Source organism: Allomuricauda sp. M10 (genome assembly GCF_020782875.1).
Lineage (GTDB): Bacteria > Bacteroidota > Bacteroidia > Flavobacteriales > Flavobacteriaceae > Flagellimonas.
Genome location: NZ_JAJGBN010000001.1, coordinates 115,004 through 172,674 on the forward strand (window position 1 = coordinate 115,004; position 57,671 = coordinate 172,674).

The 57,671-nt window shown below is 42.4% G+C and carries 54 protein-coding genes (2 of these 54 running past the window's edge); 31 read left to right on the forward strand and 23 right to left on the reverse strand.

Annotated elements, in window-relative coordinates; translation table 11 throughout:
* The 4 genes from ctlX to LKX84_RS00635 form a co-directional block, all read left to right on the forward strand.
* On the forward strand, positions 1–278 hold the final stretch of the coding sequence (gene ctlX, locus LKX84_RS00620) for a citrulline utilization hydrolase CtlX (protein WP_410548865.1). The gene continues 637 nt to the left of window position 1, outside the view; only the last 278 of its 915 coding nucleotides appear in the window; its start codon lies beyond the left edge, outside the window; the stop codon is at positions 276–278.
* A 180-nt stretch (positions 279–458) separates the two neighbouring features.
* On the forward strand, positions 459–1,076 hold the full coding sequence (locus tag LKX84_RS00625; protein WP_228234983.1) for a Pr6Pr family membrane protein: 618 nt from the start codon (positions 459–461) through the stop codon (positions 1,074–1,076).
* Between the two features lie 657 nt (positions 1,077–1,733).
* Complete coding sequence (locus tag LKX84_RS00630) at positions 1,734–2,429, forward strand: hypothetical protein (protein WP_228234985.1); 696 nt, start codon at positions 1,734–1,736, stop codon at positions 2,427–2,429.
* Positions 2,419–2,640 carry a hypothetical protein gene (locus tag LKX84_RS00635; RefSeq protein ID WP_228234986.1) on the forward strand — a complete coding sequence of 74 codons (222 nt, stop codon included), beginning with the start codon at positions 2,419–2,421 and terminating at the stop codon, positions 2,638–2,640. Before LKX84_RS00630 ends, LKX84_RS00635 begins: the two co-directional genes overlap by 11 nt.
* A 60-nt stretch (positions 2,641–2,700) precedes the next feature.
* Here the strand turns inward: LKX84_RS00635 and LKX84_RS00640 are convergent, their stop codons facing one another.
* On the reverse strand, positions 2,701–2,886 hold the full coding sequence (locus tag LKX84_RS00640; protein ID WP_228234988.1) for a hypothetical protein: 186 nt from the start codon (positions 2,884–2,886) through the stop codon (positions 2,701–2,703).
* Positions 2,887–2,964: 78 nt separating this feature from the next.
* On the opposite strand from LKX84_RS00640, the gene LKX84_RS00645 reads away from it, so the two are divergent.
* Positions 2,965–3,192 carry a helix-turn-helix domain-containing protein gene (locus LKX84_RS00645; RefSeq protein WP_228234990.1) on the forward strand — a complete coding sequence of 76 codons (228 nt, stop codon included), beginning with the start codon at positions 2,965–2,967 and terminating at the stop codon, positions 3,190–3,192.
* A gap of 30 nt (positions 3,193–3,222) precedes the next feature.
* Here LKX84_RS00645 and LKX84_RS00650 read toward each other — a convergent pair whose 3' ends face one another.
* From LKX84_RS00650 to LKX84_RS00660, 3 genes are all read right to left on the reverse strand, one after another.
* Positions 3,223–4,764: a DUF5686 and carboxypeptidase regulatory-like domain-containing protein gene (locus LKX84_RS00650; RefSeq protein WP_228234992.1), complete on the reverse strand. Its 1,542-nt coding sequence runs from the start codon at positions 4,762–4,764 to the stop codon at positions 3,223–3,225.
* 269 nt (positions 4,765–5,033) lie between these two features.
* A complete protein-coding gene (locus LKX84_RS00655; protein WP_228234994.1) occupies positions 5,034–5,459 on the reverse strand; it encodes a hypothetical protein in 426 nt (141 codons plus the stop codon).
* Positions 5,460–5,461: 2 nt separating this feature from the next.
* On the reverse strand, positions 5,462–5,815 hold the full coding sequence (locus LKX84_RS00660) for a bleomycin resistance protein (protein WP_228234996.1): 354 nt from the start codon (positions 5,813–5,815) through the stop codon (positions 5,462–5,464).
* Between the two features lie 105 nt (positions 5,816–5,920).
* Here LKX84_RS00660 and argS point away from each other — a divergent pair, with 105 nt between their 5' ends.
* Positions 5,921–7,699 carry an arginine--tRNA ligase gene (argS, locus tag LKX84_RS00665; protein WP_228234998.1) on the forward strand — a complete coding sequence of 593 codons (1,779 nt, stop codon included), beginning with the start codon at positions 5,921–5,923 and terminating at the stop codon, positions 7,697–7,699.
* A gap of 42 nt (positions 7,700–7,741) precedes the next feature.
* Here the strand turns inward: argS and LKX84_RS00670 are convergent, their stop codons facing one another.
* From LKX84_RS00670 to LKX84_RS00685, 4 genes are all read right to left on the reverse strand, one after another.
* The gene (locus LKX84_RS00670) at positions 7,742–8,122 is read right to left on the reverse strand and encodes an endonuclease domain-containing protein (protein WP_228235011.1); all 381 of its coding nucleotides are present in this window, start codon (positions 8,120–8,122) and stop codon (positions 7,742–7,744) included.
* A 91-nt stretch (positions 8,123–8,213) separates the two neighbouring features.
* A complete protein-coding gene (locus tag LKX84_RS00675) occupies positions 8,214–10,739 on the reverse strand; it encodes a carboxypeptidase-like regulatory domain-containing protein (RefSeq protein WP_228235013.1) in 2,526 nt (841 codons plus the stop codon).
* Positions 10,740–10,767: 28 nt separating this feature from the next.
* Complete coding sequence (locus LKX84_RS00680; protein WP_228235015.1) at positions 10,768–11,679, reverse strand: FecR family protein; 912 nt, start codon at positions 11,677–11,679, stop codon at positions 10,768–10,770.
* A gap of 153 nt (positions 11,680–11,832) precedes the next feature.
* Entirely contained in the window at positions 11,833–12,330 is a 498-nt protein-coding gene (locus LKX84_RS00685; RefSeq protein ID WP_228235017.1) for an RNA polymerase sigma factor, read from the reverse strand.
* A 115-nt stretch (positions 12,331–12,445) separates the two neighbouring features.
* Here LKX84_RS00685 and LKX84_RS00690 point away from each other — a divergent pair, with 115 nt between their 5' ends.
* The 5 genes from LKX84_RS00690 (at position 12,446) to folD (ending at position 17,667) form a co-directional block, all read left to right on the forward strand.
* Positions 12,446–14,212: a hypothetical protein gene (locus tag LKX84_RS00690; RefSeq protein WP_228235019.1), complete on the forward strand. Its 1,767-nt coding sequence runs from the start codon at positions 12,446–12,448 to the stop codon at positions 14,210–14,212.
* A 35-nt stretch (positions 14,213–14,247) separates the two neighbouring features.
* Positions 14,248–14,724: a hypothetical protein gene (locus LKX84_RS00695; RefSeq protein ID WP_228235021.1), complete on the forward strand. Its 477-nt coding sequence runs from the start codon at positions 14,248–14,250 to the stop codon at positions 14,722–14,724.
* A 108-nt stretch (positions 14,725–14,832) separates the two neighbouring features.
* Positions 14,833–16,161, forward strand: coding sequence for a signal recognition particle protein (ffh, locus tag LKX84_RS00700; RefSeq protein ID WP_228235026.1), 1,329 nt, complete (start codon positions 14,833–14,835; stop codon positions 16,159–16,161).
* A 35-nt stretch (positions 16,162–16,196) separates the two neighbouring features.
* Positions 16,197–16,781: a GrpB family protein gene (locus LKX84_RS00705; protein WP_228235027.1), complete on the forward strand. Its 585-nt coding sequence runs from the start codon at positions 16,197–16,199 to the stop codon at positions 16,779–16,781.
* A gap of 4 nt (positions 16,782–16,785) precedes the next feature.
* On the forward strand, positions 16,786–17,667 hold the full coding sequence (folD, locus tag LKX84_RS00710; RefSeq protein ID WP_228235028.1) for a bifunctional methylenetetrahydrofolate dehydrogenase/methenyltetrahydrofolate cyclohydrolase FolD: 882 nt from the start codon (positions 16,786–16,788) through the stop codon (positions 17,665–17,667).
* A gap of 1 nt (position 17,668) precedes the next feature.
* Here folD and LKX84_RS00715 read toward each other — a convergent pair whose 3' ends face one another.
* Positions 17,669–17,827 (reverse strand): hypothetical protein, encoded by a 159-nt coding sequence (locus tag LKX84_RS00715; RefSeq protein ID WP_228235029.1) that lies wholly within the window; start codon positions 17,825–17,827, stop codon positions 17,669–17,671.
* A 119-nt stretch (positions 17,828–17,946) separates the two neighbouring features.
* Between LKX84_RS00715 and LKX84_RS00720 the strand changes: the two genes are divergently transcribed.
* Complete coding sequence (locus LKX84_RS00720; protein WP_228235030.1) at positions 17,947–18,573, forward strand: DUF2306 domain-containing protein; 627 nt, start codon at positions 17,947–17,949, stop codon at positions 18,571–18,573.
* Between the two features lies 1 nt (position 18,574).
* Here the strand turns inward: LKX84_RS00720 and LKX84_RS00725 are convergent, their stop codons facing one another.
* Positions 18,575–18,997, reverse strand: coding sequence for a VOC family protein (locus tag LKX84_RS00725; protein WP_119645993.1), 423 nt, complete (start codon positions 18,995–18,997; stop codon positions 18,575–18,577).
* 33 nt (positions 18,998–19,030) lie between these two features.
* On the reverse strand, positions 19,031–19,870 hold the full coding sequence (locus tag LKX84_RS00730; RefSeq protein ID WP_228235031.1) for an alpha/beta hydrolase: 840 nt from the start codon (positions 19,868–19,870) through the stop codon (positions 19,031–19,033).
* A 151-nt stretch (positions 19,871–20,021) separates the two neighbouring features.
* Here LKX84_RS00730 and LKX84_RS00735 point away from each other — a divergent pair, with 151 nt between their 5' ends.
* Entirely contained in the window at positions 20,022–20,390 is a 369-nt protein-coding gene (locus LKX84_RS00735) for a winged helix-turn-helix transcriptional regulator (RefSeq protein WP_228235032.1), read from the forward strand.
* Positions 20,391–20,408: 18 nt separating this feature from the next.
* On the opposite strand, the gene LKX84_RS00740 is transcribed toward LKX84_RS00735, so the two are convergent.
* Both LKX84_RS00740 and LKX84_RS00745 read right to left on the reverse strand, forming a co-directional pair.
* Entirely contained in the window at positions 20,409–20,957 is a 549-nt protein-coding gene (locus tag LKX84_RS00740; RefSeq protein ID WP_228235037.1) for a hypothetical protein, read from the reverse strand.
* Positions 20,958–20,961: 4 nt separating this feature from the next.
* Positions 20,962–22,473: a helicase HerA-like domain-containing protein gene (locus LKX84_RS00745; RefSeq protein WP_228235039.1), complete on the reverse strand. Its 1,512-nt coding sequence runs from the start codon at positions 22,471–22,473 to the stop codon at positions 20,962–20,964.
* A gap of 56 nt (positions 22,474–22,529) precedes the next feature.
* Here LKX84_RS00745 and LKX84_RS00750 point away from each other — a divergent pair, with 56 nt between their 5' ends.
* The 3 genes from LKX84_RS00750 to LKX84_RS00760 all read left to right on the forward strand — a co-directional run bounded on the left by LKX84_RS00750 (position 22,530) and on the right by LKX84_RS00760 (position 26,272).
* Positions 22,530–22,982, forward strand: a complete 453-nt coding sequence (locus LKX84_RS00750) for a Rid family detoxifying hydrolase (protein WP_228235041.1) — start codon at positions 22,530–22,532, stop codon at positions 22,980–22,982.
* Positions 22,983–23,074: 92 nt separating this feature from the next.
* Positions 23,075–25,594, forward strand: a complete 2,520-nt coding sequence (locus LKX84_RS00755) for a T9SS type B sorting domain-containing protein (RefSeq protein ID WP_228235043.1) — start codon at positions 23,075–23,077, stop codon at positions 25,592–25,594.
* Positions 25,595–25,624: 30 nt separating this feature from the next.
* Positions 25,625–26,272, forward strand: coding sequence for a 7-carboxy-7-deazaguanine synthase QueE (locus tag LKX84_RS00760; protein WP_228235045.1), 648 nt, complete (start codon positions 25,625–25,627; stop codon positions 26,270–26,272).
* Positions 26,273–26,280: 8 nt separating this feature from the next.
* Here LKX84_RS00760 and LKX84_RS00765 read toward each other — a convergent pair whose 3' ends face one another.
* Both LKX84_RS00765 and LKX84_RS00770 read right to left on the reverse strand, forming a co-directional pair.
* On the reverse strand, positions 26,281–27,084 hold the full coding sequence (locus tag LKX84_RS00765; RefSeq protein ID WP_228235047.1) for a hypothetical protein: 804 nt from the start codon (positions 27,082–27,084) through the stop codon (positions 26,281–26,283).
* 41 nt (positions 27,085–27,125) lie between these two features.
* Positions 27,126–27,836 carry a class I SAM-dependent methyltransferase gene (locus tag LKX84_RS00770; protein ID WP_228235048.1) on the reverse strand — a complete coding sequence of 237 codons (711 nt, stop codon included), beginning with the start codon at positions 27,834–27,836 and terminating at the stop codon, positions 27,126–27,128.
* Between the two features lie 71 nt (positions 27,837–27,907).
* On the opposite strand from LKX84_RS00770, the gene LKX84_RS00775 reads away from it, so the two are divergent.
* Both LKX84_RS00775 and LKX84_RS00780 read left to right on the forward strand, forming a co-directional pair.
* A complete protein-coding gene (locus LKX84_RS00775) occupies positions 27,908–28,402 on the forward strand; it encodes a YkgJ family cysteine cluster protein (RefSeq protein WP_228235050.1) in 495 nt (164 codons plus the stop codon).
* A gap of 21 nt (positions 28,403–28,423) precedes the next feature.
* Positions 28,424–29,254 carry a sterol desaturase family protein gene (locus LKX84_RS00780; RefSeq protein WP_228235057.1) on the forward strand — a complete coding sequence of 277 codons (831 nt, stop codon included), beginning with the start codon at positions 28,424–28,426 and terminating at the stop codon, positions 29,252–29,254.
* Positions 29,255–29,406: 152 nt separating this feature from the next.
* On the opposite strand, the gene LKX84_RS00785 is transcribed toward LKX84_RS00780, so the two are convergent.
* Positions 29,407–30,633, reverse strand: coding sequence for an exo-beta-N-acetylmuramidase NamZ domain-containing protein (locus tag LKX84_RS00785; RefSeq protein WP_228235058.1), 1,227 nt, complete (start codon positions 30,631–30,633; stop codon positions 29,407–29,409).
* A gap of 3 nt (positions 30,634–30,636) precedes the next feature.
* Here LKX84_RS00785 and LKX84_RS00790 point away from each other — a divergent pair, with 3 nt between their 5' ends.
* Together LKX84_RS00790 and LKX84_RS00795 are read left to right on the forward strand one after the other, a co-directional pair.
* Positions 30,637–31,878: an ABC transporter permease gene (locus LKX84_RS00790; protein ID WP_228235059.1), complete on the forward strand. Its 1,242-nt coding sequence runs from the start codon at positions 30,637–30,639 to the stop codon at positions 31,876–31,878.
* Positions 31,879–31,929: 51 nt separating this feature from the next.
* Positions 31,930–32,706 (forward strand): aldose 1-epimerase, encoded by a 777-nt coding sequence (locus LKX84_RS00795; RefSeq protein WP_228235060.1) that lies wholly within the window; start codon positions 31,930–31,932, stop codon positions 32,704–32,706.
* On the opposite strand, the gene LKX84_RS00800 is transcribed toward LKX84_RS00795, so the two are convergent.
* On the reverse strand, positions 32,707–34,182 hold the full coding sequence (locus LKX84_RS00800; RefSeq protein WP_228235061.1) for a helix-turn-helix domain-containing protein: 1,476 nt from the start codon (positions 34,180–34,182) through the stop codon (positions 32,707–32,709).
* A gap of 126 nt (positions 34,183–34,308) precedes the next feature.
* On the opposite strand from LKX84_RS00800, the gene aceB reads away from it, so the two are divergent.
* Together aceB and aceA are read left to right on the forward strand one after the other, a co-directional pair.
* A complete protein-coding gene (gene aceB / locus LKX84_RS00805) occupies positions 34,309–35,907 on the forward strand; it encodes a malate synthase A (protein WP_228235063.1) in 1,599 nt (532 codons plus the stop codon).
* Positions 35,908–35,990: 83 nt separating this feature from the next.
* Positions 35,991–37,268, forward strand: coding sequence for an isocitrate lyase (gene aceA / locus LKX84_RS00810; protein WP_262909050.1), 1,278 nt, complete (start codon positions 35,991–35,993; stop codon positions 37,266–37,268).
* 67 nt (positions 37,269–37,335) lie between these two features.
* Here aceA and LKX84_RS00815 read toward each other — a convergent pair whose 3' ends face one another.
* Positions 37,336–38,718, reverse strand: a complete 1,383-nt coding sequence (locus LKX84_RS00815; protein ID WP_228235065.1) for an exonuclease domain-containing protein — start codon at positions 38,716–38,718, stop codon at positions 37,336–37,338.
* Between the two features lie 427 nt (positions 38,719–39,145).
* On the opposite strand from LKX84_RS00815, the gene LKX84_RS00820 reads away from it, so the two are divergent.
* The 4 genes from LKX84_RS00820 (at position 39,146) to LKX84_RS00835 (ending at position 47,428) form a co-directional block, all read left to right on the forward strand.
* Positions 39,146–42,070 (forward strand): SusC/RagA family TonB-linked outer membrane protein, encoded by a 2,925-nt coding sequence (locus LKX84_RS00820; protein ID WP_228236065.1) that lies wholly within the window; start codon positions 39,146–39,148, stop codon positions 42,068–42,070.
* Positions 42,071–42,081: 11 nt separating this feature from the next.
* Entirely contained in the window at positions 42,082–43,680 is a 1,599-nt protein-coding gene (locus LKX84_RS00825) for a RagB/SusD family nutrient uptake outer membrane protein (RefSeq protein ID WP_228235067.1), read from the forward strand.
* A gap of 203 nt (positions 43,681–43,883) precedes the next feature.
* On the forward strand, positions 43,884–45,869 hold the full coding sequence (locus LKX84_RS00830; protein ID WP_228235069.1) for a glycoside hydrolase family 97 protein: 1,986 nt from the start codon (positions 43,884–43,886) through the stop codon (positions 45,867–45,869).
* On the forward strand, positions 45,866–47,428 hold the full coding sequence (locus tag LKX84_RS00835; protein WP_228235071.1) for a M61 family metallopeptidase: 1,563 nt from the start codon (positions 45,866–45,868) through the stop codon (positions 47,426–47,428). Before LKX84_RS00830 ends, LKX84_RS00835 begins: the two co-directional genes overlap by 4 nt.
* A 218-nt stretch (positions 47,429–47,646) precedes the next feature.
* Here LKX84_RS00835 and LKX84_RS00840 read toward each other — a convergent pair whose 3' ends face one another.
* The 5 genes from LKX84_RS00840 to LKX84_RS00860 form a co-directional block, all read right to left on the reverse strand.
* Positions 47,647–47,790, reverse strand: a complete 144-nt coding sequence (locus LKX84_RS00840) for a hypothetical protein (protein WP_228235072.1) — start codon at positions 47,788–47,790, stop codon at positions 47,647–47,649.
* Complete coding sequence (locus LKX84_RS00845) at positions 47,774–48,235, reverse strand: hypothetical protein (RefSeq protein WP_228235073.1); 462 nt, start codon at positions 48,233–48,235, stop codon at positions 47,774–47,776. The genes LKX84_RS00840 and LKX84_RS00845 overlap by 17 nt, the downstream gene beginning before the upstream one ends.
* Positions 48,228–49,097, reverse strand: coding sequence for a hypothetical protein (locus LKX84_RS00850; protein WP_228235077.1), 870 nt, complete (start codon positions 49,095–49,097; stop codon positions 48,228–48,230). The genes LKX84_RS00845 and LKX84_RS00850 overlap by 8 nt, the downstream gene beginning before the upstream one ends.
* Positions 49,084–50,019, reverse strand: coding sequence for an IS1595 family transposase (locus tag LKX84_RS00855; protein WP_317206448.1), 936 nt, complete (start codon positions 50,017–50,019; stop codon positions 49,084–49,086). The genes LKX84_RS00850 and LKX84_RS00855 overlap by 14 nt, the downstream gene beginning before the upstream one ends.
* 76 nt (positions 50,020–50,095) lie before the next feature.
* Positions 50,096–50,938, reverse strand: coding sequence for an AraC family transcriptional regulator (locus tag LKX84_RS00860; RefSeq protein ID WP_228235083.1), 843 nt, complete (start codon positions 50,936–50,938; stop codon positions 50,096–50,098).
* 138 nt (positions 50,939–51,076) lie between these two features.
* Between LKX84_RS00860 and LKX84_RS00865 the strand changes: the two genes are divergently transcribed.
* The 5 genes from LKX84_RS00865 to LKX84_RS00885 all read left to right on the forward strand — a co-directional run.
* Positions 51,077–52,000 carry a dihydrodipicolinate synthase family protein gene (locus LKX84_RS00865; protein WP_228235084.1) on the forward strand — a complete coding sequence of 308 codons (924 nt, stop codon included), beginning with the start codon at positions 51,077–51,079 and terminating at the stop codon, positions 51,998–52,000.
* Positions 51,997–53,520, forward strand: coding sequence for an aldehyde dehydrogenase (NADP(+)) (locus LKX84_RS00870; RefSeq protein ID WP_228235085.1), 1,524 nt, complete (start codon positions 51,997–51,999; stop codon positions 53,518–53,520). Before LKX84_RS00865 ends, LKX84_RS00870 begins: the two co-directional genes overlap by 4 nt.
* 53 nt (positions 53,521–53,573) lie before the next feature.
* On the forward strand, positions 53,574–54,581 hold the full coding sequence (locus tag LKX84_RS00875) for a 4-hydroxyproline epimerase (RefSeq protein WP_228235086.1): 1,008 nt from the start codon (positions 53,574–53,576) through the stop codon (positions 54,579–54,581).
* A 15-nt stretch (positions 54,582–54,596) separates the two neighbouring features.
* Positions 54,597–55,838: an NAD(P)/FAD-dependent oxidoreductase gene (locus LKX84_RS00880; RefSeq protein ID WP_228235087.1), complete on the forward strand. Its 1,242-nt coding sequence runs from the start codon at positions 54,597–54,599 to the stop codon at positions 55,836–55,838.
* A gap of 187 nt (positions 55,839–56,025) precedes the next feature.
* A protein-coding gene (locus LKX84_RS00885; RefSeq protein ID WP_228235089.1) for a S9 family peptidase crosses the window boundary here: on the forward strand, positions 56,026–57,671 show its 5' portion. It continues 607 nt past the right edge of the window; only the first 1,646 of its 2,253 coding nucleotides appear in the window; it begins with the start codon at positions 56,026–56,028; its stop codon lies off the right edge, out of view.

Consider the following 57,671-nt stretch of genomic DNA (forward strand, 5'->3'; position numbering starts at 1 on the left):
ACCACCTTAAAATGGATGGAAGGGAGATCATTTCCATTACGGAGGAACAAATGAACCATTTTGCGGGTAACATGTTACAAGTTATCGGCGCGAATGACCAACGTTATATGGTCATGAGTACCCAAGCATACAAAAGCCTTAGCGATGCACAGATCAAGGCCATTGAAAAACACGGTCCCATCATCCACAGTTCTTTGGATACCATAGAGCTTTGCGGTGGTGGTAGTGCCCGTTGCATGATGGCAGAAGTGTTTTTACCCAAAACCAATTTACAATAATCAATTATCAGTGTTCAATGGAGTGGATTCATTTGAGCAGTCATATAGGCCAAGTTCATAAATTCTGAAGACATTCAAGTCATATTAAACGACCCTATAATACTTTCTCATTGCTTATTGAAAATTGTTTATTGCTCATTGTTCATTGATAATTGAACATTGAATTCATTATCTTCGATCATGCGCAGAAATTTTGAAATATTGGGTTTTACCATGTCGTGTTTTGCCGTGGTCACCCAATTGATTTTGATGCTTCATAACCGTGAAGCGAGCCTAGGCGAGACTTTGTTGCGCTTTGTTGGTTATTTTACCATCCTCACCAATACTTTGGTTGCTTTATACTTTGCCGTTCGGGTGTTTGGTCTTAAACGGCGTATGTGGGTTTTATTCCATAGAAGGGCGACGCCCATGGCACTTACCGCGTTTATTTTGGTGGTTTGTTTGGTGTACCAAGTGGCTTTGCGGAAGATTTGGAACCCTACCGGTTTGCAAATGATCGTGGATGAACTTTTGCATACCATCGTCCCCATTTTCATGTATGTATATTGGTTAATGTTCCAGGCTCGAAACCTTGTTACTTGGCAAGACCTTCGTGCTTGGTTAATGTATCCTGTTCTCTATTTATTGTGGATATTGTTTAGGGGATATTATTCCGGTTTTTATCCATACCCGTTTTTAAACATGGACCAGTTGGGCACAGGAACTTTGGTATTGAATATTTCCATGGTGTTAGCCTTGATGCTTTTGGTCATGGCAGCCCTTTATTTCCTCGGAAGACTCCTCCGACCGAAACAATGAACAGTTTACAATGGGCAGAACAATGTACAATGAGCAATAAACAGAAAACAATTTCAAATTGTTGTCTCTCTCTGTCATTTTGAGTGAAACGAAAAATCTCTAGGGGTTTGACACGAATTGCACCAATTTTCACGAATGTATTATTGCCATTTCGAACGTCCCGATAGTTATCGGGAGTGAGAAATCTAAACCCCTTTGGGATTTCTCAATCGCTGCGTTGCACCTCATTTCGAAATGACACTTTCCGCCATGCTGTCCCGATAGCTATCGGGATTGTTTCAGCATCTTGTTGTTTTGGATGGGATTCCGTGTCAGGCACGGAATGATGTTGCCTTGTCATTTTGAGTTATGTCCTGAGCGTAGTGAAGGAGCTACGAAAAATCTCTTTTAGGGGGTTGACACGAATTGCACCAATTTTCACGAATACATTATTGTCATTTCGAACGTCCCGATAGTTATCGGGAGTGAGAAATCTAAACCTGTTTGGGATTTCTCAATCACTGCGTTGCACCTCATTTCGAAATGACACAACTTACCTTTCCGATGCTGATGGGGTTATTACGGAAAAGCGTAAGTAATTTCCCTTGAAAAATGTATATTGAACTGATATTTAATATGTTATTTGATTAGTTGCTGTTAACCTTAACAAGAGTTATTATGATTTATAAAGTATTTGAACAAGATGCTAATACACTATTGGAAAAACCGGAGACAGGAATAGGTTATCAAATAATATCGGCATTTCAGTATGAAAGACATATAATGAGAAAGTTTGTCGTTTATAATACTAATCTGGCCGTTGAGTTGGATTCAGAATTTATTTATCATAAAAATCAGGTTGTACAGAGGGGATACAACCTAATGCTCGGTAAATCTGATGTGATAATGCTCGAAACCAATTCCATCAAAGTTTTGAAAAAAATTGACGTTGAAAATAAAATCGATTATACAAATAACTTAAATAATAAAGGCCGATATTCTGGAGGTAAGGGTGCAATTGATAACCCTGAAGAACGTTCCAATGGTACAGAAAGTTTTGTTAGGATTTCTGCTTATGAAGATGACCGAAGAGTAGATATGGTAAATAAGAAATTAAAACCTGGTTCATTTGCTACAACCAAAGTAGATTATTTAAAGTGTGTAATGTTAAATGATAATCCAATAGATAGGTATGCCTTGCCAAATGATGAGGAGATTAAATGGGCATTTCATATAAATCCAAAACTAGGTGACATTTTACAAAGAGGAGTTGTTCAACCAGCTTTTGGACATATTGGTGGTGGTATTGAAGCATACTTTAAGAGTGGTACTTCAGATGGTACTTTAATATCGAAGAGACCATATGGCAAATAGGAAAGTTTTAAAATTATCCGAAAAATATGCGACATATTTGGAAGAGCTTCCAGAGCAAGGAATGGGTTATCAATTGGTAGATATTAAATTGAAGGATGGTAGAGTTTTGTTAAGCAGAGTAGTGTTGAATTGTATTTTTTTAAAACTCAAGGATGATGAGGATATAAAAAATGATGATATTATGGACCTTAAGATATGTGATGATTATTAAGTGAAATTGAAGTACCCAGTTATGTTTTGTAAAGAATTATGTCATTAATAGCTTTTAAACTTATTTTCTTAACCCTTTCACCAACCCTCTAAGCGCAGCCACCACTTGTTGCACTTCTTTGCGGTCAAACGTATCTTCTTCTAAATAAAATAACATCTCTATACCATAATCCAGAACTTTTGCTAGTTCTTCAGGAGTGCCGTAGCTATCTTCAATCCAGTTTAATAAAACCTCATCATGTATCATATCAATCCAAAACTTGTCATATATGACATTAACTACGGTAAATATAAACCTTTTCTTGACTTGTCAAATATGGCAAGTATGGAAAAATTGGAAATTCTGAGGAAAATAGGAGAGAACATTAAAGAAGCGCGTCTCAAAAAAGGCTATACCCAAGTGGATCTAGTGGGTAAAATCGAGGCTAAAATTGACACTACAAACATTTCAAGAATCGAAAAGGGAAGAACCAATGCCACGATCATAACATTATATCGCATCAGCCAAGCCCTGGATATTCCATTATCTGAAATCTGCAAGCTAGAAGCTTAAAGCTTATAACTAAAAACTCACCACTAAAACCTACTGCTCCTCTTCCGAAACCGTAAAACCACGGATGGCTTGGTTGGGTTCCATGATGTTATAACCCTTCCAAAACTCGGGGTCATAGTTGGGCATATAGGTAGCCCGTACGGTCTTGTCCTCCTTGTAATTGGTAAAAGTGCCTTCGGGAATTTCTTCTTGATTAAAGACCACTAATTCCCATTTATTGGTCATGTTCATGCGAAAATCGATGTTCAACAACAGCTCGTTCTGCTTGCGGCGACCCTTTACGTGCTTGTTCTTTTCCACCACTTTTAAAGGTCGGTCCACGGCAAAGTAGCGTCCTTCGGCAAAATCCATAAACTGAAGATCATATTTACCACTGGGCAATTTGGCAAAGCGCATGGTGCCCTTGTATACATTTTCACGGTAGGTAATGCCCAACAATCTAAAATTGCGCAAACGCTTGGTGTTCTCAAAGTCGAGGCGCATAATGGCAAAATCCTCAATATTGATATACAGTCGGCCCCTAAAATCGGCACTACTGCGCTTGGGTTCAAAGTCGATGACGTACACCCCGGCATCGTTGATGTCCGCGTAGCCCACCAGTTTAAACTCGTAGCGGTTGGTTTTTTCAACCAGGTCCAGTTTGGTGTTTTCCTTGTAGTAGAGTTGGCTCAACATTTCACGAAGTTCGCCCCGTTGGCTGTCCGTCAATCCAGAAATGCTATCCTTTTGCATTTGGGCCTTCACCTTTTTCATCTGCTCCACACGCTCGTCATCAAACGTATCGATGATGGAGTCCACCTCTATCTTTTCACTAAAAATCCCCGATTTTATCTTGAGGTACGAACCCTGTTTCACGTTCTTTTTAAAAATCTCCTCCATGTGTTCGGCCAATTCCTCAAAAGAGCTTACGTTTCTTTTATCGAAAAGGTCCGCCGCCTTAAAAATGTCCAGTTTATACTTGGTGTGGTGCTTGTACAAATCACCCAAACTTTCGGTATAGTGATGAGCGTTTTTGGGAATGGAGTTGGCAATACTGTCCATAAGTTCCTTGTTCAGTTCCTTGATGGACGATTTTTCAAACCCAAAATCCACTTTTTGCATATTGGCCAGTTCGGAGGTTCGAAGGAAAAAGCGTTGCTTTATAGGATCTTTGTTCACGTTCTGGGGGATACGCTCTTTCATTTTCTCGATGATGTCATCCACCTCCAGTTCCTTGTCGAACACGTATACCCCACTCAGTTCAATGGCTTTGGAATTAATCAAAATGGTGCTGTCCTGCAATTGTTCCAAGGAGAAGCCTTTTTTTTCATACCCCATGGATGTAACATAAATAGAATCGGGTAAAGTGGCACCTGCATCCAACACAAAACTGAATCGGCCTTCCTCATTGGTGATCACGCCTTGGTACTCCCCATATTGCACGGTAGCATAGGGAATGCCTTTTTGTGTCTTGGCATCTACCAACCGGGAGCTTACGGTCTGTGCCGAGAGGGGCAAGCCTATGAAAAGGATAAATAGTAAATGGATCAGTGTTTTATTGATTGACATAGCTTTTTTTAAAGGTTCTACCATAAAGACACCTTTTGGGGGCCAAAGGTTGCTTCGGTGATTAGACGAGCTTTTGGGGAATTTGTGACAAAGGTCGGTAAACATTGGTCAATTTTCAATGGACAGCAATCAATTAACACTGTGGTCATTGCTTATTGCCCATTGTCATTTTGAGTGAAACGAAAAATCTTTTTTATGTTTTGACACGAATTACACGAATTACACCAATTTACTCGAATGACTTGTCTGGGTGTCATTTCGAACGTCCCGATAGTTATCGGGAGTGAGAAATCTCATAAGTCATCGATAGAAGTGGGCAAATTATCCGCGCGGTGGTCCAATAGTTTTCGGAAGAATTTTTGAACGGCCATACTATCCGAACGCACCTTGATGAAATGATGGTCCATAAAAATGGAATAGACCGCCATATCGCCTTTATAAAGATTCAATTTATAGTAAGGTATGATTAATCCAAATGTTTCCAACAACGATCGGAACCGTATAATGATGCCCTTGGGACGCAATTCAATATTGCAGGTGTCCAAGTTGTTGTCCAAGATCAACAGGTTATGGATTTCCACACTGGCTTCGGTTATAAAAAGTTTGGGACTGCCAATGCCGCCCATGGCAAAGCGTTCCCTTAAGGGAAAGGGTTTGCCCACAGCCTCGTCTATTTTTTTGGTGATGTTTTTATCTGAGTATGAAACGTTCAACAGCATCTTTACAGTTTTTGTCCAAACCGCAACAGGTTTCCTTCGCCATCAAGGGCGGAAAACTCCCGAAGACCCCAAGGCTTATTGCCCAAAGGTCCGTTAGGATGTACCACGCCGGTTTTTTTCAGTTCGGCATAAAGTCCATCCACATCGGTCACATGGATGTAGCAGCTGGTGTTTTCTGGAAAAATCTTATCGTTGCATTTGGCAATATGTAGTTCAATTTGATCCCTACCGATCACGGCATAATGGTCATCTACCCAGCCCTGCTTGTCAAAGCCGAATTTCTCTTGATAAAAAGCGACCGATTTTCGTACATCAAGGGCAAAGAGTACCGGAACGGCGCGTTGTAAATGTTCCATCTGCTAGTTTTTTCTAAAATTACAGTTTCTAGGATGTCAACACTAGTCCAGATTGCCAAAAAAGGGCAAAAAATATGTAGTTTTGCAGGCTGAAAAGCCTTTTAGATGAGTTTGCAGAACGATTTGACCCAAAAAGTGATCGAGGCGGTAAAACAACTGTATCAAGTTGACCTGCCTGCGGTGGAATTTCAACCTACCCGAAAGGATTTTGAAGGGGATATTACCGTGGTGGTATTCCCCATGTTACGCTTTGTTAAGGGAAATCCGGTTCAAATCGGCACACAGATCGGGGAATATCTGCAACAACATGTGGAGGAAGTGGCCAAATGCAATGTGGTCCAAGGCTTTTTGAACATTGTGATAGCGGAAAGCTATTATCTGAATTTCTTCAACAGCATCAAGGATGAGGTGGATTTCGGTTATGTAAAAACACCATCACCGGGGGCTACCATGGTGGAATATTCATCCCCCAATACCAACAAACCGCTGCACTTGGGGCATATCCGAAACAACTTATTAGGGTATTCGGTTGCCGAAATTTTGAAGGCTTCTGGTAAAAAAGTATACAAAGCCCAGATCATTAATGATCGTGGTATCCACATCTGTAAAAGTATGCTGGCCTGGCAGAAATTCGGGAAAGGGGAAACCCCAGAATCCTCTGGAATGAAAGGCGATCACTTGGTAGGGAAATACTATGTGGCTTTTGATAAGGCCTATAAGGAACAGATTGCGGAATTGGTAGCTGGAGGAATGCCTAAGGAAAAAGTTGAAAAGGAAGCTCCTATCTTGTTGGAAGCCCAAGAAATGCTACGTAAATGGGAGGCTGGAGATTCAGAAGTGGTTTCCTTGTGGAAAACAATGAACGCTTGGGTATATGCAGGTTTTGATACCACATACAAAAACCTTGGGGTTGATTTTGATAAACTGTACTACGAGAGCGATACCTACTTGTTGGGTCGCGATGTAGTAAAGGATGGACTTGAAAAAGGAGTCTTTTTTAAAAAAGAAGATGGCAGTGTGTGGATCGACCTGACCGAAGATGGCTTGGACGAGAAAATCGTATTGCGTTCCGATGGTACTGCGGTATATATGACCCAGGATATTGGCACGGCTCTTCAAAGAGTAACCGATTTTCCTGACATCAAAGGAATGGTGTACACGGTAGGTAACGAGCAGGATTATCACTTTAAGGTCCTTTTCCTCATCTTGAAAAAGTTGGGATATAGTTGGGCCGAAAAATTGTACCACCTCAGTTATGGGATGGTGGATCTACCAAGCGGTAAAATGAAGAGCAGGGAAGGTACTGTGGTAGATGCCGATGATCTGATTCAAAACATGGAAGAGACCGCCGAGACCATTTCCAAGGAACTGGGCAAATTGGATGGTTATTCCGAAGAGGAAAAACAAAAACTGTATAAAACCATAGGTTTGGGGGCTTTGAAATATTACATCCTAAAAGTAGATCCCAAAAAACGTATCCTGTTCAACCCGGAAGAATCCGTGGATTTTCAAGGGAACACGGGTCCGTTCATCCAATATACCTATGCTAGGATCCAATCCATTCTAAGAAAGGCGGGTTTTGACGTCTCGACTGCGCTCGACGTGACAATGGAGCTTCATGAAAAGGAAAAGGAACTTTTGAAACAGATCCAATTGTTCCCAGAAACGATTCAACTTGCGGCCGAAAATTACAGTCCAGCGCTTATTGCCAACTATACCTACGATCTGGTAAAGGAGTTCAACTCGTTTTACCAACAAGTGTCCATTCTCGGGGAAACAGACGAGCAAAAGAAAAACTTCAGGGTGCAGTTGTCCAAGAAAGTAGGGGAGGTGATTCAATCTGCCTTTAGACTTTTGGGGATTGAAGTACCCGAACGAATGTAAAAACCCTCCTATGTTTGACAACTGTCAAACATCACCTCCCTTTTAAGGGAGGAATTGTGAATCAGGATTAAAGTGCTGGGAAATTTCCCAAAGCACAAATTCCAGGTTTTCGAAAACCATTTTATTTTCGAATCGGATAACGGTGAAGCCTAAGTCATTTAAGACGACGGTTCGGTTATTGTCATATTCTATGGCTTGCGGGGTATTGTGCACTTGTCCATCAAGCTCAATTACAAGTTTCTCGGCAGCGCAATAAAAGTCAACAATATAGTTCTTGATGCTATGCTGTCTATTGAAGCGACGTCCTTTTAACTTTCTGGCTTTTAGATGTCGCCACAAAAATGCTTCTGCAGGGGTTAAATTCTTTCTTAACTTTTTTCGATAGGGAAGTAGTTCCTTTCTATTGTGGATTCTTCTTTTCATCAATCTCAACTTTAAGATTCCCCTCTTACCATAAGAGGGGTTGATTCAGTGTTGCTGAATCGGGGAGATTGATTGGGATAAATATAAGAAATCAGAAATTGATTCTGAAACTCACGTTGGGAGTAATGCCCAAGGATACATTGTCCACGGTTTCAATTTCATCCTCATCGTTTACCCGATAATATCGATTCAATGTGTTTTTACGATTGGTCAGGTTCAAAACCGAAAGCCCGGCATTGGCATTGATTCTCGGACTCAATCTAAAACTGTAAATGGCCGAGGCATCTGCCCTGAAATACTCGGGTAACCTGCTACTGTTCGGGGATTTAAAATTGATTCTGGAGGGTGTATAATCCGTGTCCAAACCTTGGTCACCATCCATTGGCTCCGTGTAAGGCTTGCCAGTACGGTAGTTCAGGCCGATACTTAATTTAAGGTTGTTGTAGGTATAGGTCCCGGCAAAAGTAAGGGTATGGGTAATGTCTAGGTTATTCGGAAACTTCTGGGGCACTATGGAATCAAAAGTGTAATCGTTCTTGTTGTAGGCATAGCTAAGCCATGTGCTGTAATTCTCGCCTTTTTTGTTGATAAGGAATTCAATCCCTTTTACATCATAACTGCCAATTTCACCTGAAAATTGGTACTGGTTCTGAAAACCTTGGGTGCTGGTACTAATGCCATTCACTTGTTTGTAGAAACCTTCCAATCCAACGTAAAAATGGTTTTTCTCATAGTTCATTCCCACAGAACCTTGCTTGCTTTTGGTCACGGGTAGGGAACTATCATTGGAGAGGATCCATCGGCGTTTCTCAATCCCCAAAAAGTTTTGCTCCAAATCTACTACTTGGTTGGTGGTCTGACTTTTGAACTCACCCAAAACTTCTGCCCTTAAATAATTGGCCAATCTAAAATTGAGATTTACCCTAGGTTCGATCAACAATTCTTTGAAGGTGTTCAGGTTTTCAATAAAATTGAAACGGGTACCTACTTTGGCAATAAACGTGTTTTCTGGAGTGTGGTAGTCGATTTCGGTATAAGGTGCATGAATTCGAACAACCCCTTTTATTTTGCTGTCGAAATTGGGTTCGTTTAGCACGGTGGTATTGGTAATGCCGGTTTCAATATATTGGTAGCCGTTGTTCCAGTTGAATTGGTCGGTCAACTTATAATTGGTATCCAGTTTTAACGCGTTTTCTATGACCTCGTTTTGTTGGAACAATTGCTGTACCTGGTTCCCAAAAACGTTCTGCGCATCCAAATTATATCGGGAATAATAGATGTTCAAATGAGAGGAAAACCTGTTGTTCCACTGACTTTGTAACTGCCCGCCAACGGAAAGGTTGTCCTGTTTTAAAAGACTGATATTGATTTCCCGATCGGTAATATTATCCTCAATGTACCTTAGGTTGTTCTTGATGTGGATGGCACTCAACCGCAATTGATGTTCGTCATTGAGGTTGTACAGGATCTTTCCTGAAAAATCATAAAAGAAAAAATCTTCCTTTCTTACAATTTCATCATCTACAGAATTGTTGTTCTCGTCAGTGATTTCACTATCCTGAAAAGCGCGTTCAAAAAACTGGTTGTAGGTAGGGGAGTTCAAAAAATCGGTAGCAGACCGTCTTGCCGCAAATTGAATTCCCAATTTTTCGCTGAGGGGAACTTCGGTATAAAAATCCCCGCTGATTAGGTTAAATCCGGCCCCTCCTTTCCACTGATCGGTAATTTTGTTGCTGGTTTCCATTTGGATTACGCCGCTCACGCCATCACCATATGCAGCCGGAGTGCCATTTTTATAAATGGTCACTTGATCAGTCAAATATGGATTGAAGGCGGATATCAACCCAAAAAAATGTCCGGACTGATACATTTTGATGCCGTTCCACAACACTAGGTTCTGATCGTTGGTTCCACCTCTCACATTGATATCGGATACGGTCTCATCAATACTTTTAATACCGGGAAGGGCTTGAACGGTTTGAAGAATATCAGGTTCGATCTGCCCAGGTAGAATCCCGAATTCGGCTGTGTTCAGGGTGATACTTGCATCTTTCTCCTTGATGATACCTGTGGTAAGGAATTGGTAAACGATGACTTCGTTCAGTTGTTCCATGTGTGGTGTCATCAAAATTTTAGGACATTCCCCCAATCCGAGGAACTCAGCGACACTCATGTTTTGGGTAAGAAATCCTAAATAACGAATACGTATGGAAGCATCCTTGGGAACATCTTGAATAGTGAACTTGCCATCGTCCCCAGTAATCAAGGCTCGATTGGTTCCTAATATTTCAACGGTAGCTCCGGGTATGGAGTTGTCCGCAAAATTGTCCAGTACCATTCCACACAGATCAACATGCGAATTTTTGGTCAGGGTGTAATACCGGTCGTTGAGCTTTTTGTACTGAATCTGAAACTGCGCTTGAATATAGGATAGGATACCTTCCAATGACTCCGGAGCTTGTGGGGCATCAATAGTTAATCCTTCAAGGTCTTCATTGATATAGGAGAATTTTACGCTGAAACGTTCCTCCAAGGTTTTGATATAGGAAACAAGGGCAATGGAAGGTTGTTGTTCTTCCTGGGCATGAATGGAAACCAAACAAAAAAGGAAAAACAAGAAACCCAATAAGAGGCTTATATGCTTATTACGGCGTGTTCCCAGCATAAAAAAGTACGTTATCGCCTTCTACTCTGTACTTGATTTGAGAGGGGGTACTTATACTTTTTAACGCCATATCGAGGTCTGTGTTGTTAAAGGTACCGGTAAAATTGATTTCGGTGTTCACATTTTGGGTAGTGACCTTAACGTTGAACTGTCGCTCCAATTCGGCAAGAACGTATTTGAGTGGTATGCGCTCAAAGCTGCTCTCGTTGCTCATCCATGCAGGAGCATTACCTTGTGGCATGGGGGATTCCACAATTTCACCATTGATGACCATAAAGGAAGTACCAGCAGGCAATTTGGTTTCCATGCCTTGGTAGGTTACGCTTACCAATCCTTCAAAGCAGGTAACTTCAAAAAAGTTCTGCCTGTTTTCCACATTGAACTGGGTTCCCAATACGGCTACGGTACCCTGATCTGTAGAAACGGTGAATTTTTTTCCTTTGGAAACCTTAAAGAAAGCTTCTCCCTTAAGTTTAACGTCGCGTTGCTTGTCCCAATTTTTCTTGCTGTACGAAACTTGGGATTCTGCGTTCAAGAAAATTTCAGAGGCATCAGGAAGGGTCACTTCAGTACGTTGGGCGTATTCCGTGGATACGGTTTCGTTCAAAGTGTTTACATAAAAATAGGAACCGGCGAGTAATATGGCAATTACCGCGGCCACCTTCAAGAAGTTCTTGAAGGGGTTCAAAGTGATGACCTTCGGCGCAGTGCCAATGCGCTCTTCTTTTAAATGGGCGAGGGCTTGGTCCATATCAAAGTCGGGGGCCTTTAAAGTACTAGTGACCTCCTTCAACTTTTGGTACGAAGCATACTCGGCAGATGCTTTAAATTCTGCCAGCTCCGTTTCCGAAAGCTCTCCGTTGAGCCACTTTGCCAAGTAATTTTCTTGCATGGTTTCTATGCTTTACCTTGTTATAACAATCAACTCCTAAAAAACCCTACCGCTACTTTGTTGAAAATCAACATTTTTAAAAAAATCGGTTTCAAAGGGGTTTGTATTTTATATGGGTTAAATATAATTCATTAAAAATCAGTCATTTAAATTTCAAATCCCATCTATATGTTCGCGAAGGCTTTTTAGGGCCAAATGCATCCTTTTTTCAATGGCCTTTACACTAACACCTTCCATTTCGGCAATTTCTGCGTATTTCTTACCATCAACCCGGTTGAGCAAAAAAGTGGTTCGTTGATTTTCTGGCAAGGCGTTCAGGGCATCCTCCAATTTTTGTTTGTATTCTTTTTCCTCCATCAAAAATTCTGGTGACTCATGGGAACGGTCATTGGTGGTATCGGCATATTTCATCCTTACCTTTTCCGCCTTGATTACATTCAGGTAAAGATTGTTCGCCACCGTGTACACAAAAGATTTGGCTTTATCCGGACTCACCTTGGCGCAGTTTTCCCAAAGCTTCACAAAAGCTTCCTGCACGGCATCGTGTGCTTTCTCCTCGTTTCCGAACTTATAAAAGATATAATTGAAAACCGTTTTGGAATGGGCCTTGAAAACGGAACTGAATATATGGTCTTCGCAGACGTTGCTCATTTGGCAAAAATTGTAATTGCAATCAAAGATATTTTAAAAAAAATTAAGATAAAGTAGGGTTTTTTTTAAGATGGTTGTTTCACTATCGAATTATAACCCCAAAATTCAATTTGTTATGAAAAAGTTGATGAACAACGTTTTGCGCGCAGCACTAGTTGTACTTGTTTTTAGTTTTACTTCCTGCCAAGAAGAATTTGAAGTAGTTGGCGGAGGAACAGAGGAGCAGACCATTTCTGCAAGTTCCTCTACGGCCGTCCTTATTGAGGATACTTGTTCCCATGACGGTTCTTTTGACAATATAGTGGATGGTGCCAGTTGTTTGGCCATCCAGTTTCCATATACCGTTGAGGTAAATGGAGTACAGGTTACCATCGATTCTGAAATCGATTTAAAAGTAATCGAGGAAATTTTTGATGAACTCGATACCGATGATGATATCTTGAACATCGCTTTCCCGATCACCATTACCCTGGCCGATTACAGTGAGATCACCATCAATAGTTTGGATGAGCTTGAGGCTATGGCCCGCGAATGTTTGGAAGGTGGAGATGATGACGATATCGAGTGTATCGATTTTGTTTACCCCATTACCTTGTTCACTTTTGATGTGAATAATCAGCAAACAGGTAAAATTACCGTTGAAACCGACAAAGGTATGCGTAGGTTCTTCTCCGAATTGGAGGATAATGAACTGGTAAGCATTGAATACCCCATTACCCTTAAAAAATATGATGGTACCCAAGTTGTGGTGACCAACAATGCCGAATTGGCGGCTGCATTGCAATTGGCCAAGACCGAGTGTGATGAAGACGACGACGACGATTACAATGATGATGATTTTACCAAAGAGGAGTTGGACGCTTATTTGGTAGCTTGTCCATGGGAAGTACGCCAGATCATCAGAAATGAGGTAGACAATACCGAACAATATTTTGAGCACATCATGACCTTTACTGAAGATGGTAATTTAGTGTTGGGTGGAGGTGCCAATGTATCCATTACAGGTACTTGGACTACTACAACGACTGATACCGGTGTATACTTGAGATTGAGTTTCGAAACTATGGTCGATTTCAATATTGAAGGTCAAGTTTATGAACTTGAAGAAGGTGTCATCAAACTATACCAAAACAGTGGCAACAGGATCGTACTTAAAAAACGATGTGATGTTGACCCCATTGGAGAAACTGATCCCGATACCTTGAGAGCCATTTTGAACGAGTGCCAATGGGTGATCAAAAAGGTGAAAAACCAAGGTGAAGAAGTAGAAAGACTTTTGGGCTATCAATTTGAATTCTCTGCAGAAGGAAGCGTAACCTTGAGCAATGGTGTAGATGTTAAGGAAGGTACTTGGGAATTGGGATACAACAGTCAATTACAGTTGTCCCTAATGATCACTATGGGTGAAGAAGCAGCTGTAAGCTTTGAATGGCCCGTACGCGAATTGACCCAATCCCGTTTGAAGTTCGAGATTACCGGTACTGATTACGAAATGATCCTATTGCGTGTTTGCAATGATAGTGCTGATGATGGTGATGTGTTGGAAATCAGGAACATTGCCATGGGTGGCCCTTGGAACGTGGCCCTTTACAAAGAAGGTGAAGTGGATATGACCGCTGCTTATGCAGGAATGGACTTTAATTTCAATGCCATGTACCAGGTTGAAGTATCCGTAAACGCCGACCCCATTGCCAATGGACTTTGGAGGGTATTGCGTGACTCTGAGGATGGATTGAAATTCTACATCAATTTTGATAGTACCGATGATCTTGGTGAGCTAACGGACGATTGGAAGATCGTTTCCATCACCTCCACAAGAATAGAACTCTCCGATGAGAGTGGTGATGGTACTATCGAGACCTTGGTATTCGAGAAACCTTAATTAAATAACCAATTACAACGAGAACACTATTTGCTATGAAAACCTCAGTATTAAAATTCGCATTCATTATGTTGATCGCTTTTGCCAGTTGCAGCACTGACAATAACGATGAAGGAACAACCGATAATTTGACCGCTTCCCAAATAACGGAGCTAAACGGAATTGCCTTGAGTGGTGATTGGGTCATCACCTACTTTTTCGATACCGATAAGGAAGAAACTTCAAATTTCAACGGTTATACCTTCACATTTAATGCTGATGGTACGCTGGTTGCATCCAATGGCACCACAGATGTCAATGGAACATGGTCCATTACGGATTCCAATTCCAGCGATGATGATAGCAACAAGGACAGTGATGTAGATTTCAATATTTTATTCACCTCACCTAACAATTTCGAGGATTTGTCAGATGATTGGGACATCGTTTCCTTCACCTCTACTCGAATTGAGCTTATTGATGTAAGTGGTGGTAACGGGGGTACGGATAAACTGGTATTTGAGATCAACTAGATAAATTTCCCCAATCTTTTTTTAAAAAAAGGACGGCTCTCCCCAAAGCCGTCCTTTTCTTTTTTTATTATTCTTAAATTTGTGCTTCCTTTTAAACAAAGAGAACCTATGTTCGACAATTTAAGCGAAAAACTGGATAAGGCGCTCCACGTCCTCAAAGGGCATGGGCAGATTACTGAGATTAATGTTGCGGAGACCCTCAAAGAAATTAGAAGGGCCCTGTTGGATGCTGACGTCAACTTTAAGATAGCAAAGGATTTTACCAATAGGGTAAAAGAAAAGGCCATGGGTCAAGATGTATTGACCACTCTTCAACCGGGGCAATTGATGGTGAAGATCGTTAAGGACGAACTCACCGAGCTTATGGGAGGCGATGCAGAAGGAGTCAACCTATCGGGTAATCCTTCCATCATTTTAATGTCCGGACTGCAAGGTTCCGGTAAAACCACTTTCTCCGGAAAGTTGGCCAATTTCCTCCTGAGTAAAAAGAGCAAGAAACCATTATTGGTGGCGTGTGACGTATACCGACCTGCTGCGATCGATCAGTTACACATTGTTGGGGAACAAATAGGGGTAGAGGTATATTCCGATCGGGAGAACAATGATCCTGTGGCCATTGCCAAGGCAGGTATTGCCCACGCCAAGAGTTTGGGCTGTAATGTGGTCATCATCGATACCGCGGGTCGTTTGGCTGTGGATGAACAGATGATGGCGGAGATTGCCAACATCCACAAGGCGATCCAACCGCAAGAGACCTTGTTCGTGGTTGATGCCATGACAGGTCAAGATGCGGTGAACACCGCCAAGGCGTTCAACGATGTCCTGAATTTTGACGGGGTAATCCTTACCAAACTCGATGGTGATACCCGCGGTGGTGCCGCGATTTCCATCAAATCCGTGGTGAACAAACCGATCAAGTTCATCGGTACGGGAGAAAAAATGGAAGCCATCGATGTGTTCCACCCTTCCAGGATGGCCGATCGTATTTTGGGTATGGGTGACGTGGTTTCCTTGGTTGAACGTGCCCAGGAGCAGTTTGATGAAGAGCAGGCACGAAAAATCCAAAAGAAAATTGCCAAGAACAAGTTCGGTTTTGATGATTTCTTGAGCCAGATACAACAGATCAAGCGTATGGGGAACATGAAGGACCTCATAGGCATGATCCCTGGAGCTGGAAAAGCCCTAAAAGGCTTGGATATTGATGATGATGCCTTTAAGCATATTGAGGCCATTATCCATTCCATGACACCGGATGAACGTTCAACCCCAACTTTGCTCAACGCCAGTAGAAAAAAGCGAATTGCATCAGGTAGTGGAACCTCCATTCAAGAGGTGAACCAGTTGCTGAAACAGTTTGATCAAATGAGCAAGATGATGAAGATGATGCAAGGCGGCGGCGGTAAAAAGATGATGCAGATGATGCAGAATTTGAGGTAATTTAGCGGCGCTATTTCGGTACACCCACTATACCCATGAAAAAAACCTTGTTCGATCTTACCAAAGATGACTGGAATACACTTTTTCCGGTAGAATTGGTAGACCATGATCCTAATTGGAAATCTATTTTTGAAGCTGAAAAGCATCTGATTTTCAATGCAAATGGGTCGGATAGGATTCTTAGAATCGAACATTTCGGAAGTTCTTCCATTCCTAACATCAAGGCCAAACCTTACATCGACCTATTGATCGAAATCCCTGAAAATCTGTTGTTTGATGAAGAACTTATCGAACAGTTCAAGGAGTTGGGCTATACCCATTTTAAAGTACCTGCCAGGGAGGGAATCGATGCCTACATGTCCTTCGGGAAGGGATATAACTTGGATGGGGTGAAGGAGCAGATATTTCACATCCACATGTGTCCCAAAACCAATGTCATGTGGGAACAGATACAATTTCGGGATTATTTGATCCAGCATCAAGATCGAGCCAAAGCATATGAAGCGCTCAAAATGGAATTAGCATCAAAGTATCGGAACGATAGGGGAGCCTATGTGCTCGGTAAAACCGAATTCATCCAACAAACACTGAAAATCATTACCTTAAATAACCAAAAATAAAACCATGGAAATCCTCGACGGAAAAAAGATATCGAACCAGATCAAAGAAGAAATTGCCGTTGAAGTGGCGCAAATGAAGGCACGGGGAGAAAAAGTACCTCATTTGGCTGCCGTTTTGGTCGGTAATGATGGTGCCAGCCTTACCTATGTGGGCAGTAAGGTGCGTTCCTGTCAAAAAATAGGCTTTGAATCCACTTTGATCCATCTTCCCACGGAAACTTCCGAAGAAGAATTGTTGAAACAGGTTCATGACCTGAACAACAACCCCGATATTGATGGCTATATTGTGCAATTGCCATTGCCCAAACACATTGATGAAGAAAAGGTTTTGATGGCCGTGGATCCCGATAAGGATGTGGATGGGTTTCATCCCACCAATTTTGGTAAAATGGCGCTTGAGATGGAATCCTTTATTTCGGCAACCCCCTTCGGGATTATGGAATTATTGGATCGTTACAATGTGGAAACGGATGGTAAACACACCGTGGTAATCGGTCGTAGTCATATAGTGGGTAGGCCTATCAGTATTTTGATGAGCCAAAAGGGGAAACCGGGAAATGCTACGGTAACCTTGACCCATAGCCGTACCAAGGATATTAAGGCACTTACCCTACAGGCAGATATTGTGGTTTCCGCATTAGGTGTTCCCAATTTCTTAAAGGCCGATATGGTAAAAGATGGCGTGGTCGTAATTGATGTAGGCATCACGCGTGTAGCCGATGATTCACATGAAAAAGGCTACTACATTACCGGTGACGTGGATTTTGAAAATGTAAGCAAAAAAGCTTCCTACATCACACCCGTTCCCGGAGGTGTTGGACCCATGACCATTGCCATGCTCTTAAAAAATACCTTGTTGGCGAGGGAACGCCACAATGCCAAATAAGCTAGTTCGGTTGTTCTTGTACGGTATCCGCTACCTGGGTGGCTTGCTGTTCCTCGTCTGGATTGATGTAGTCAAATTCGGTGTCGTTTTCATCATTGGTACAGCTGGATACCGCCATGGATGAGAACACAATGGTGAGCAAAAGTAGAATTGTTTTCATAGTCGTAGGATTTGGGATGGCCCTTGGGCCTGTTCTACACCTATACAACGATTTGCCAGCAAAATTCTTGTTTTTCTGACCAAATATTCGATAACTTACTTCCTTGTAAATCAAACTATATGGCCAAAACGGTGCGTAATAAGGTTGCTTGGATTGTGTTTGTGCTATTGGCCATCGGTATAGGCCTATATCCTTTGTTCTATCTTGTAACTTCTGGTGAATTTGGACTGCTATTAGGTAAGGACGAGGCCATTCGCGCCAATGAAGTCTGGCGCATAGCGTTTTACGGCCATATTATTTTTGGAGGACTGTCCTTGTTGTCCGGTTGGTCACAATTCAGTAAAAAACTGCGAGCCAAAAACCTGAACCTACACAGAAACTTGGGCAAATTCTACGTGATTTCCGTTCTCGCAAGCGGGCTTTGCGGTATCTATCTGGGGATTTATGCTACAGGAGGCATTATTGCATCTGTTGGATTCATCAGCTTGGGTATCGTTTGGCTATTCACTACCATCCTGGCATATTTGGCAGTAAGGAAGAAGGATCTGACCCTTCACCAAGGGATGATGATCTATAGCTATGCTGCCTGTTTTGCCGCAGTTACCCTTCGGATATGGTTACCAATACTCACCATTGTATTTGGTGAATTTTTATTGGCCTATAAAATTGTAGCTTGGCTCTGCTGGGTCCCCAACATGATTTTTGCGCATCTGTGGGTACGAAGAAAGGGGCTTACCTTGGCTTGATCTATTTGGCAAATAATTGTCCCATATCCTTAAAAGCTTTGAATTCCAAAGCGTTGCCGGCAGGATCTAAAAAGAACATGGTTGCCTGTTCTCCCACTTCTCCTTTAAAACGGATGTACGGTTCGATCACAAATTCGATGCCCTTGCCTTCCAATTTTTTGGAAAAGGATTGAAAGGTGTCCCAAGGTAATACCACACCATAATGGGGAACGGGAACATTTTTACCATCAACAGGGTTGGTATGTAGCTCCTCTTCGGATTTGGGTTTGTAATGGATGACCAATTGGTGCCCAAAAAGATTGAAATCTACCCAATGATCGGCAGATCTTCCTTCCTCGCATTCCAAGACTTCTCGGTAAAAAGTCCTGCATTCATCCAAATTGTGAACGGGGATGGCCACATGAAAAGGGGTAACGTTTTGCATCTCTTATTTTTTCTGAAAATTAGGATAACTTTTTCAAGCTTCCAAAAATGAAATGATTTGATCGTTCACATCGTCCTGATGCATGGAATGCCCTAGTCCTTCGGTGCTGACCAATGTGCTTCCTTCCCAATTCTTGTTGACGGCCACCGAAGCATGGTAAGGAGTGATCTGATCCAATTTATCGTGGAACAAAAGCCCTTTTTTGCTGATGGATTGGGCAAATTTAGATGTGGAAAACTCATTGATTCGAAAACCAAAACGGTTCAGTACGTAGGCATCGAGTTCCTTCATTACCCGATTGTTGAACTTTAGAATGTTCTGAAAATGCTGCATGATCTCATGGAATTCCGAAGGGGAACCAATGGTTACCATTTTCTCCACCTCCGGACTCGGATTTTTATATTGGTTGTAGAGAATGGTCATCCCACCAACCGAGTGCCCGATCAAATGTTTGGGATTGTATTTTTTGACCATGTGGTTCACAGCTATCTCATAAAGGGGCACATACAAATGTTTGCCCGTGGAATAGCCATGGGAAGGTGCATCGAACGCAATGATATTGAAATCGGCCTCCCGAAGCTTTTTGATGAGATTACGCCAACGGAAGGTGTTGCTTTCCCAACCGTGGACCAACAGAACGGTTTCCTTGTTCCCTGGCCAGTGATAGGATTGCACTTTATGTCCTTCAACTTCTTCAATGGCCAATTTGGCCCCTTCCAAATAATCGGCCTGTTGAGGCAGTACTCTACCTTTCCTTACCGTACAAAATAAATGGAAGGCACTGTCTGCTGCTTTTTTGGGTGCCATCAAGGTGTATACATTATAATACTGGCCATAAGCCAGGGGCAATATCTTCTTGAGTACTTTCTTCATAAGGTTACTTTTTGTAACTTACTCTTAATTTGAAACTAAAATTACATATTCCTTTTTGAAGAAGAAAGAGGTCACAAACTGAAAGCTAGGTGTTTATATGGAAACTGTTACTGAAAATCAACAAGTTAGAACTCAAAAAAAATTAGAAAAAATGTTCGGGCATATTGATTACAGAAACCCACCCGAACTTTGCCCGGTGCGTGATGTGATGTCCGTGGCCTCGGACCAATGGAGTATCTTGATTCTTTTATGGTTGGGTTATTTTCAGGTGCTTCGCTTCAACAAACTTAAAAAGTATGTGTACGGCATCTCCAACAAAGTATTGAGCCAGCGTTTAAAAATACTTGAGGCCGACGGTTATATAGAAAGAAAGGCCTATCCAGAAGTGCCTATTCGGGTGGAATATAATCTGACCGAATTTGGTCAAACCTACGTGGAAAAACTGTTGGAACTGGCCGAATGGATGCACGACAATAGTCCAAAAGTTATCGCCAATCGGGAACAGTATGGTTTGAATTAACGCAAATAGATCTTTGATCTATTCCCATCCCAACATCAAATATTTCAATTTGGCCTCATCCGGAATTTGAACTTCTTCAATATTGGACATGGTGAACCTGAGATTGCCCGGTAGTTCTTCCTTATCCAACGTAAAATAAAGATTGCTTTCCTTTGGAAAGATCACCACACTGTTCAAAGTGGTCACGATCTTTTTAATGGGATATTTCTTTTTAAGGTCCGCAAACGTACTTTTCAACCCAATGCCTTTGTCGGAAATATATCTTGGATCCATGATTCTTACATTTTCTATGCCTTGGATGCTGTCTGTGTCAGGGGTAATGGATAATAAATGTTTACCCCCTTTTTCAAAGATTTCTATCTTGTTCGCCTTGGTGCCGGCCACTAATCGCGAGGTATCCATAACCACGGAATCTTGTGCGAAAATGGATTCGAGTTCACTGACCTTGGTGGTTTGGGTCATGGGACCCACGCTGGTTTCAGTGATTACAAAGGTTATCTCCTTTTCGCAGGATTGTACAAAAATAAGGCCCAAGAAAAGGGCGATTGCTTTCGCGGTATTTTTCATAAAATTATCGGATCACTTTTTTCAATACTCCTAGCATACCTCTAATGAACGTGGCACTGGTCAACACTTTTACCACAGGGTTCATACGGGTGCTGCTTCGGGTTGTAGTAGTTCTTCTGGTAGTTGTTTTTTGTTCTTTTACTTTTTCGGCTTCTTTTTCGGCCTTGGCCATTTTTTCATTGAGGATTTCGTAGGCACTTTCACGGTCTACTTCCTCGTTGTATTTTTTGATCAATTTGGATTTGCCCAAAACATCCTTGATTTCGGATTCGGTCAAAATATCCATTCGGCTCATTGGGGCTCTCATCATGGTGGCCGCCAAAGGGGTAGGTCTTCCTTTTTCATCCAAAGCGGAAATAAGTGCCTCCCCAGTACCAAGTGAAGTCAATACTTCCGCAGTATCGTAAAACTCGGAAATAGGATAGTTCTGTGCCGTTAATTTAATGGCCTGTCTGTCCTTGGCGGTAAATGCCCTTAGGGCATGTTGCACTTTCAAACCTAATTGCGCCAACACATCGTCCGGCACATCGGTTGGGTTTTGGGTCACAAAATATAGTCCGATTCCTTTGGAACGGATTAATTTTACGATGCTCTCTATTTGGTTCAAAAGGGCTTTGGAGGCATTATCAAAAATTAAATGGGCCTCATCTATGAACAATACCAATTCAGGTCTGTCACTATCTCCTTGCTCTGGAAAAGTGGAATAAATTTCTGCTAAAAGGCTCAACATAAAAGTGGAGAACAACTTTGGACGGTCCTGAATATCCGTCAGCCGGATGATGTTCACAAAACCTCTTCCATTTTCATCAATACGAACCAGATCTTCTACATCAAAGGATTTTTCCCCAAAGAAAAGATCGGCTCCCTGCTGTTCCAATTCAATGATTTTTCTCAAGATAGTCCCTGTGGAACTGGTAGAAATACGACCGTACGATTCCTGGAATTCTTCTTTTCCTTCCTCAGTGGCATATTGCAATACCTTTTTAAAATCCTTAAGGTCCAAAAGGGGCAGCTTATTGTCATCACAATATTTGAAAACCACAGCTACAATGCCTTCCTGTGCTTCGGAAAGATCCAAGATCCTGGACAATAACACCGGCCCGAATTCGGATACCGTGGCTCGTAAGCGAACCCCGTCCTGGTCAGAAAGCGACATAATTTCCACCGGAAATCCTTTGGCCTCAAAGGGCAGCCCGATCTTGGCATGGCGCTCGTCGATTTTAGGGTGTCCTGGGCTGGGCTGGGCAATACCGCTCAAATCACCTTTCAGGTCCATTAACAATACTGGTATACCTTTGTCGGAAAGATTTTCGGCCAAAACCTGAAGGGTCTTGGTCTTACCAGTACCCGTTGCCCCGGCAATTAGGCCGTGACGGTTAAGGGTCTTCAGGGGTATCTTCACAAATGCATTGGTCATGGTTTCCCCTTCCTGCATGGCGGCTCCCATCACAATGGAATCGCCTTTCATGGCGTAGCCTTGTTCTATATGTTCAAAGAATTTTTCTTTGTCGCCCATGGTGTTCAATTTCCGATAAAAATAGGGTAATTTTAAGCAAAACTAAAAACCGAACTATGAAACCTTTTCACTACGCCGTGTTGTCATTATTGATGAGCGGGGTGATGGCTACAACCTACGCCCAAGAAAGCACAGGGATTATTTTTCACAAATCGCACGAACCAAAAAAACAGAATGCCCCCTTCAGTGATGCTGTTCAGGCCGGGAATACTTTTTATTTGGCCGGGCAAATAGGTATGGACCAATCTACTAGAACCTTGGTGGAAGGTGGTGTGCAGGCGGAAACCGAGCAGGCGATTAAAAATATTGCGGATGTTTTGGCCCAATATGAAATGACATTGGACAATGTGGTGAAATGCACCGTGATTTTAAGCGATATCTCCGATTTTGGAGCCTTCAATGAAATCTACACCCAATATTTCACCAAAAAACCGGCACGGACCACTTTTGCTGCAAGTGGCATTGCAGCCAATGGCAAGGTGGAAATTGATGTCATTGCCGTTAAATAACTCAGTCTATCGTTAAAATTCCAGTGTATTAACAGAAGTGGTGATCCGAAGGATAAGTTTGTATCTTTCCAGTTATCGCATTAAACAATCACATGCAGTCTTGGTATCGATTTAAGGATAAAAAAGCGTCCCTTTTGATTATGGGGCTTTTATTGTTTTATATTGATTTTGTCCATGCTGCCTATAATGTAGCGCCAGAAATTGTTGCTGATGGTGACCAAGTGTATTGTCCACTAACGGCCATGCCCATCGTGACCAATTTTGATATCATAGATCCGGACGATACTGAAATTGATGCCTTCTATATTCAGATTTCCACGGGTTATCAGCGAGGATTTGATTTGTTGTCTCTGACCAATTCCCATCCCACCATTTCCACAAGTTGGAACAGTCAAGAAGCAAAACTCACTTTAACAGGTTCCGGTGGCGGTTCCATGCTGTATGTAGACCTTATTGCAGCTGTAAAAGATGTGGTCTTTGAAAGTACTTCGGAATCACCTACCGCGGAAAAGTTTTTCTCCTTTACCATCGGAAGTGTCAATTATTTGCCAGAAACAGGCCATTATTACGAGTATGTTTCCCAAGTGGGAATAAGTTGGGAAGAAGCTCGGGTGGCAGCACAGAACAGGACTTTTTTTGGACTTCAAGGGTATTTGGTTACAGTGACCTCTTCAGCGGAAGCCCAAATTACGGGAGAGCAGGCAGCTGGTACCGGATGGATAGGAGGGTCTGATGCCCAAACGGAAGGCGTATGGAAATGGATGACGGGGCCGGAAGCTGGACAGATTTTTTGGAATGGGAATTTTACGGGCAATTCCCCCAATTTTGCATTTTGGAACACTGAAGAACCCAACGATCTTAATGGTGAGGACTATGCCCACATTACCGCACCTGGAATAGGAATTACGGGATCATGGAACGACCTTCGGATTACAGGTGACGCCACCGGGGATTACCAACCCAAAGGCTATATTGTAGAATATGGTGGAATGCCAGGGGATCCTGTTTTGAATCTTTCTGCCAGTACCAAAATCAGCACGCCTAAAATTGAAAGCACGGTGCCAGCTGAACGTTGCGGACCTGGGGTTGTCACACTCAATGCAGCAACGACCATCGGGGAGGTTTGGTGGTTTGATGCCGATGGAAACAACATCGGGATCGGGGAAAGTTTTGATACTCCCTATTTGGATACTACAACCACATTTTATGTTCTGGCTACTTACAATGGATGCACCACTGGCCAAAAAACTTCTGTTCAAGCTGAGATAAAAATTTTGCCAGAAATCAATGATGGGGTTACCCTTACTAACTGTGATGCGGATGGTGTTTCGGATGGGTTCACCAATTTTGACCTTACCCAATATCTGTATCTGTTGAGCCCAAATGAACAACCCTTCAATTTTTCATTTTACCTCACTGCTGCTGATGCGGAAAATGAAGTGAACCGAATTGCCGCCAATGATTTCAACAATTCTGTGGCCGATCAGATTTATTTCCGGGCCGATGGTGTCGGTCCATATTGCCATGCTATCGGCACTGTCTATCTTGATGTGTCCACAACTTCATTTCCTGCTGGGTATCGATATGAATTGCAAACTTGTGATACAGAGGAAAGCGATGGGATTGCCCCATTTGATTTGACTGATGCCGAAGCCGATATGTTGGCACAGTTTCCATCAGGAAATGGATTGACCGTTACTTTTTATCAGACCGAAGATGATGCACTATACAAACGGAATGAAATTGGGAATACGGAGACGTATTTCAACAGTGTTCCATATTCCGATTCATTGTTTGTTCGGGTTGATGATGAAGGTTCAGGAACCTGTTTTGGGGTGGGGGAATATCTTTTTCTTACGGTTTGGCCTATTCCTTCCTTCGAGTTGGAAAGTGAATATTCATTCTGTACTGGAGGACAAGTTGAGGTTTCTCCAATAAATGCTTCAGGTAATTACACGTATTCCTGGCGAAACGAAGCCAATTTTGAAGTTGGGACCGGAGCATCTTTTTCTGCTTCAGAAGCAGGCAGGTACAGTGCCATTGCCACTTCTATTGAAGGTTGTGTTGCCTCACCAGTTTACTTTAATGTAACCGAATCAGGTCCACCTGATTTGTTGCCGGAATTTGTATTAGTCGATGATGATGGTGATACAGGAACCATTACCGTTTTATATGAAAATGGGGAATTGGGACTTGGAGATTATGAATTTTACTTGGATGACTTGTATGGAACCAAATCAGAAACCTCGGTATTTACAGAGGTGGAACCTGGCCTGCATACCCTTTTTGCTGTAGATAAAAATGGCTGTGGAATGGATTGGATCCAAGTTGGAGTGGTGGGAGTTCCTAAATTTTTCTCACCTAATGCGGATGGGATAAATGATTTTCTTGGGATAAAAGGCATCACCAGTGAATTTTACACAGAAGGCAGTTTTGCTGTTTTTGATCGTTATGGCAAACTGTTGGTCCAATTGGATCCCATGCTTCATGGTTGGACCGGTTTTTATAATGGTCGTCCTTTACCACCTTCCGATTATTGGTATGTGCTGCAGTTGGTGGACCATGATGGGGCCATCCATCTCAAAAAAGGACATTTCACCCTAAAGCAATAATAAAAGATAGCTGGGAATCAACGGGTAGAAATGTATCTTTGCACCATGGTTGAAAACAACGTGATGGAATTGGTGGAAAAGGGCCTGATGCTCCCCTTGATGGAAGAATTTTATACCATTCAGGGCGAAGGGTTCTACAAAGGAACGGCCGCTTACTTTGTACGAGTGGGTGGTTGCGATGTAGGTTGCCATTGGTGTGATGTAAAGGAAAGCTGGAATGCCGAAACACATCCCCCGACCGAAATTGACAGCATAATTACCAACGCTGAAAAATATTCCGATACCATTGTGATTACAGGCGGTGAGCCATTGACTTGGGACATGGGTCCCCTGACTGAAGGTTTGAAGGCCAAAATGATGAAGACCCATATTGAAACTTCCGGTGCATACCCTTTGACCGGAGTTTGGGACTGGATTTGTCTTTCCCCAAAAAAGAACAAATTGCCCGAAGGTGAAATTTACCAAAAAGCGGATGAGTTAAAGATCATCGTTTATAACAAACACGATTTCATCTTTGCCGAAGAGCAGGCTGCCCAGGTCAGCGAAAAATGTATTCTTTATCTGCAACCGGAATGGAGTGTCCGTGACAAAATGGTTCCACTGATCGTGGACTATGTGATGCAGAATCCTAAATGGAAAGTGTCCTTACAGACCCATAAATACTTGAATATCCCTTAGGCCAGATTTTATCGGCCACCATATTTTTGGAGATCTAGCAAACATTCGGCATCAAAATCAGGGATTGAAGCCAAGCCTTTGGATGCACGATTCTGCATGGTTTTCAACAAGGAGGTCCCAAATTCAAGTTCGGCACGCATTAAACAACCGGCCACATTGCAGTGGTTGGAGGCATCTGGATCTTCATGGTCATTGACCGACTGGGTGCTCAAGTTGACCAAGCCAAAAAGATGCCCAAATTCATGGAATAGGGTAGCGGTCTCCACATCGGCAACGGTTACCGCTGTACTGGCATTGGCCAATTCTTTGATGGTAGCCTCGTATGCGATCATGGAAGTATTTCGATATACGGCTCCTAAGGTAACAGTACCATCATCAGGATTATCGCTATCTGAAGGGGCATCGGCAAAATAGATGTAAATGGCCAATGTGGTACCATCGTTATATGCGGTTCTATTTTTGTTTTCCAAGTCGACCACTTCATCAAGGGTCAATGTCTCTTCACCTGGGGAGGTCAATGGGGTATATTTGAACTCAATGTTATCCTTGAAAGTCCGGGCTCTCAGGAAATTTTCAAAATTGGTAATGGCTTCCGTAGTAGGTTGTTGACCGGAAACGTATCCTATTTCAATCAGAAGTTTGTCAAAATTGGCGTTGGCCAAAAGGTCACTGGCCGAGGCTCCCGTTGTTAATCGGTTTCCCGATTTATCAATGGTGGAAGATGAATTGGATGGTGTGATATCGGAATCCTTGGAGCACCCGATCAATAATATCAATCCAAAAACCGTGTACAGTACATTTCTCTTTTTCATTTATAGCAAATATAAAATAGAACGTTCCATATCGGAATCTATTACTTTTTTAAGGTAAGCTTGGCCAAATAGTCGTAATGTTTACCGGAAACTAGCAGTTCGCATTCCATTCCGTTGGCCCAGCATGCATTTTGCAAGGTATTATAATCCAAATAAATCCAATCGAAGGGTTCTGTTTTCCAATCTTTATATTGCATGGTAAAGTTCACCTCTCCATAATAATGCCCGTTGTTGGGAATCCAATACCCACCATCCTCATCCTCATCGAACATATAGATGATATCGCTTGAATCTAACAATATCTGCCCATTCTCCCTCAACAATGAGGCCAAATGCTGTAAGAATGCGGTTAAATTGCCAAGAGTGCCTGCCAACCCGATGCCGTTCATCAATAACAACAATGTGTCGAAAGTATCACCGGAATAGTCCAAAATAGGGCTTAAAATCGTCTTTTGAACCCCTCTTTCTTTGGTCACGGCAATACAACCTTCAGAATTGTCCAGAGCGGTAACATCCAATCCTTTGTCCTGTAGATAAAGAGCGTGACTACCAGCGCCGCATCCAATATCCAGGATTTTTCCAGAGGCCATTTTTAGGGCCTTCTGTTCAATTTTGGGCATGTCCTTGAATTTTCGGAACAGGTAGGGAATGGGGATTATATCTTCTTCATCCAAAGAGGAAAAAGTTGTAATGTCCTCTGAATAGTTTCCGTGTTGAAAGTCCATGACGGCCTTGCCTAAAACGTCTGCCATGAAAGTGGTGTTTGTACAAAGGTGGGACTTTAATTGCAGAGAAAAGTTTAATTTGGATAAGTTTGTGCGATATGGATGAAATTCTTGATGGGTTGCCTCAAAAGGCCAAAGAAAAGCATGCGGAGAACAAAAAATTCTTCAACAAGCTGAAACAGCGTCCACCCAAGGACCTTGATTATGTGATGCAAGGACTTCACGAAGCGGAATTTGAACGAACCGATTGCCTTACCTGTGCCAACTGCTGCAAGACCACTGGCCCTCTTTTTACCAATGCCGATGTGGAACGGATTGCGAAGCATTTCCGGATGAAACCTTCGCAATTTATTGATACTTACCTTAGGGTTGACGAGGAGAACGACTACGTACTCCAAAGTGTGCCCTGTACTTTTTTGGGAGCCGATAATTATTGCTCCATTTACGAAGTTAGACCAAAGGCCTGTCGGGAATTTCCACATACCGACCGGAAAAAATTTCAACAGATCAGTAACCTCACCTTAAAAAATGTAGCCATTTGTCCAGCTGCCTTTAATATTGTTGAGGAAATGAAAAAGCGAATTAAATTTTGACAATTTTTTATATTTGAAAGTATGGAGCAGATCATTGCATACTTTGAAACCATTCCTTCAGCACACCGAAGCTTGATTTTGGTAGGAGGAATCACCTTTTTTTGGATTTTGGAAGGCATTATGCCATTGTTCGGCACTCCCTACAAAAAATGGCGACACTCGGTTCCAAACTTCTTTTTGACGATGACCACCATCATCGTGAATTTTCCGCTTGCCTTCCTATTGCTTAAAACATCGGATTGGGCAGTGGAAAACCAATTTGGCATCATCAATTGGTTGCCAGCGATGCCTTTGTGGTTGTACGTTTTGCTCGGGGTCATGTTGTTGGATTTGTTCGGGGCCTACGCCGCCCATTGGGTGGAGCACAAAGTGAAACCACTTTGGATGGTGCATTTGGTACATCATTCAGATCATCACGTGGATACCACAACTGCTAACAGACACCATCCATTGGAAAGTTTGATCCGCTACACATTTACCTTGGCTGGGGTTTTGATTGTGGGTGCTCCCATCGGTATCATCATGTTGTACCAAAGTTTGTCCGTTGTGTTTTCACAATTTAACCATGCCAATATCAAATTGCCCAAAAAGGTGGACAATGCCATAAGTTGGTTTGTGGTGAGCCCGGATATGCACAAAGTGCACCATCATTATCAATTGCCGTATACCGATTCCAATTACGGTAATATCTTTTCTATTTGGGATCGATTGTTCGGGACGTACATGATCATGGATGTAAAGGATATTGTATACGGAGTGGATACGTTTCCAGATGAAAAGGAAAACAGTAGCATTGTAGGACTTTTAAAACAGCCGTTTCACAAATACCGAAGGCCTACTACCAAGGGGTAAGGCGTCATTTCGAAATGAGAAGCTTTGCTTCGATTGAGAAATCTTTATCGTTTTAAGAAATCTCGACTGCGCTCGATGTGACAACATTAAAATTCGAGAGTAGTCGAACAACTCTTGCCTGCCGGAGGCAGATGTTTCAAACCCTTGCTTACTTATTCGTAAATCAAATACTTCACCCTAATTTTCTTGAAGTTTTCCAGGTCCTTTTGCCACGTAGCCTTGATTTCTGCTTCGGAGAGTCCAGCCTCAATTTGTTGTTGCAAAACAGGTGTTCCTGCATGTTTCGTGAACCCACTGGTCAGGAAGAATTTGGACTTGTCCTTGGTATTTTTATAGGCGTCGATGACCCATCGTAAGGTCATTTCGTTCATTCTTGGGCTTTGGGAAAGATCTTTTCCATAACAGGTTTTACCTTCCTCTTTGGGTGTTTTGGAACCGAAATTCGGTTCGGGCACATAACTAAAATCGTATTGGGTATTATCCATAAACGAGGCCCCGTATCTCTGGAATTGAAACTCGGTTCCCCGCCCTGCATTTACGTTGGTGCCTTCAAAAAGTCCCAAGCTAGGGTATAAGGTTATGGAAACATCATTGGGCAGGTTAGGCGAGGGGCGAATCGGTAAATGATATTCGGAAGCATGGGTATAGTTTTCAAGTGGGATAACCGTTAAATCTGCTTTGCTGCCGTTTTCCAGCCAACCTTCACCGTTCAGCATTTGGGCATATTCACCCATGGTCATTCCATAAACCAATGGAATTGGTTGCAGACCCAAATAGCTGGCATGTTCCTTCATCATGGTAGGTCCGTCCACATAATGTCCGTTCGGATTGGGTCGATCAAAAACGATGATAGGTGTTCCATGTTCCGCGCAGGCCTCCATCACCAATTGAAGTGTGGCGATAAAGGTGTAAAAACGGACCCCAACATCCTGAATGTCAAAAACCACCACATCAACATCTTCCAATTGCTCTTGGGATGGCTTTCGGTTTTTTCCATAAAGGGAGATAATGGGCACACCAGTTTTGGCATCTACACCATCTTTCACATGTTCCCCGGCATCCGCAGTACCTCTGAATCCGTGTTCTGGGGCAAAAACTTTTTTAACATCAACCCCAAGTGCAACCAAGGAATCCACCAGATGGGTATAGCCCTTATCGTTAAAGATGACACTGGTTGGATTGGCCACTATTCCGACTTTCTTTCCTTGAAGCATAGGAAGGTAGATTTCCGTACGGTTGGCAGCCACTTTTATTTCAGGAAGCGGTGATGCAATTTCTTCGCCTGTTGTGTTGATTTCCTGTTTTTGCTGACCTCTACAGGAAGAAAGCACTAAAAACAATAAGAAAAATGTACTTTTGAAAATCGATAAAATGGGCATTCGTTGAATTTAGAGTTGTTTATTGCCAAACGCCTGATCACAGGGAAGGAACATAAAATTAGTATTTCCGCCCCTATAATAAAAATCGCCATTGCTGCAATTGCGATTGGTGTGGTCATGATGCTCATTGCTATCGCCACAGGTGTCGGGTTGAAAAACAAAATTCGCGAAAAGGTCTCAGCTTTCAATGGCCATATCCAGATTTCCAATTACGACAACAACACTTCCGAAGTTTCGGTTTTGCCTGTTTCCATACACCAAGATTTTTATCCCGAGTTCAAAAATGTAACTGGGGTCCGTCACGTACAGGCGGTTGCCACCAAAGGTGGAATCATCAGAACGGAGGATACTTTTGAAGGAATGTTGGCCAAAGGTGTTGGACAAGATTATGACTGGAGTGCCTTCAAAGAATATTTAGTGGAAGGCCGGTTGCCCGATTATTCTGGAAAGCTCAATGATGAGGTGTTGATTTCAAGAATGATGGCCAACAGATTGCAATTGGGAGTAGGTGATAGTTTTTTTTCCTTCTTTTTAAAAGATGGTGATGTGTCCCAAATTCCCAACAACCGAAAGTTTTTCATCGTTGGTATTTACGATAGCGGTTTTGAGGATTTTGATTCTACATACGTGTTTGTAGACATTCGCCATATTCAGCGCATGAACAAGTGGGAAGAGGATCAAATTGGCAATTTTGAGGTGTTTCTGGATGATTTTGACCAACTGGAAGAAAAAAGCAATGAGATTTATAATGCAACACTTTCCAGTTTGGATACCCAAAATATCAAGACCAAATATTTTCGCATTTTTGAATGGATCGGACTTTTTGATTTCAATATTGCCTTGATTATTGGAATCATGATTATTGTGGGGGGTATCAATATGATTACGGCATTATTGGTGCTGATTTTGGAACGCACCCAAATGATAGGAATTTTAAAAGCCTTGGGTTCTGCCAACTGGAGTATTCGCAAAGTCTTCTTGTACAACGCAGCCTATTTGATAGCCATCGGACTGTTTTGGGGCAATTTGATTGGACTAGGGGTCATTTTCCTTCAAGGGAAATATCGCATGTTCAAGTTTCCAAATCCAGAGGAGTATTACATTGAATACATTCCGGTCCATATGGATTTCCCAACCATTGTATTACTCAACATTGGCGTGATGATATTGTGCTTGCTGATGCTTTTGGTGCCATCGTACATCATCACCAAAATAACTCCGGTGAAGGCCATTCAGTTTGAGTAGACTTGAATGAGGTGATGCCCAGTAATCGTTAAATAAATAAAAATGCAAACTATGATCGAACTTAAGAACAAAGATTGCACGGTTGGTATAGATGCTGGCGAACTGGTCGGTTTTGTGTGCGGTGGGCATGAGTTCATCCACCAAAAAGGAAGTCCAGGTTGGGGAAGTAGTGATACGGAGATGTTTCCGATCATCGGACCGTTGGACATGGCCAATTTTAGGGTACAGACCCCAAAAGGAGAGGCCGTTCAAGACCAGCACGGATTGCTGAGACAAATTCCATATGCATTGGTCTCACAATCGGAATCTACAGCTGTTTTTGCAAAGGAATATACAGCGGGTACCAAAGTGAAAAATTCGAAATACCCTTCCAAGTCCACGGAACGGTTCATGCATTGGCCGTACAGTTTCCGATTTGAAAAATCCTTTGTATTGAAGGAAGAAATATTGAAAATTAATTTTCGGATTTCAGGGGAAGAAGGTATGCCATTTATGTTGGGATACCATCCTGCCTTCAAATTATATTCCAGTAACCCCGTGATTATCGCCAATGATCAGAAAATTTCCTTGGATGAGGTCTTGGCCGTGGGCAGCAGGGCGTTTCAGGTACCCAATTGTACCTCCATCACGTTACAAGATGAAAAACAGATAACTATCGAAACCAAAGGTTTCGGCCATTTTATGTGCTGGACAGAGGTCAAGAATATGGTCTGCATTGAACCTATTTCCTTTTATCCTTATGCTGTTGAACAAAAGGATTTGAACAAGGGGTTCCAAGCCCTGAAAGCTGACGTGGAATTCAGTATGGAGCTAAAACCAGTGTTGTAACTAACTGAATTTTTTCTGAAGTTCCTCCACCACATTTTCAGTTTTCATGTTGCGTTCCTGTCTTTTTAAGATGATAGGCTGTACCTGTCTTACTTCACAATTGGCAATGGAACATCGTTCACAGGTAACGCCAACATCATAGGTTTTGATGACAGGATCATCCAAAAAGGCCACTTTTTTCTTCAGCTCGGCGTTGATCAACAAGCCAAGGCTCACACTTCTATATTCATCTTTTTTAAATGGATCGGCCGTGGCGCTTGAAAAAATGAGATAGGAAAGCCCATCGTTTGGGTAATGGGAAACTTGTACATCCATATGGTGTTCTTCCCCCGTTTTGGCAATTTCCTGCAACACCCGAATGGATACCCAACGCCTACAATACTTTTCATTGGTTTCATTGCCGTGGGGCGAATGGTGGTGCGTCAGATGCAATTCCTTGGTAATGTCGAACCGATTGGAGTCCCTTTTATGGCTCAACCTGAGAAAAAAGAGGTTTTCCAAGTGGTAATCGTTCGGCAGAATATTGGTCAACCGTTGGTAAAGGGATTCTGGTGAGGCATTGTAATAGTTCTTCAGGCCGGTCAAAAAGGTCTTATCGAACTTGGATTTGGCCAAAAAGGAATCAATATGTTTTTTGATAAGATCCCTGGGGATGACCAATGCGCCAGCAAAATACGAGGCGTAGAAATTGTTGAGGACCTGATCAAAATTGTTGAACTTGATCCAGGTGAAGGTGTAGAGTCGCTCATCAATGTTCAAAAAATGATATCCTATTTCCTTTGCATAAATAAAGGTTCTTTGGGCTTCATCAATATGTTTGGCGACCAAAAGGGTTTTTGTCTTCGGGATGAACATGGAGCGCAAGTTGTCCAGTTCCTTGTATTTGGTCAGTTCTTCATTGTTGATGGTGTAGCCGTATTCCTCCACCAAAATTTCTTCCAGTTCGGCCGAACTCACCGATCCGTTCAGGTCTACCTGATAGGCTTTGGCAAATTGTAGAACCGATTCCTCCAGATCAGGAAAGAAGTTGTTGCTTGCCTCTTGAAACGAACGGAGGGAAGCCAAGTAAAAGTTTTCTTTCCCAAAGTTATAGTGCTTGGCAATCTCAATAATGGTGCTGATGAATGCGTTCACCTTGGTAGGTGCGTTGGCCACAATATCGATAAGGTCACTTTCCTTGATCCCGAACAGTTCCAAGGGCAATTCCTTAAAAACCTTGGATTGCAACAGTTCACCAACAGGAGCCAAGTTTTTGTCCAGTTTTAAGGAAACCAGACTGTCATAGGGCACTTCCAGCTTTTCGGCCAATAAGGCGATCTTGTCCGTTTTAGGATATTTCTTGCCTTTTTCAATCTCGTTCAGGTACGATTTTGAAAGTCCCGTAAGCTTGGAAAGCCCGAACAGGGACAGCTTTTTCTTGGTCCTTACCTGTTTGAGCTTTAACCCAAAAATCAATTTGATGTAGTCCTCTTCCATTTTTCTTGATCAAAGATAGCCTTTTTTGCGAATCTTGTAAAAACAGCGAAAAAATGTAAAAAAGCGAACGTTCGCTTGTTTTTCTCAAACGTTTGCGTTAATCTTGTTGAACAAAATGATACTGTTATGGAAGAAGCATTGATTACCAGTACACAATTGCAGTTTGCAAAGGAAGTGGAACACTATTATCCTGAACTGTTGACCGATGGTGCCTTGGAGTTTCTGATCGCACTGCATCAAAAGTTCAACAGGTCTAGATTACAGCTGTTGGAAGAACGGAAGAGAAGACAAGTTCAGTTCGACCTTGGTGCGTTTCCCGATTTTCCAACGGAAACAGAACAGACCCGTTCAGCCCATTGGAAAGTAAAACACATTCCTGACGATTTAAAGGACAGGCGGGTGGAGATTACCGGGCCGGTCGACCGTAAAATGGTCATCAATGCACTGAACTCTGGCGCAAGGACCTTTATGGCCGATTTTGAGGATAGCAATGCGCCAACTTGGTACAATTGTATGCAAGGGCAACAAAACTTGATAGACGCCAATAACGGGACTATTTCGTATTACGATTCCAAAAAAGGAAAAAGTTATGAATTGAACGATGAGGTTGCTGTGCTACTGGTTCGTCCAAGGGGATTGCACCTGAATGAACGCCATATCCTGATCAATGGGGAAATGATCTCGGGAAGCTTGGTTGATTTTGGACTTTATGTGTACCACAATTCCAGCATTTTGAGAAGAAAAGGTTCTGCCCCTTATTTCTATCTCCCCAAATTGGAACATTACCTTGAGGCCAGATGGTGGGATGGGGTGTTCACATTTGCGGAAGAATATATCGGTATTCCAGTGGGCACGTACAAGGCAACCGTTTTGATTGAGACCATAACCGCTAGTTTTCAGTTGGATGAGATCATCTATGAATTGAAGAACCATATTGTGGGACTCAATTGTGGACGGTGGGACTATATTTTTTCATACATCAAGAAATTCAGAAATCATTCCGCCTACATTTTACCAGACCGTGACCAGGTTACTATGACCGTGCCGTTTATGGATGCCTATTCCCGATTGGTCATACAACGATGTCATAAAAGAGGTATCCATGCCATGGGTGGAATGGCAGCCCAAATTCCTATCAACAATGATCCTGTGGCCAATGAAAAGGCCTTGGAAAAAGTACGCTTGGATAAAGAACGCGAGGTAAAGAACGGCCACGATGGTACTTGGGTGGCGCATCCAGGTTTGGTAAAGATTGCTATGGATATGTTTAATAAATACATGCCCAAAGCCAATCAATTGGAGAAACTTAGGGAAGATGATCATATTTCCGCAACGGACCTGATTGCCATTCCCGAAGGGACGATTACCGAAAAAGGTATCCGGAAGAATATTTCAGTTGGCATTTTATATCTGGAATCCTGGTTAAGGGGCAACGGGTGCGTTGCTATCAACAACTTGATGGAAGATGCGGCCACCGCTGAAATTTCCCGTACCCAAGTTTGGCAATGGCTCAAGTTCAACGCCCGATTGGAAGATGGCAGAAAATTGACCAATGAACTCTACCAATCCATTTTTGCCGAGGAAGTAGTGAAGATCAGGCATTTGGTAGGAGAGGGCAACCTGCACAACACCAAATTTGAAGAGGCCATCGCCCTGTTCGATAAATTGGTGAAAGCCAAAGAGTTTGAAGAATTCCTGACGATAAAAGCCTATAACCGGATTTAGGCGTTTCGATCATATCAATAAAAAAATCCCAAGAATGCGCGAACATTACCTGGGATTCAAGTCAAATTTCGAATTATAAAATTATGGAAAAAAAGGAGAAAATTCAAGCTTTGGTTACGGATTGGACCGTTAACCCTAGGTGGAAAGGAGTTGAACGCCCCTATACGGCAGAGGAAGTCATTAAACTTCGGGGGTCGTATGAGATTGACCATTCCATTGCACGGATGGGAGCCGAAAAACTTTGGGAAAAGTTGAACAATCAGGATTTCGTAGCAGGATTGGGCGCGTTGACCGGCAACCAGGCCATTCAAGAGGTGGAAGCCGGCTTGGATGCCATATATCTTAGTGGCTGGCAAGTGGCGGCCGATGCCAATCTTTCCGGTGAAATGTATCCCGATCAATCCCTCTACCCTGCCAACAGCGTGCCCATGGTGGTAAAACGAATCAATAATGCGTTATTGCGTGCCGATCAAATACAAACGGTGAACGGTGTTGCCAAGAAAAAAGACTATTTGGTGCCGATCGTGGCCGATGCCGAAGCTGGTTTCGGGGGAAATCTGAACGCTTATGAACTCATGAAATCCATGATCGAAAATGGCGCATCAGGGGTTCATTTTGAGGATCAATTGAGCTCTGCAAAAAAATGCGGACACTTGGGAGGCAAGGTTTTGGTACCTACCCAGGAGGCCATCAATAAACTCATTGCGGCCCGTTTGGCTGCTGATGTTATGGGGGTACCCACTATCATCATAGCCCGTACAGATGCAGATGCAGCCAATTTGTTGACTAGTGATATTGACGGGCGTGACCATAAGTTTTTGACCGGGGAACGTTCTTCCGAAGGATTTTTCTATGTAAAGAATGGCTTGGAACAAGGTATAGACAGAGGTTTGAGCTATGCTCCTTTTGCCGATCTGATCTGGTTGGAAACATCCACCCCAGATTTGGAACAGGCCCGAAAATTTGCGGAGGGTATCCACAGCAAATACCCCGATAAGATGTTGGCCTACAACTGTTCACCATCCTTCAATTGGGCTTCTAAATTGAGTCAGAAGGAAATGGGGACCTTTAGGGAAGAATTGGCGGCCTTGGGATACAAGTTCCAGTTCATTACCCTAGCCGGGTTCCATGCCTTGAACACGAGTATGTTCGAGCTTTCCAAATCCTATAAAGAAAGAGGTATGGCCGGTTACTCCGAATTACAGGAGCGAGAATTCGCTTTGCAAAAAGACGGCTTTAAAGCTGTAAAACACCAAGGGTTTGTAGGAACTTCCTATTTTGATCTGGTACAGAACATTGTTACGGCCGGAAAGGCAAGTACCATAGCCATGAAAGGAAGTACAGAAACCGCACAATTTTAAATTTGGGAATTTTTCAATCTGTAGTTATTTGCTCATAATTCCATGCCCCCTTTTTAGGGGGCATTTTTTATGCGTCAGGATATGGGGAGCTTATTTGAACGTTCGTGGTTTTCAGCAAATAGGCCCCGAGAATACTTTCGGTTTCTATGGTATTTTTTTGAGGGGTGATGAATGCTTCAATATCTTCAAGGTTGGCAATCTCCGAATCATTATCAATGAATCCATAGCCTTTGTAGATGCCATCGGCGATCAAGATTACCGCACTTTCGTTTTCGTCCCTTCCTTTTTCTTTAATGACCTTAACTTCCGATGCCAATTGCTTCATGTGCGAAATGGCTTCAGATACCTTTTCGTTATAATGCTCAACAGTTTCATCGCCTTTACAAATACCCTCGCAGGTATTTATCTCGTGATGGGAACAGGCAGCGTTGGTCTGTTGCAGATGACAGAAACGGGGACATAGTGAAAAGGTTTTGCAGATTTCTTCCAAATAGGCCCTACATTCTGTTTGACCGTAAAAAATCTTCAATGGATTGGGAGCTCCTTTAATGGTATTGTATGCCAAATGCACAATGCCGTTCCGGTCTTCGTAGGCAAAAATGGCATATTGCTTTATAATTCTTTTTTGGGCTCGATTATAAGGTGGAAATAGGCGCTTTATTTCTGCGGATTCCATTAAAAGAGCCACCAATTCGCTACCAGAAAGTTGATAATCTATATTGGCCGTTTCACTGCACATTTGAATTTCCTTGGTGCTTTTGTCGTAAAAATGGCCCAGCACCCTTTTTTTTAGGTTGATGGCCTTGCCCACATAGATGATTTCCCCTTTTTGGTTTTTGAAATAATAGATTCCCGGTTTGGATGGAATTTTAGTGAAAACCGATTTGGGAAGATGTGGGGGCAAGGTTGCTTCTTGGCTCCGTGCATTCAGGAATTTTTTGAAAACTCCGTCGGCACCTTCCATATTGATCAACTTATCAAATAGGAGCATCGTGGCATGAGCATCGCCACGGGCACGGTGACGGTCCACCAAGGGAATTTTTACAGATGAGCACAGTTTTCCCAAGCTATAGGATCCCAGGCCAGGGATCAAACTTCGGGACAAACGGACGGTACACAGTTTTTTTCGGGTGAAATCGATACCGATCTGACGAAATTCCTCCTTGATCACCCCATAATCAAAATTTACGGAGTGCGCCACAAATATGGCGTTTTCGGTCATATTAAAAATATCGTCTGCTATGTCGGAAAAAGTGGGGGCGTTCTGCACCATTTGATCATCGATGCCCGTAAGTCCGGTAATGAAATAGGGTATGGGGCATTCTGGGTTTACCAGGGAGGTGAACTCGTCCACTACTTGGTTGCCATCAAACTTAAAAATGGAAATTTCGGTCACTTTGTTCCCCTTAATGCCATTTCCTGTGGTCTCTATGTCGATAATGGTATACAATTCTATCCAAAATTTGAATCCTTAAAGTTAGGATTTTTCACAGGGTGCCAAAACTCGGATTCAGGGAATTAATGATGATAAAAAATCCTTTTTATGCCAAATGGCAAATCTTTAATAAGTGTTTAAAATATACTTGTAAATGTTAAATTGATAGGATTAAATCCTGTAAAATGGGAATAAGTATATTGATTGGTCAATATAGTATCAAAACCGGATAATATTTCCCAAAATCTTGAAACTCTTAAGTATACATTTACAAGTGTAAAATTAACGCTTCTTAATCTTTAATTCAATTTAAAGTACCGAAACGATGAGTTTTAAGTGAGGAATAATTCAAACAAACTAAAAATGTATTATGAAATTGGCTAACTTTTTATTTAAAGCATGTTTAGGGACGAAAGGTTTAAAAACACAGCTTTTGTTTTCCATGTTTTGCCTTTTTGCCGTACAGGCAGGGTTCTCCCAACAAAAGATTACCGGTAGCATTACAGATGAACAAGGTGTACCCATTGCGGGAGCTTCTGTACTGGAAAAAAACACCACTAACGGTGTTGCTTCGGATTTTGATGGAAATTTCACCATTACCACTTCGCAATCCAATGCGGTATTGGTTTTTTCCTATTTAGGCTTTTTGGCCCAAGAAATTCCGGTTCAGGGTTCAACAACCATGAATGTAGTACTTAAGGAAGACCTTCAGCAACTCAATGAGGTGGTTGTGATCGGTTACGGTACCCAAAAAAGAGCCGATGTAACCAGTTCGGTTGCAACGGTAAAATCTGAGGATTTCGTTCAGGGGAACGTTAAGGATGCCGCGCAATTGATCCAAGGTAAAGTGGCTGGTCTTTCGGTTTCGGCCCCCTCTGGGGATCCAACCGAAGGTACACAGATCAGCCTTAGGGGTACTTCTTCCATTTTAGGGGGTACCAATCCTTTGGTTTTGGTAGATGGTGTGCCAGGAAGTTTGGCAACGGTGGCTCCAGAAGATATTGAGTCCATCGACGTGCTTAAAGACGGTTCGGCCACGGCCATTTACGGAACAAGGGGTACCAATGGGGTAATCATCATTACCACTAAAAAGGGTAGTAACGATATGAAGTCGACCATTGAATATAACGGCTATGCTTCATTATCCACCATTGCCAACCGTATGGACTTTTTGGATGCGGATGAACTGCGCCAAAAATATGCCGAGGGATACACCTTCAATGGGGCCAACCTTCAGGATTACGGTGCCAATACCGATTGGGTGGATGAAATTACACGTGATGCCTTCAGCCAGGTACACAACGTAATCTTCAGGGGTGGTAATTCTACCTCTAACATGACCGCCTCTGTAAACTACAGGGATATAGAAGGTATCTTTTTAAAATCGAACAATGAGAAATACACAGGTCGTGTCAGTGTAAACCATGCCATGTTCGACAATAAACTTAAAACCAATGTTGGCATAATCTTGAGCGAGCAAACCTATAATGCATTGGGTGATGGCTACAGCTTTAACCCTTACATTTACAGGCAAGCCATTATTAGGAACCCTACGGAGCCCGTTTACAATGATGACGGTAGCTGGTACGAGAGGGATGTATATTTCTATGACAACCCTGTGGCCTATATCCAAGAAACCCTAGGGCAGAACCGTTACAGGAACTCTCGTTTCGATTTCTCGTTAAGCTATGATTTTGGTGATCACCTAACCTTGAAAGGTTTGTATACTAGAAAAGGAAATTCCAATATCAGAGGCTTCTATCAAACCAAGAACCACGTATCCACTACCAAAAATGGACAGGATGGTTTTGCTTCCCGTGGCACCGATGATTATGTGGGCAACTACGGTCAATTCACGGTAGATTACAACAACACCTTTGGTAAGCACAGGGTTACCGGATTGGTAGGTTACAACTATGAGGACAATACCAATGAAGGTTTTTGGGCCACTAACCGCCGTTTCCCAACCGATGGTTTTACGTATAACAACCTAGGAAGCGGACAAGGTCTTCAATTGGGTGAAGCCGGTATGGGAAGCTACAAGGAATCCGATAAATTGATTGCATTCTTCTCCAGGGTAACCTATAACTATGATGACCGTTATCTGTTGATGGCGAGTTTGCGTAGAGAAGGTTCTTCACGTTTCGGTGAGGATTACAAATGGGGTAATTTCCCTGGTATTTCCCTGGGTTGGAGGATTGATCAAGAATCCTTTGCGGATAACTGGAACTGGTTGTCCAACTTAAAACTAAGAACAGGTTTTGGGGTTACCGGGATCAATGCGGGATCAAACTATCAGTCGTTGAGCGGCCTAACCTATGGAACCTACTTCTTGAACAATGGCCAATGGGTGCGTCAATTGGTGCCTTCCCGTAATGCCAACCCAAATTTGCGTTGGGAAAAGAAGGAAGAGTTTAACGTAGGACTCGATTTCGGATTCTTGGAAGGACGTATCAACGGTGCCATCGATTATTATGATAGGACCACCAAGGACGCCCTATATAACTATAGCGTGCCTACTCCGCCTTATTTCTATGGAAGCATTGCTGCCAACGTGGCCCAGATCAAAAACTCCGGTCTGGAATTTCTCTTGAACGTGACTCCAGTACAGACTGAAAACTTTCAATGGACGGCCAACTTGACGTATTCCACCAATACCAATAAAATTGTTTCCTTGTCCAATGACGAGTTTCAGTTGACCAATGATTTCTTTGACGAAGGATACACAGGTGAACCTATCCAGATCAATACCCACAGGGTGCAGGAAGGTGAACCCATTGGTAACTTCTATGGTTTGAAGAGTGTTGATATTACCGATGACGGTATTTGGATCATTGAAAGACCTGATGGTTCTTTGGTTCCTGCAACAGAGGCCACTAATGATGACAGACAGGTTTTGGGTAACGGTCTTCCAAAAGCTTACTATAGCTGGAACAACACCGTACGATATAAGAACTGGGACCTTATGGTGAACTTAAGGGGAGCTTTGGATTATCAGATCCTGAATTTTTCACGTATGTTCTATGAAAACCCGACCATCAGCTACAACACTTTGGACTCTGCTTACGATTTGGTTTACGGCAAGGCCGTTTTGCAAGACGTACAACGTTTTGTGAGCTACTATGTTGAAGATGGCGATTTCTTGAAGATCGACAACGTTACTTTGGGCTACACCTTGCCCAAGGATGCTATCAAGTTTGCCCAGACCTTCCGAATCTATGCATCAGGACTTAACCTGGCCACCATAACCGGCTACAAGGGTATCGATCCAGAGGTGAACAGGAACGGACTTGCACCTGGTAACGATGAAAGGGACAAGTATCCTTCTACCAGGACATTTACATTGGGCATCAATTTTACATTCTAAAATAAAAGACTATGAAAAGTACAATCAATAAAGTGATTTCACTTAGACTACGAATTTTTACACTGGCGATTGGTGCTCTGTTCCTTCAAATAGGATGTACCGATCTTGAGGAACAAGTGTATTCCGAGGTAACGGAATCCTCTTTTACCCCATCGGAGTCGGATATTGTTTCCGTAATGGCATCTGCCTATACCCCTTTGCGTTTTGTAATGGGATGGCAAGGATATTTTGACCTACAGGAAGAACCTGCCGATATGTTCGTGACCCCAACAAGACCCAATGGATGGGATGACGGGGGAACGTACAAGAGAATGCATTTTCACGAATGGACCGAGACCCAATGGCAGCCTAGGAATACCTGGATTACCTGTTTCAACGGTATCAACTCTACCAACAGGGTAATTTTGCAAATCGAATTGGGTGAACTTCCGGTGAGTGAAGAACAGGCCGCTAACATTATTGCGGAAATGAGGGCATTGAGGGCATTGTACTATTCCATGTTGGTGGACACCCATGGAAATGTGCCGATCATCTCCAGTTATAGCGATGAACTTCCGGTTCAGAGTAGCCGTAGCGAAGTTTACAATTTCATCGTTTCCGAGTTGACGGCTGTAATCCCTGATTTATCCGAAACAGTAGATCAATCCACCTACGGAAGGGTGACCAAGTGGGGGGCGCTTCAAGTTTTGGCCAGGGTTTATCTGAATGCAGAAGTGTATACAGGTACTCCACAATGGAATAACGTTATCGAGACCTGTAACCAGATCATCAACAGCGGTGCCTACGAACTTTCTTCCAGCTATTCGGATATCTTCAGTACCAACAATGATGGTAATTCTGAATTGGTTTTTGCCATTCCTTATGATCAAATTTTTGCGCCTCAATGGAATGCCCACATGAAAATGCTCACCCCCGATCACCGTTTGGTGTTTGGAATGCAGGCCCAGCCTTGGGGTGGATCTAGCTGTAACCCCCAATTCATCAATAGCTATGATCCAAATGATAAACGTTTGGCCGATACTTGGTTGATGGGCGATCAATTGAACGCCTCTGATGGTAGTGTGGTCATGACTTTGGTAAACGAAATGCCCAGCATTTATGGTTGTGAGTTTACCGAAGGTTTCAGATGTGGCAAATATGAAATTGAACCAGGTGCCACCAGTGGACTAAGCGTGGATTTTCCTTTCTTGAGATATACCGATGTATTGATGATGAAGGCCGAGGCGTTGCTTAGAACGGATAGAAGCGACGAGGCAGCTACCATTGTAACCCAAGTACGTTTGCGCTCTTTTGACAATCCTGCCGATGCAACCGTTACCGGGGCAGAGCTTGAAGGCGATACCACAGTTGAATATGGCACGTTGGCCGAAGACGGAACCATTGATGCTCCAGGAGATCAATCCGTGGTACCTTACGGTCGTTTCTTGGACGAACTGGGCTGGGAATTTGCTGCTGAGGCAAGAAGAAGATCCGATATGATCCGTTTTGGGGTGTACCAGACCAAAAATTGGTACAACCATACACCAAAAGGAGATTATACTACCCTATTCCCAATTGGTCTTGAAGAGTTGAACACCAATACCAACCTTTCACAGAACCCAGGGTACTAAATTGAAAGTTGGCATCTAGTGTGTTTTCAATTAATAATTGTTTGAGTTTGTTGTTAGTTAGGAAAGCGAATGGAAACCCATTCGCTTTCTTTTTTCCTGAAAAGAGGAAAATATCACCAAGATCATAGGGCTTGTTGTGGGCCAATGTATAGTTGCTTAAATTCACAATCCACGCGCATATCACAGATCAATACAATATAATTATGAAAGGATTCAAAACTTTTACCCCAATCGGTTCCAAGATCGGTTTCATTTTGCTGTTCTTCGCTTTAAGCTCGGTTGCATATGGGCAATCTTCGATTAAATCACCGAACGGGGCTTTGGAAGTAACCGTTTCGGTAAAGGAAGAACTGCACCTTAAGTTGGCTTACGCAGAAAAAACTTTGGTGGAAGATGTGGTCTCCGATTTGATCATTGATGGAAAAGGTTCCCTCATAGCCAGATCAAAAACAATGAACATGCGACAGTTTTCCCAAAAGCATACCATTCAGGTCGATTTGCCGACGAAGAATAGGGAAGTTGCCGACGAGTACAATCAACTTACGCTGCAATTCAGGGATTTTGATTTGGAACTGCGGGTGTATGATAATGGCTGCGTCTTTAGGTATGTGACCAAGCTGGGTAAAAAGGAAATTCAGGTGGTTGATGAAAAACTCACCTTTTCCCCAAACGAGAAAACAACATGCTATTTACCCGAGGAGAAAAGTTTGATATCACATTTTGAAAATTATTTTCAGGCCATTCCTTCCGAAAACATTACTACAGGTACCATTGCCAACGTACCGCTACTTTTCACCAAGGTAAACGAACCAAGTGTTTCCTTCACCGAATCCAATATTTATGATTACCCCCATATGTTCTTGCAAAAGAAGGGGTCGGGTTTTGCCAGTTTGTATCCCAAAGTGGTCTTAAAGACCAAGGAGCAGAAACGGGATCGTGATGAGTCCATTGAATTGGAGGCCGATTACATTGCCCAGACTTCTGGAAATAGAACGTTTCCTTGGCGGGTTTTTATGGTTTCCCCTTCGGATAAGGACATTGTTTCCAATAATTTGGTGTATCAATTGGCAGATCCCTTAAAATTAAAGGACATTTCATGGATAAAGCCCGGAAAAGTGGCTTGGGATTGGTGGAATGCCAACAATATTGATGGCGTGGATTTTAAATCGGGGATCAATACCGAAACCTACAAATATTACATCGATTTTGCCGCCCATTACGGTTTGGAGTATATCATCTTGGATGAAGGTTGGTCCAAGACCACAACCAATGTGCGTGAGCCCAACCCAAATGTCGATGTTGCCGAGCTGGCTAGATATGGAAATCAAAAAGGGGTAGGGGTCATTCTCTGGAGTCTTTGGAGACCCTTGGATGAAGACATGGAAGGCATATTGGATATTTTTAAGGGTTGGGGCGTAAAAGGAGTGAAGATCGATTTCATCCAACGTGCCGATCAATATGTGGTCAATTTTTACGAGCGGATGGCACAAGAAACGGCAAAACGTCAACTTTTGGTCGATTTCCACGGAGCTTTCAAACCATCAGGAATGCGACGTGCCTATCCGAACATTATCAATTTTGAAGGGGTAAAAGGGTTGGAAAATACCAAATGGGAAGATAAGATCGATTCGGAACACGAACTCACCCTTCCTTTTACAAGAATGACGGCTGGGGTAATGGATTTCACCCCTGGAGGGTTGGACAATGTGCACAAGGAAAATTTTATGGCCCGTTTTACCCGCCCCATGGCTATGGGAACCCGCGCCCATCAAGTGGCCATGTATGTGGTCTTTGAAGCACCGCTTCAAATGTTGAGCGATACGCCGAGCAATTACTACAGAGAAGATGAGACCACCACTTTCATTGCCGGTATACCAACTATTTGGGACAAGACCGAAGTATTGGATGCCAAAGTATCCGATTATATTTTGGTGGCACGTAAACATGGGGATATCTGGTACATTGCCGGCATGAACGATTCTACTCCGAAGTCCTTTACACTGGACTTTTCTTTCTTGGATGAAGGAAACTACAGTTTGCAAATCTTCAGGGATGGTGTGAACTCGGATAAAAATGCCCGGGATTATGTGTTGGAACAAACCAACGTGGATTCCAAAACCAAAATGGACATTAAATTGAATAAATCTGGTGGCTGGGTGGCCATCGCCACAAAACTAATTGAAAAATGATGAGGTCGAAAAAACTTTCAGTACTGGTAATCGGGTTGTTCTTTGGGGTAAGTGCCATCTGCTCGGCACAATCCAAAATGGATTTTAAATTGAGTTTTACCCAACCCGAAGCACATTATGCCGAGGTGCAGTTTACTTGCTCCGAGCTTCTCACCCCGAATACAAGTTTTATGTTGCCAGTTTGGTCTCCCGGGTATTACAAGATTTTGGATTTTCCTCGTTATGTGGTTGACTTTCAGGTTAAAAATGACAAGGGGGAAATGTTGGACTGGCACAAGGAATCTAAGGATACGTGGGTGGTCAACAACGGAACAAACCAAAGCATTGTGGTCACATATCGGGTTTTTGCCAATAAAAAATCCGTTGCAGAATCCCTCGTGGATCAAAACAAGGCGTTCATCATGCCCAATTCCATGTTCATGTATCCAAAGGATAAAATTGATGTCCCGGTAACTTTGAAGATAGAACCTTATCAGGATTGGAATGCAATTTCAACAGGATTGGTCAAGAATGATGCAGGCCAGTACAATGCCCCGGATTTTGATGTGCTATATGACAGCCCCATATATATTGGAAATCAAAAAATAATAGAGTTTGAACATGATGGAAGGCCCTATCATCTGGCGATGGAAACACCTGAAGGATTGCAACAGGATACCTTTGTGGATGATCTTAAAAAAGTCATCTCGGCCACTACAGCATTGATGGGCCATGTTCCCTATCAAAATTACTGTTTCATCATGATGGGAGCAGGTGGCGGTGGTTTGGAACATTGGAATTCTCAAGCCGTTTTTACCAGCGGATCGTTCGAATTCAAGTCCAAGGAGCACTACACAGATTTTCTGAATTTCATCACCCATGAATATTTTCACCTCTACAATGTAAAGGCCATACGTCCCATAGCATTAGGTCCATTTGATTATGGCAAGGAAAACTATACCGATATGCTTTGGGTTTCCGAAGGGATTACGGTGTATTACGAATACTTGATCATGCTCCGTGCTGGTTTGTTGCAGCCTAAGGAAGCTTTGGATTATTTGAGCGGTTCCATTAGAAGGTATGAGAACATTGAGGGGAAAAATCATATGTCGCTTTCCCGTTCAAGTTTTGATATTTGGTTGAATTTCCTCAATAGGGATGAAAATACCGATCAGACCACTATATCCTACTATAACAAAGGCCCAATAATTGGATTGCTGTTAGATCTGGAGATCCGTAAAAGTTCTAAAAATCAGAAATCCTTGGATGATGTCATGCAGTTTTTGTACAACAAATATTTCCTAAAGCAGAAAAGAGGGTTCACAAAAGAGGAATTTTGGGCCATTTGTGAGCAATTTGCAGGAAAATCTTTGTTGGAGCTACAAAATTATGTAGATACGGTGAACGAAATCGATTATCAGAAATACTTGGATCATGCCGGACTACAGATAGATTTGAGCCCGTTGGAGGAAGGGACGAGTTTCATCAAAAGATCATACCAACTGTCCGAAAAAGAAAAGGCCACGAAGGAACAACTGATGATCAAGAAATCCCTTTTATACCCAATATCAAAAAGATAGGGTAACTATATACTACTTTTACCCAAAAGATATAATTGATTCACGCCAACGGACGTTGGCTTTTCTTTGAATTATGTAAGTTGTCCAATCCATCTACCAACCGCCACTGATTCAGCGATTTCGAGAGTGGGCGTCCTGCCGATCAAATCAAATTGGTTTCTTACCTATCAATGAACTTGGTCGGTATGCACGGATTCAAAGCTAACATCCGTACAATCCTATTCGTTGTTCTTTTTATTCTTGTTGTGCCTTTTTATATTGGCTTCTACCTGTGACTTCGGAACGTTGGATAGCCGTTGCATGGCTTCTTCAAATCCCATGTTGATGTTTACTGGCTTATCGTTTTTATTCTTCTTCTCCATCGTCTTTTTTGTTCAATTCTATTATTATGTCGAAAATTGTAACCCCTGTATCTCTAAGTATTTCAATTGAATATATCAAAATAGTTGATAATGCAAGATTAATCACAAATCCAATATGATCTATCGATTGTAAAAGAAAGCTACTTTTTAAAGAAATCAACAAGATAATAGAGAGAATAATCATTACTATCTGTTCAATCAATGAAAATTTGATTTCCTTAACAACATCACTAAAATCTGCACCTGTTCTTTGGGCTATGTCCTCTAACTTAGAGGAAATAACAGTACTGGTTGCTGTATTGATCGCAAGAAGTGTTAATAATAGACCGACTAAATCCTCTTCAATAAAAGTAGACAGAAAGTCACTTTTAAGGAAATATTCTAAGCCGTTCAGGATAACGGCCAGCCCCAGGCTCGCTAATATTTTTAAGATTGTATTACTCAATTTGAGTGTCAAATAAGGTGTTCAATAATTCAGCTATTTTTTCGTATGGTTTTCCTTCAATGTTTATCTCTTCGACTTCAATAGTTTCCTCCCTATCGCTTGTTTTTATAAGCTTTCTATATTTCTTTACTTTAATCTTTGGGACTCCACCACCATCAGCACTATATTGTGCTAAACTTGATATTTCCTTGTTTTCTGGGTTTATGTTTTCCAGAACACCATTCTTAGGGGCATTCAACTCTAAGTTAGTTTTGTGGCTGTTAGCTTTGTTCCTGAGCAATCTTATCGCATCAACAGCCTTGCCCGAAATATTGCTCATATTTGGTTTGATAAACTCAAACCTCAATGTTTTTATTCTGCCTTCATATTCTTGAATGGTGTCCCAAAACTGGGAAACATCCGTTATTTTTTCAATATATACGTTCAAATCGAAGTGTTTTAGCGCATTGTTTACGGATTTTTCTATAATATTCTTTAGAGCTTCTGTTTTGGAGAACGCTTCCGTATCATGTTCTATCAACATAAACTGTTTATCCTTTAGATTGTTTATATAGACCAAGGAATTAGGATAATTATACTCTACTTTGCTCTTGAAGTCCTTATCATGTAGGCTTACTACTTTTTGAACTCCCATTTTTAAAAAAATGTATTCCCCAATCACATTTTCCACTCTACTAATTACATCATATCCCTTTCCCCTAAATTTCAATTTATTGTTCGTTATAACTTCCTTGAAGAAGGCATTTTTCTTTTCAACCAATTCTTCATAGGTGTTATATTTTTCGTCTATGCGAGTTTGAATTTTAGTTGTTGTTGGTAATAATTGATAACGGAAAACTGAGAAAACTTTACGTTCTTGCATTGATTAGTTGGTTATATGTTATACGGGGGGAGTTACCCAAATATAACATATTTTCAAACCTCTCAACATCTGTAATGTTTTTCGTATTGTACCTAAACTCAAATTCATCAACGTAGGCGTCCAAATGCTTTTCGCTAACGTTGTGGTATATCCCTATAATGCCACGTTTCAGCAAAGACCAAAAGCCCTCTATCGTATTCGTGTGGCATTCTCCAATAACATATTCTCCCGTAGAATGGTTGACCATTTCATGGTCGTACAAACTGGATAACATTCTATAGGCCGTATGTTCATCCGTCATAAGTTTGGCGTTCTTTGTAACGCTCTTATGGATTATGGGCATCAACGTGGCCCTTTTGGTATCTCGTACCCTCATTGCCACTATTCGCCCGTTCCTTTCGACCAATCCGAATACAGGGGTCTTGTCGCTTGCGCTTCTTCCTTGTGATTTCTCGACCTTTTTATCAGCATGACGGTTTTTGTTCTTGCCCCCTATGTACGTCTCGTCAATCTCAACGGTGTTTGTAAGGGGCATATTAAAAGAGCGTGTACGGACTGCATAACGGATTCTTTGCAATAAGAACCATGCACTTTTTTGGGTTATGCCCAAATCTCTGTGCAACTGTAAAGAAGAAATCCCCTTTTTATGGGAAGTAATAAGCCAAATTGCAGCGAACCACTTTTGCAATGGGATTGCACTGTTCTCGAATATCGTACCCTTGGTAACGGAAAAAGGTTTACGGCATTCCGCACATTTATAGCAACTCTTCATGGTGTAAATCTTTTCAGTGTTACCACAATGTGGACAAACAACTCCATCTTTCCACCTTAATTGAGCTAAATACTCCTTGCAGGTTTCATTATCGGAAAAGTGCATCATCACTTCAACTAGGTTTGTAAATTTTTTATTGGTCGTACACATGGCTATTTATTTGATTTACATTGTAAATATACAACTTTTATTTGGGTAAAACAAGTATATAATTACCAAAGATAGTTTAGAACTGGGTTCTGTATTGGGTAGGGGTACAGCCTTTTAGTTCCTTGAACTTTCGGTTAAAATTGGCAATGTTGCTAAAGCCACATTGTTCCGATATCAAGGAAATGGGCAGTTCAGGTTTGTTGATGATCATTTTGCAGGCACTTTCAATGCGGATCTCGATCAAAAATTGAAAGAAAGTTTTGTTAGTCCTTTTTTTAAAGTATCTGCAAAAGGCATTCTTGCTCATATTGGCCCGTTCCGAGATTTCCTCCAGGGAAATTTGTTCATGGTATCGTTCCATGGCATATTCATAAACATTGCTCATACGTTTTCCTTCATCATCCGAATAACTTTTTCGGTACACGAAAGAGGAAAGAGGTTCTGTTTTCGATTTAGTGATTTGGCTGATGATCAGCAATAATGTGGCTATTTGTTCCACCTTGTTCTGATGGCCCAATAGATTGAAGAGTGCGATGATCTCCTCTTGGTTGGAAAGTACTTTCATGCCAAACTCAGACTGTTTGAAGAATTCATTGGCAAGGGAAAGATCGGAAAGTTTGAAAAAATCCTTTCCAAAGGAATTGTAGTCAAAAAAAAGGGTGTGCATGACCGATTCCTCGGTGGCATTGATATCGCTCCTAAAAACATGGGGAATGAATCCACCAATAATCAAAATGTCACCTTCCTTATATTCGTTGATGGTGTCACCGACGATCAACGATCCCGAACCCACTTCCACGTAGCTGATTTGGATTTCACCATGTTGGTGGAGCTGGTCATAAAGCACCTTCTCCCGATCTACTTGGTAGACCAGGGCCTCGTCCTTGGGTTTTGGTATTTTAAAAGGTAGAACTTTCAAAGCATCTTTTTACAAATATTATTAAAAAAAAAGGTGTAAGGCAATATACGGGTTAATATAGTATTATAATAAGCTAATAACTTGAACATTTGTTGCGGACAACTCTTTTTATTTTTGTAGTCTAAACAATTGACTATTATGATTAAATGGGAAGGCGTAATGCCTGCTTTAACCACGAAGTTTACTAGCGATGACCAATTGGATCTTGCTATGTTCGAAAAAAATGTGAAGGCTCAAATGGAGGCTGGTGTTCATGGTATCATTTTGGGTGGAACCCTTGGGGAAGCCAGTACCTTGGAACCTCATGAAAAAGAGACTTTGATCAAAACCGCCTTATCCATCGTGGAAGGCAAGATTCCTGTGATCATCAACATCGCGGAGCAAAGTACAAAAGGAGCCATTGCTGTTGCTCAACATGCAGAAAAAGTGGGTGCGCAAGGACTTATGCTATTACCTCCAATGCGTTACAAGGCCACCGATTATGAAACCGTTGCCTATTTTAAGGCTATTGCGAACAGTACATCACTGCCCATTATGATCTACAACAACCCTGTGGATTATAAAATAGAAGTAACTTTGGATATGATGGAAGAATTGTTGGAATGTGAGAATATCCAGGCCATCAAGGAATCTACCAGGGACATTACCAATGTAATCCGTTTGCAGAATAGGTTTGGCGACCGTTTAAAGGTATTTACAGGTGTGGATACCCTCGGGCTTGAAAGTTTGGTCATCGGTGCCGATGGTTGGGTAGCTGGATTGGTTTGTGCTTATCCTGCAGAGACCGTTGCCATCTACGAATTGGTAAAAGCGGGTAAGATAGAAGAAGCATTGCAAATTTATAGGTGGTTTATGCCTTTGTTGGAATTGGATATCAGCCCACAATTGGTGCAGAACATTAAATTGGCAGAAGTGGCCACAGGTATCGGTACCGAGAATGTAAGGGCGCCAAGATTGCCGCTTCAAGGTGAGGAACGCAAACGCGTGTTGAACGTCATCGAAACGGCCATGGCAACCAGACCGGAACTGCCCGAATATAAGAATCTTAAAAGTGTAGTATGATTACAGGTAAAAACTGTATCGCAGGAGAATTTATAGCTAAAGGGAAGGTGGAGTTCAGGACCATCAACCCAAAATTGAATATGGAAAACCCCACCGTTTTTGTGGAAGCCACAAAAGAGGAGGTTGGGGAAGCCGTGACCAAAGCGTGGGAAGCTTTTAAGGTTTTCCGCAAAATGTCGGGCGCCAAAAGAGCCGATTTTTTGAATGCCATTGCTGATGAAATATTGGCTTTGGATAAGGAGTTGGTGGAAATGTACATGCTGGAATCCGGGTTGCCCGAAGGTAGGGCCGTTGGAGAAAGGGGCCGTACTGTATTCCAATTAAGGTCGTTTGCCGAATTGGTAACTACTGAAGATTGGCGCGAGAACACATTCGATGCCGCCCAACCCGATCGTAAGCCACTTCCAAAGGACGATATAAGAAAAACGATGATCCCTTTGGGTCCCGTTGCCGTGTTTGGTGCCAGTAATTTTCCTTTGGCGTATTCTACGGCTGGTGGTGATACGGCAAGTGCCTTGGCCGCTGGATGCCCGGTCATCTTAAAATCGCACCCCATGCATGCCGGAACTTCGGAATTGGTCGCTTCGGCCATTGTGAAGGCCTCTAAAAAAACAGGAATGCCAAAAGGAGTGTTTTCCAGCATTAATGGCGGCATTCAAGCCGGTGTGGATTTGGTGAGCCATCCTAAAGTAAAAGCGGTTGGCTTTACCGGAAGCATTGCTGGTGGTAGGGCGTTGTTCGACTTGGCTTCCAAAAGGGAAGAACCCATTCCGGTATTTGCGGAAATGGGAAGTATCAACCCTGTGATCATTACACCAAATGCCCTGGCCAACAGAGCTTCTGAAATAGCTAAGACTTACGCAGGTTCCATCACCTTGGGAACAGGTCAGTTTTGTACCAATCCTGGGTTGTTGTTGACCGTTAAAGGAGACCATACCCAGAATTTCATTGAAGAACTGGCCAAGGAAACCATTGCATTGGATCCCCAATGTATGTTGCACCCCAATATCAAAAGCGGGTATGAAAAGAAAGGTGAAAATGTAACTTCCCAAAGCGGGGTAACCGTGGTTGGAAAAGTTCAAGGAACCTTGGAACCCAATTATGCAGCATCAGTTGTGGCTACGGTTTCCGGGACTGATTTTTTGGCCAACCCAAAATTACACCAAGAGGTTTTCGGACCTTTTTCCATGGTGGTCCAATGTGAAAATGAGGCTGAACTTCTTCAGATCATAGAAGGTTTGGAAGGCCAGTTGACAGGTACTCTCATCGCGGAAAATGATGATGATATGGATTTACTTGAATTAGTGGAAGTCCTCCAAAATAGGGTAGGTAGAATCATCTACAATGGTGTTCCCACCGGAGTGGAGGTTTGCCCATCCATGCAGCATGGAGGTCCCTATCCCGCCTCAACCGATTCAAGGTTCACTGCGGTAGGTGTACATGCCATTAAAAGATGGGTGAGACCTGTAAGTTATCAGTCTTTTCCCCAAGAATTGCTGCCCGAACATTTAAAAGGGTAAGCGGTTCTATTTTAGAGTATTGCAAAAAATAGCATAGTTTTAAAGACCTTCAAGTGGCAAGAAAAACTTTTTTTTGTGTTGATGCACATACCTGTGGCAATCCTGTGCGGGTTGTGGCAGGGGGAGGCCCCAATCTTTTGGGTGCGAACATGAGTGAAAAAAGACAGCATTTCCTAAAGGAATATGATTGGATCCGTAAAGGACTCATGTTCGAACCTAGGGGGCATGACATGATGAGTGGAAGTATTCTCTTCCCGCCACATGACCCCCAAAATGATTTTGCTATTTTGTTTATCGAGACTTCTGGGTGTTTGCCCATGTGCGGACATGGCACTATTGGTACCATCACTATTGCTATTGAAGAAGGACTTATCACGCCAAAAATTCCTGGTAAGATACGAATGGAAGCTCCTGCGGGATTGGTGGAAATTGAATATCAACAGACCGGAAAAAAGGTGGATTGGGTGCGCTTGGTGAATGTAAAATCCTATTTGGCCGCCGAAAATTTGACAGTGGAATGTCCAGAGTTGGGCGAGCTGACCTTTGATGTGGCTTATGGAGGAAACTACTACGCCATCGTAGATCCGCAAAAAAACTTTAGCGGTATCCAAAATTTTACAGCTGGGCAGATCATACGATACTCCCAGGTAGTAAGGAAACGGATCAATGAAAAATATCCTGACCGTTTTATTCATCCAGAAAACAGTACCATCCGAGATGTGAGCCACATGTTATGGACAGGGGAACCTATTGATCCTACGTCCTCAGGAAGGAATGCCGTTTTTTATGGGGACAAGGCCATTGACCGTTCTCCCTGCGGAACTGGAACTTCTGCGCGAATGGCACAGTTGCATGCCAAAGGAAAACTAAAACAAGGTGAACCGTTTATCCATGAAAGCTTTATCGGGAGCAAGTTTGTTGGTAGAGTGGAACAAGAAACTACCTTGGCCAATATGAAGGCAATAGTTCCCAGTATTCAAGGTTGGGCGCAGGTTACGGGCTACAATAACATCATTATTGATGATGATGACCCCTATGCCCACGGATTCCAGGTAATTTGATGTAATCATTTAAAAATGAAGAGAGTAGTTGTTGTTGGGGGTGGTATCTCTGGACTTTGTAGTGCCTATTATTTGGTAAAAGAAGGGCATCAAGTGACCGTCTTGGACCGTACGGACATGTCCACCGGGGCATCCTTTATCAATGCGGGTTACATAACCCCAAGCCACTTTATTCCCTTGGCCGCACCAGGGATTATTACCCAGGGCATCAAATGGATGTTCAATAGCTCCAGTCCCTTTTATATTAAACCAAGATGGGATGTGGAGTTCTTCAAATGGGCCTACCTTTTTAAGAAAGCTGCTACCACTTCCAAGGTAAATAAAGCTATTCCCGTAATCAAAGATCTCAATTTGAAGAGCAGGGAACTGTATGAGCAAATGGTTGCCGACCTTGATTTTGCTTTTCACTACGAAAGAAAGGGTGTTTTGATGGCGTATAGCACGGCCAAAAGTGAACATGAAGAGCATGAAGTGGCCGAAAAAGCCATAAAATTGGGATTGGACGCAGTGCTACTTTCCAAAGCGGAATTAAACAAGATTCAACCTGTGTTATCGGACAAGGTTATCGGCGCCGTACATTACAAATGTGATGCCCACATGACCCCCCAGCAATTCATGGAGGGTATAAAAACTTGGTTGAAATCCAAAGGAGTGATTTTTCAATACAACCAGACCGTGGACCATTTTTTGACCAAAGGAAGTGGTATAAATGCAGTGAAAACTCGGGATTCGGTTTATGAAGCGGATGAGTTTGTGTTAGCCAGTGGCAGTTGGACTTCCGATTTAGCAAAATCCCTAAAATTGAACATTCCTATTCAAGGAGGCAAGGGTTATAGTATGGATGTACACCGCCCAACCGGGATTACCCTGCCCACCATTTTGGTAGATGCCAAGGCCGCCATTACCCCAATGGAAGGTTTTACCCGTTTTGCAGGAACTATGGAGTTTTCAGGAAACAATACTATGGTTCGTAAAGAGCGTGTTGAAGCCCTGGCCTTTGCGGTCAAGGAACACTACCGCGAAGTGGAAATCAATGAAAGTGAAAAGCAGAATGCTACCTCTGGATTGCGCCCTGTTTCTCCTGATGGTCTTCCTTTTATTGGAAGAACCTCCAAGTATTCCAATTTGACGATTGCGGCCGGACACGCTATGATGGGATGGAGCCTTGGTCCCATAACCGGTAAATTGATCGCTGAGCAAATTGACAACAGGCCCACTTCGATCAATCTCGCCCCGATATCCCCCGATAGATATTAACAACATCATTAAAGTTTATTTGCCGCAGTTCGGTAATATACATAAGTCGAAAAACTCCTATCATTAGACCAATTATTTATGCTTTTTTGTCCTTTTAAGGATGTTAAGGGTAATATAGTATTGGTTTGTGGTAATATGAAAGGATAAATCAAAGGAGATTATCTCTAGTTTTAGACTTATTTAAGTTATGGAATCTTTTGTCAAAAAAATAAGTGTATTTTTTATACTTATAACATTCGGACCTGTATTTGGGCAGGGTACGGTACAGGAATATAAAAAGGCTATTGCCCTGGATTCCCTATTCCGGAATAAAGTAGTCAATACGCCTTCTGAGTTTCACTGGCTAAAGAACAATCTGTTGTGGTATGTGAACAATACTTCTCAAGGAAAGGAATATCTGTGGGTTGATCCTACATCCGATTCCCAGAAAAAGTGTTTTGATCAAGTGGCATTGGCCCAGTTGCTTACCGATCAGTTTGGTAAGGAAGTGGATTCCGATAATTTGGAAATCACGGAACTGGATTTTGATGCTTCATTAAGTGAAATCAAATTCACATTCGATGAAAAAAGGCTTTCCTATAAGCCTGATAGTACTAGTTTGACGGTTCTTGAAACACCAGAGAAAAAGAAAGGCTGGGAACGCGGATATTGGGGAAGTAGGTTCGATGAGACCAAAAATCCTCCCGTAACTTCCCCAGATTCTACCATGACTGCTTTTATCAAAAACAGTAACGTTTATATCAAAGACAATACATCGGGGGAAGAGACCCAATTGAGTTATGATGGGGCGCCCGGGTTTTTCTATTCAACCTACATTAAATGGTCACCCGATGGCAAAAAGATCATGGCTTACAAAGTCCGCCCCGGTGACGATCGCAAAATTTATTTTGTGGAGTCTAGCCCAACGGACCAATTTCAACCTAAACTGCAGTCCAGGGACTATTTAAAGCCAGGTGACGAGCTACCGTTTAAAAGTCCGCAACTGTTTTTGGTGGATTCCAAAAAGCATATTGAAGTGCCTGCTACCGAATTCGACCATCAATTTGGGTTGAACAATATGGATTGGCGGGAAGATAGTCGAGCCTTTACCTTCGAATACAACCAAAGGGGGCATCAGGCCTACAAGGTTATTGAGGTGGATGCTTCCACGGGAAAAGTGAAGGTTTTGGTGAATGAGACCAGCAATACATTTATCGATTACAGCAGTAAAAAATACCGATACGATGTAAAGGATGGACAAGAGATCATCTGGACTTCGGAGCGTGACGGTTGGAACCATATTTATCTGTATGATGGTAAAACAGGCCAAGTAAAAAAGCAGCTTACCAAAGGTGAATGGGTAGTTCGCAAAGTGGTTCACGTGGATGAAGACAAGAGGGAGGTCTACTTCACGGCCAGTGGATTGGACAAAGATCAGGATCCCTATTTTATCCATTATTGCAAGGTAGATTTTGATGGAAAGAATTTTACCCGTTTCACCAAGGAAGATGGTAACCATGACGTGACTTTTTCCGAGGACCATAGTTATTATGTAGATCAATATTCCAGGGTTGACATGCCACCGGTGACTGTTTTAAAATCGGCCCGAGGAAATAAAACCATCATGACCTTGCAGCAGGCAGATCATTCAGCTTTATTAAAGGAAGGATGGATTGCGCCGGAGGTTTTTACGGCAAAAGGACGTGATGGAAAAACGGACATCTGGGGCGTGATTATTCGTCCCACCAGCTTTGATCCCAATAAAACATACCCCGTAGTGGAGTACATTTATGCTGGACCGCATAGTTCTTTTGTGCCGAAAGATTTTAGGGCCTATTACTGGTCTATGTCCTC

What these genes read in the sequence shown, in the direction of transcription:
- LKX84_RS00865 (WP_228235084.1), top strand. Translation starts at nt 51,077, where the DNA reads ATGATTAAATGGGAAGGCGTAATGCCTGCTTTAACCACGAAGTTTACT.
- LKX84_RS00800 (WP_228235061.1), bottom strand. Translation starts at nt 34,182, where the DNA reads ATGGAAGAGGACTACATCAAATTGATTTTTGGGTTAAAGCTCAAACAG.
- LKX84_RS00785 (WP_228235058.1), bottom strand. Translation starts at nt 30,633, where the DNA reads ATGCCCATTTTATCGATTTTCAAAAGTACATTTTTCTTATTGTTTTTA.
- LKX84_RS00725 (WP_119645993.1), bottom strand. Translation starts at nt 18,997, where the DNA reads ATGCAAAACGTTACCCCTTTTCATGTGGCCATCCCCGTTCACAATTTG.
- LKX84_RS00870 (WP_228235085.1), top strand. Translation starts at nt 51,997, where the DNA reads ATGATTACAGGTAAAAACTGTATCGCAGGAGAATTTATAGCTAAAGGG.
- LKX84_RS00745 (WP_228235039.1), bottom strand. Translation starts at nt 22,473, where the DNA reads ATGGGCGACAAAGAAAAATTCTTTGAACATATAGAACAAGGCTACGCC.
- LKX84_RS00645 (WP_228234990.1), top strand. Translation starts at nt 2,965, where the DNA reads ATGGAAAAATTGGAAATTCTGAGGAAAATAGGAGAGAACATTAAAGAA.
- ffh (WP_228235026.1), top strand. Translation starts at nt 14,833, where the DNA reads ATGTTCGACAATTTAAGCGAAAAACTGGATAAGGCGCTCCACGTCCTC.
- LKX84_RS00830 (WP_228235069.1), top strand. Translation starts at nt 43,884, where the DNA reads ATGAAAGGATTCAAAACTTTTACCCCAATCGGTTCCAAGATCGGTTTC.
- LKX84_RS00820 (WP_228236065.1), top strand. Translation starts at nt 39,146, where the DNA reads ATGTTTTGCCTTTTTGCCGTACAGGCAGGGTTCTCCCAACAAAAGATT.
- LKX84_RS00740 (WP_228235037.1), bottom strand. Translation starts at nt 20,957, where the DNA reads ATGAAAAATACCGCGAAAGCAATCGCCCTTTTCTTGGGCCTTATTTTT.
- LKX84_RS00705 (WP_228235027.1), top strand. Translation starts at nt 16,197, where the DNA reads ATGAAAAAAACCTTGTTCGATCTTACCAAAGATGACTGGAATACACTT.
- LKX84_RS00730 (WP_228235031.1), bottom strand. Translation starts at nt 19,870, where the DNA reads ATGAAGAAAGTACTCAAGAAGATATTGCCCCTGGCTTATGGCCAGTAT.
- LKX84_RS00625 (WP_228234983.1), top strand. Translation starts at nt 459, where the DNA reads ATGCGCAGAAATTTTGAAATATTGGGTTTTACCATGTCGTGTTTTGCC.
- LKX84_RS00650 (WP_228234992.1), bottom strand. Translation starts at nt 4,764, where the DNA reads ATGGTAGAACCTTTAAAAAAAGCTATGTCAATCAATAAAACACTGATC.
- LKX84_RS00760 (WP_228235045.1), top strand. Translation starts at nt 25,625, where the DNA reads ATGTATCTTTGCACCATGGTTGAAAACAACGTGATGGAATTGGTGGAA.
- LKX84_RS00640 (WP_228234988.1), bottom strand. Translation starts at nt 2,886, where the DNA reads ATGATACATGATGAGGTTTTATTAAACTGGATTGAAGATAGCTACGGC.
- LKX84_RS00660 (WP_228234996.1), bottom strand. Translation starts at nt 5,815, where the DNA reads ATGGAACATTTACAACGCGCCGTTCCGGTACTCTTTGCCCTTGATGTA.
- LKX84_RS00735 (WP_228235032.1), top strand. Translation starts at nt 20,022, where the DNA reads ATGTTCGGGCATATTGATTACAGAAACCCACCCGAACTTTGCCCGGTG.
- LKX84_RS00850 (WP_228235077.1), bottom strand. Translation starts at nt 49,097, where the DNA reads ATGCAAGAACGTAAAGTTTTCTCAGTTTTCCGTTATCAATTATTACCA.
- LKX84_RS00795 (WP_228235060.1), top strand. Translation starts at nt 31,930, where the DNA reads ATGATCGAACTTAAGAACAAAGATTGCACGGTTGGTATAGATGCTGGC.
- LKX84_RS00655 (WP_228234994.1), bottom strand. Translation starts at nt 5,459, where the DNA reads ATGCTGTTGAACGTTTCATACTCAGATAAAAACATCACCAAAAAAATA.
- LKX84_RS00840 (WP_228235072.1), bottom strand. Translation starts at nt 47,790, where the DNA reads ATGGAGAAGAAGAATAAAAACGATAAGCCAGTAAACATCAACATGGGA.
- LKX84_RS00880 (WP_228235087.1), top strand. Translation starts at nt 54,597, where the DNA reads ATGAAGAGAGTAGTTGTTGTTGGGGGTGGTATCTCTGGACTTTGTAGT.
- LKX84_RS00690 (WP_228235019.1), top strand. Translation starts at nt 12,446, where the DNA reads ATGAAAAAGTTGATGAACAACGTTTTGCGCGCAGCACTAGTTGTACTT.
- folD (WP_228235028.1), top strand. Translation starts at nt 16,786, where the DNA reads ATGGAAATCCTCGACGGAAAAAAGATATCGAACCAGATCAAAGAAGAA.
- LKX84_RS00715 (WP_228235029.1), bottom strand. Translation starts at nt 17,827, where the DNA reads ATGAAAACAATTCTACTTTTGCTCACCATTGTGTTCTCATCCATGGCG.
- LKX84_RS00780 (WP_228235057.1), top strand. Translation starts at nt 28,424, where the DNA reads ATGGAGCAGATCATTGCATACTTTGAAACCATTCCTTCAGCACACCGA.
- LKX84_RS00635 (WP_228234986.1), top strand. Translation starts at nt 2,419, where the DNA reads ATGGCAAATAGGAAAGTTTTAAAATTATCCGAAAAATATGCGACATAT.
- LKX84_RS00770 (WP_228235048.1), bottom strand. Translation starts at nt 27,836, where the DNA reads ATGGCAGACGTTTTAGGCAAGGCCGTCATGGACTTTCAACACGGAAAC.
- LKX84_RS00855 (WP_317206448.1), bottom strand. Translation starts at nt 50,019, where the DNA reads ATGTGTACGACCAATAAAAAATTTACAAACCTAGTTGAAGTGATGATG.
- argS (WP_228234998.1), top strand. Translation starts at nt 5,921, where the DNA reads ATGAGTTTGCAGAACGATTTGACCCAAAAAGTGATCGAGGCGGTAAAA.
- LKX84_RS00720 (WP_228235030.1), top strand. Translation starts at nt 17,947, where the DNA reads ATGGCCAAAACGGTGCGTAATAAGGTTGCTTGGATTGTGTTTGTGCTA.
- LKX84_RS00775 (WP_228235050.1), top strand. Translation starts at nt 27,908, where the DNA reads ATGGATGAAATTCTTGATGGGTTGCCTCAAAAGGCCAAAGAAAAGCAT.
- LKX84_RS00680 (WP_228235015.1), bottom strand. Translation starts at nt 11,679, where the DNA reads ATGCAAGAAAATTACTTGGCAAAGTGGCTCAACGGAGAGCTTTCGGAA.
- LKX84_RS00835 (WP_228235071.1), top strand. Translation starts at nt 45,866, where the DNA reads ATGATGAGGTCGAAAAAACTTTCAGTACTGGTAATCGGGTTGTTCTTT.
- LKX84_RS00755 (WP_228235043.1), top strand. Translation starts at nt 23,075, where the DNA reads ATGCAGTCTTGGTATCGATTTAAGGATAAAAAAGCGTCCCTTTTGATT.
- LKX84_RS00695 (WP_228235021.1), top strand. Translation starts at nt 14,248, where the DNA reads ATGAAAACCTCAGTATTAAAATTCGCATTCATTATGTTGATCGCTTTT.
- aceA (WP_262909050.1), top strand. Translation starts at nt 35,991, where the DNA reads ATGGAAAAAAAGGAGAAAATTCAAGCTTTGGTTACGGATTGGACCGTT.
- LKX84_RS00765 (WP_228235047.1), bottom strand. Translation starts at nt 27,084, where the DNA reads ATGAAAAAGAGAAATGTACTGTACACGGTTTTTGGATTGATATTATTG.
- LKX84_RS00630 (WP_228234985.1), top strand. Translation starts at nt 1,734, where the DNA reads ATGATTTATAAAGTATTTGAACAAGATGCTAATACACTATTGGAAAAA.
- LKX84_RS00825 (WP_228235067.1), top strand. Translation starts at nt 42,082, where the DNA reads ATGAAAAGTACAATCAATAAAGTGATTTCACTTAGACTACGAATTTTT.
- aceB (WP_228235063.1), top strand. Translation starts at nt 34,309, where the DNA reads ATGGAAGAAGCATTGATTACCAGTACACAATTGCAGTTTGCAAAGGAA.
- LKX84_RS00670 (WP_228235011.1), bottom strand. Translation starts at nt 8,122, where the DNA reads ATGAAAAGAAGAATCCACAATAGAAAGGAACTACTTCCCTATCGAAAA.
- LKX84_RS00750 (WP_228235041.1), top strand. Translation starts at nt 22,530, where the DNA reads ATGAAACCTTTTCACTACGCCGTGTTGTCATTATTGATGAGCGGGGTG.
- LKX84_RS00685 (WP_228235017.1), bottom strand. Translation starts at nt 12,330, where the DNA reads ATGAGCAACGTCTGCGAAGACCATATATTCAGTTCCGTTTTCAAGGCC.